The organism is Streptomyces sp. NPDC054786, assembly GCF_053611685.1.
The window spans coordinates 1-55,247 of the sequence record NZ_JBSHAW010000028.1; the positions used below are offsets into that span (position 1 = coordinate 1).

Annotated in this window: 50 protein-coding genes and 1 pseudogene (1 of these 51 running past the window's edge); 21 read left to right on the forward strand and 30 right to left on the reverse strand. The window is 72.0% G+C overall.

Annotated elements, in window-relative coordinates:
* Window positions 1-102: 102 nt before the first annotated feature.
* Window positions 103-1,227 carry a glycerate kinase gene (locus tag ACWGI6_RS23395; RefSeq protein ID WP_453269422.1) on the reverse strand — a complete coding sequence of 375 codons (1,125 nt, stop codon included), beginning with the start codon at window positions 1,225-1,227 and terminating at the stop codon, window positions 103-105.
* Window positions 1,228-1,440: 213 nt separating this feature from the next.
* Between ACWGI6_RS23395 and ACWGI6_RS23400 the strand changes: the two genes are divergently transcribed.
* Window positions 1,441-1,959 carry an NUDIX domain-containing protein gene (locus tag ACWGI6_RS23400; protein ID WP_453269423.1) on the forward strand — a complete coding sequence of 173 codons (519 nt, stop codon included), beginning with the start codon at window positions 1,441-1,443 and terminating at the stop codon, window positions 1,957-1,959.
* A 158-nt stretch (window positions 1,960-2,117) separates the two neighbouring features.
* On the opposite strand, the gene ACWGI6_RS23405 is transcribed toward ACWGI6_RS23400, so the two are convergent.
* Both ACWGI6_RS23405 and ACWGI6_RS23410 read right to left on the reverse strand, forming a co-directional pair.
* On the reverse strand, window positions 2,118-2,717 hold the full coding sequence (locus ACWGI6_RS23405) for a YdcF family protein (protein WP_453269319.1): 600 nt from the start codon (window positions 2,715-2,717) through the stop codon (window positions 2,118-2,120).
* Window positions 2,718-3,214: 497 nt separating this feature from the next.
* Window positions 3,215-3,850: an NAD(P)-dependent oxidoreductase gene (locus ACWGI6_RS23410; RefSeq protein WP_393908776.1), complete on the reverse strand. Its 636-nt coding sequence runs from the start codon at window positions 3,848-3,850 to the stop codon at window positions 3,215-3,217.
* Between the two features lie 89 nt (window positions 3,851-3,939).
* Here ACWGI6_RS23410 and ACWGI6_RS23415 point away from each other — a divergent pair, with 89 nt between their 5' ends.
* Window positions 3,940-4,608, forward strand: coding sequence for a TetR/AcrR family transcriptional regulator (locus ACWGI6_RS23415; protein ID WP_453269320.1), 669 nt, complete (start codon window positions 3,940-3,942; stop codon window positions 4,606-4,608).
* 33 nt (window positions 4,609-4,641) lie between these two features.
* On the opposite strand, the gene ACWGI6_RS23420 is transcribed toward ACWGI6_RS23415, so the two are convergent.
* The 8 genes from ACWGI6_RS23420 to ACWGI6_RS23455 all read right to left on the reverse strand — a co-directional run bounded on the left by ACWGI6_RS23420 (window position 4,642) and on the right by ACWGI6_RS23455 (window position 13,019).
* A complete protein-coding gene (locus tag ACWGI6_RS23420) occupies window positions 4,642-5,187 on the reverse strand; it encodes a methylated-DNA--[protein]-cysteine S-methyltransferase (protein ID WP_453269321.1) in 546 nt (181 codons plus the stop codon).
* Between the two features lie 10 nt (window positions 5,188-5,197).
* Window positions 5,198-6,670 (reverse strand): AlkA N-terminal domain-containing protein, encoded by a 1,473-nt coding sequence (locus ACWGI6_RS23425; RefSeq protein ID WP_453269322.1) that lies wholly within the window; start codon window positions 6,668-6,670, stop codon window positions 5,198-5,200.
* Between the two features lie 102 nt (window positions 6,671-6,772).
* Window positions 6,773-7,732: a prolyl aminopeptidase gene (pip, locus tag ACWGI6_RS23430; protein ID WP_453269323.1), complete on the reverse strand. Its 960-nt coding sequence runs from the start codon at window positions 7,730-7,732 to the stop codon at window positions 6,773-6,775.
* Window positions 7,732-7,971, reverse strand: coding sequence for a hypothetical protein (locus ACWGI6_RS23435; protein WP_453269324.1), 240 nt, complete (start codon window positions 7,969-7,971; stop codon window positions 7,732-7,734). Before ACWGI6_RS23435 ends, pip begins: the two co-directional genes overlap by 1 nt.
* A 23-nt stretch (window positions 7,972-7,994) precedes the next feature.
* Window positions 7,995-8,507 carry an O-acetyl-ADP-ribose deacetylase gene (locus ACWGI6_RS23440; protein ID WP_453269325.1) on the reverse strand — a complete coding sequence of 171 codons (513 nt, stop codon included), beginning with the start codon at window positions 8,505-8,507 and terminating at the stop codon, window positions 7,995-7,997.
* Window positions 8,508-8,550: 43 nt separating this feature from the next.
* Complete coding sequence (locus ACWGI6_RS23445) at window positions 8,551-9,972, reverse strand: phytoene desaturase family protein (protein ID WP_453269326.1); 1,422 nt, start codon at window positions 9,970-9,972, stop codon at window positions 8,551-8,553.
* Between the two features lie 40 nt (window positions 9,973-10,012).
* Window positions 10,013-10,939, reverse strand: a complete 927-nt coding sequence (locus ACWGI6_RS23450) for an inositol monophosphatase family protein (protein WP_453269327.1) — start codon at window positions 10,937-10,939, stop codon at window positions 10,013-10,015.
* 214 nt (window positions 10,940-11,153) lie between these two features.
* Window positions 11,154-13,019, reverse strand: coding sequence for a gamma-glutamyltransferase family protein (locus tag ACWGI6_RS23455; protein ID WP_453269328.1), 1,866 nt, complete (start codon window positions 13,017-13,019; stop codon window positions 11,154-11,156).
* Window positions 13,020-13,221: 202 nt separating this feature from the next.
* On the opposite strand from ACWGI6_RS23455, the gene ACWGI6_RS23460 reads away from it, so the two are divergent.
* From ACWGI6_RS23460 to ACWGI6_RS23470, 3 genes are all read left to right on the forward strand, one after another.
* Window positions 13,222-14,181, forward strand: coding sequence for a hypothetical protein (locus ACWGI6_RS23460; RefSeq protein WP_453269329.1), 960 nt, complete (start codon window positions 13,222-13,224; stop codon window positions 14,179-14,181).
* 168 nt (window positions 14,182-14,349) lie between these two features.
* Window positions 14,350-15,114 carry an SIR2 family NAD-dependent protein deacylase gene (locus ACWGI6_RS23465; protein ID WP_453269330.1) on the forward strand — a complete coding sequence of 255 codons (765 nt, stop codon included), beginning with the start codon at window positions 14,350-14,352 and terminating at the stop codon, window positions 15,112-15,114.
* Window positions 15,111-16,220, forward strand: a complete 1,110-nt coding sequence (locus tag ACWGI6_RS23470; RefSeq protein ID WP_453269331.1) for a lipoate--protein ligase family protein — start codon at window positions 15,111-15,113, stop codon at window positions 16,218-16,220. The genes ACWGI6_RS23465 and ACWGI6_RS23470 overlap by 4 nt, the downstream gene beginning before the upstream one ends.
* Here ACWGI6_RS23470 and ACWGI6_RS23475 read toward each other — a convergent pair.
* From ACWGI6_RS23475 to hydA, 3 genes are all read right to left on the reverse strand, one after another.
* Window positions 16,186-17,742 (reverse strand): NCS1 family nucleobase:cation symporter-1, encoded by a 1,557-nt coding sequence (locus ACWGI6_RS23475; protein WP_453269332.1) that lies wholly within the window; start codon window positions 17,740-17,742, stop codon window positions 16,186-16,188. The two genes, ACWGI6_RS23470 and ACWGI6_RS23475, sit on opposite strands and share 35 nt — an antisense overlap.
* 157 nt (window positions 17,743-17,899) lie before the next feature.
* Entirely contained in the window at window positions 17,900-18,901 is a 1,002-nt protein-coding gene (locus tag ACWGI6_RS23480; RefSeq protein WP_393908788.1) for a TIGR03842 family LLM class F420-dependent oxidoreductase, read from the reverse strand.
* Between the two features lie 11 nt (window positions 18,902-18,912).
* Window positions 18,913-20,322 carry a dihydropyrimidinase gene (gene hydA / locus ACWGI6_RS23485; protein WP_453269333.1) on the reverse strand — a complete coding sequence of 470 codons (1,410 nt, stop codon included), beginning with the start codon at window positions 20,320-20,322 and terminating at the stop codon, window positions 18,913-18,915.
* 368 nt (window positions 20,323-20,690) lie between these two features.
* Here hydA and ACWGI6_RS23490 point away from each other — a divergent pair, with 368 nt between their 5' ends.
* A complete protein-coding gene (locus ACWGI6_RS23490; protein ID WP_393908790.1) occupies window positions 20,691-21,575 on the forward strand; it encodes an ABC transporter substrate-binding protein in 885 nt (294 codons plus the stop codon).
* A 75-nt stretch (window positions 21,576-21,650) separates the two neighbouring features.
* Here ACWGI6_RS23490 and ACWGI6_RS23495 read toward each other — a convergent pair whose 3' ends face one another.
* Both ACWGI6_RS23495 and ACWGI6_RS23500 read right to left on the reverse strand, forming a co-directional pair.
* Window positions 21,651-22,973, reverse strand: coding sequence for an aspartate aminotransferase family protein (locus ACWGI6_RS23495; RefSeq protein WP_453269334.1), 1,323 nt, complete (start codon window positions 22,971-22,973; stop codon window positions 21,651-21,653).
* Window positions 22,970-23,812 (reverse strand): nitrilase-related carbon-nitrogen hydrolase, encoded by an 843-nt coding sequence (locus ACWGI6_RS23500; RefSeq protein WP_453269335.1) that lies wholly within the window; start codon window positions 23,810-23,812, stop codon window positions 22,970-22,972. The genes ACWGI6_RS23495 and ACWGI6_RS23500 overlap by 4 nt, the downstream gene beginning before the upstream one ends.
* 179 nt (window positions 23,813-23,991) lie before the next feature.
* Between ACWGI6_RS23500 and ACWGI6_RS23505 the strand changes: the two genes are divergently transcribed.
* The 3 genes from ACWGI6_RS23505 to ACWGI6_RS23515 all read left to right on the forward strand — a co-directional run bounded on the left by ACWGI6_RS23505 (window position 23,992) and on the right by ACWGI6_RS23515 (window position 26,607).
* The gene (locus tag ACWGI6_RS23505) at window positions 23,992-24,423 is read left to right on the forward strand and encodes a MarR family winged helix-turn-helix transcriptional regulator (RefSeq protein ID WP_453269336.1); all 432 of its coding nucleotides are present in this window, start codon (window positions 23,992-23,994) and stop codon (window positions 24,421-24,423) included.
* On the forward strand, window positions 24,420-25,964 hold the full coding sequence (locus ACWGI6_RS23510; protein WP_453269337.1) for an MFS transporter: 1,545 nt from the start codon (window positions 24,420-24,422) through the stop codon (window positions 25,962-25,964). The genes ACWGI6_RS23505 and ACWGI6_RS23510 overlap by 4 nt, the downstream gene beginning before the upstream one ends.
* A gap of 88 nt (window positions 25,965-26,052) precedes the next feature.
* On the forward strand, window positions 26,053-26,607 hold the full coding sequence (locus tag ACWGI6_RS23515) for an isochorismatase family protein (RefSeq protein WP_453269338.1): 555 nt from the start codon (window positions 26,053-26,055) through the stop codon (window positions 26,605-26,607).
* Between the two features lie 33 nt (window positions 26,608-26,640).
* Here ACWGI6_RS23515 and ACWGI6_RS23520 read toward each other — a convergent pair whose 3' ends face one another.
* Both ACWGI6_RS23520 and ggt read right to left on the reverse strand, forming a co-directional pair.
* Complete coding sequence (locus tag ACWGI6_RS23520; RefSeq protein ID WP_453269339.1) at window positions 26,641-28,128, reverse strand: amidase; 1,488 nt, start codon at window positions 28,126-28,128, stop codon at window positions 26,641-26,643.
* A 193-nt stretch (window positions 28,129-28,321) separates the two neighbouring features.
* Window positions 28,322-30,157, reverse strand: coding sequence for a gamma-glutamyltransferase (gene ggt, locus ACWGI6_RS23525; RefSeq protein WP_453269340.1), 1,836 nt, complete (start codon window positions 30,155-30,157; stop codon window positions 28,322-28,324).
* 229 nt (window positions 30,158-30,386) lie between these two features.
* Between ggt and ACWGI6_RS23530 the strand changes: the two genes are divergently transcribed.
* Together ACWGI6_RS23530 and ACWGI6_RS23535 are read left to right on the forward strand one after the other, a co-directional pair.
* Complete coding sequence (locus tag ACWGI6_RS23530) at window positions 30,387-31,130, forward strand: hypothetical protein (RefSeq protein ID WP_453269341.1); 744 nt, start codon at window positions 30,387-30,389, stop codon at window positions 31,128-31,130.
* 175 nt (window positions 31,131-31,305) lie between these two features.
* A pseudogene (locus ACWGI6_RS23535) lies at window positions 31,306-31,719 on the forward strand (ionic transporter y4hA); the annotation flags it as partial.
* Here ACWGI6_RS23535 and ACWGI6_RS23540 read toward each other — a convergent pair.
* Window positions 31,709-33,640 (reverse strand): APC family permease, encoded by a 1,932-nt coding sequence (locus ACWGI6_RS23540; RefSeq protein WP_453269342.1) that lies wholly within the window; start codon window positions 33,638-33,640, stop codon window positions 31,709-31,711. The pseudogene ACWGI6_RS23535 and the gene ACWGI6_RS23540 overlap by 11 nt on opposite strands.
* Before the next feature lie 195 nt (window positions 33,641-33,835).
* Here ACWGI6_RS23540 and ACWGI6_RS23545 point away from each other — a divergent pair, with 195 nt between their 5' ends.
* A complete protein-coding gene (locus ACWGI6_RS23545) occupies window positions 33,836-34,711 on the forward strand; it encodes a polysaccharide deacetylase family protein (protein WP_453269343.1) in 876 nt (291 codons plus the stop codon).
* A gap of 271 nt (window positions 34,712-34,982) precedes the next feature.
* Here the strand turns inward: ACWGI6_RS23545 and ACWGI6_RS23550 are convergent, their stop codons facing one another.
* The gene (locus ACWGI6_RS23550) at window positions 34,983-35,720 is read right to left on the reverse strand and encodes an SDR family NAD(P)-dependent oxidoreductase (RefSeq protein ID WP_453269344.1); all 738 of its coding nucleotides are present in this window, start codon (window positions 35,718-35,720) and stop codon (window positions 34,983-34,985) included.
* A 201-nt stretch (window positions 35,721-35,921) separates the two neighbouring features.
* On the opposite strand from ACWGI6_RS23550, the gene ACWGI6_RS23555 reads away from it, so the two are divergent.
* The 6 genes from ACWGI6_RS23555 (at window position 35,922) to ACWGI6_RS23580 (ending at window position 42,168) form a co-directional block, all read left to right on the forward strand.
* A complete protein-coding gene (locus ACWGI6_RS23555) occupies window positions 35,922-36,410 on the forward strand; it encodes a hypothetical protein (protein ID WP_453269345.1) in 489 nt (162 codons plus the stop codon).
* Between the two features lie 9 nt (window positions 36,411-36,419).
* On the forward strand, window positions 36,420-37,058 hold the full coding sequence (locus ACWGI6_RS23560) for a class I SAM-dependent methyltransferase (RefSeq protein WP_453269346.1): 639 nt from the start codon (window positions 36,420-36,422) through the stop codon (window positions 37,056-37,058).
* 123 nt (window positions 37,059-37,181) lie between these two features.
* On the forward strand, window positions 37,182-39,458 hold the full coding sequence (locus ACWGI6_RS23565; protein ID WP_453269347.1) for an MMPL family transporter: 2,277 nt from the start codon (window positions 37,182-37,184) through the stop codon (window positions 39,456-39,458).
* Window positions 39,459-39,510: 52 nt separating this feature from the next.
* A complete protein-coding gene (gene ligD, locus ACWGI6_RS23570) occupies window positions 39,511-40,482 on the forward strand; it encodes a non-homologous end-joining DNA ligase (RefSeq protein ID WP_393908805.1) in 972 nt (323 codons plus the stop codon).
* Window positions 40,483-40,558: 76 nt separating this feature from the next.
* Window positions 40,559-41,647: a glutathione S-transferase family protein gene (locus ACWGI6_RS23575; RefSeq protein ID WP_453269348.1), complete on the forward strand. Its 1,089-nt coding sequence runs from the start codon at window positions 40,559-40,561 to the stop codon at window positions 41,645-41,647.
* 221 nt (window positions 41,648-41,868) lie between these two features.
* On the forward strand, window positions 41,869-42,168 hold the full coding sequence (locus ACWGI6_RS23580; RefSeq protein ID WP_453269349.1) for a hypothetical protein: 300 nt from the start codon (window positions 41,869-41,871) through the stop codon (window positions 42,166-42,168).
* A 21-nt stretch (window positions 42,169-42,189) separates the two neighbouring features.
* On the opposite strand, the gene ACWGI6_RS23585 is transcribed toward ACWGI6_RS23580, so the two are convergent.
* Window positions 42,190-43,518: an aminotransferase-like domain-containing protein gene (locus tag ACWGI6_RS23585; protein WP_453269350.1), complete on the reverse strand. Its 1,329-nt coding sequence runs from the start codon at window positions 43,516-43,518 to the stop codon at window positions 42,190-42,192.
* Window positions 43,519-43,620: 102 nt separating this feature from the next.
* Here ACWGI6_RS23585 and ACWGI6_RS23590 point away from each other — a divergent pair, with 102 nt between their 5' ends.
* The gene (locus ACWGI6_RS23590; protein ID WP_453269351.1) at window positions 43,621-44,448 is read left to right on the forward strand and encodes an alpha/beta fold hydrolase; all 828 of its coding nucleotides are present in this window, start codon (window positions 43,621-43,623) and stop codon (window positions 44,446-44,448) included.
* Between the two features lie 57 nt (window positions 44,449-44,505).
* Here the strand turns inward: ACWGI6_RS23590 and ACWGI6_RS23595 are convergent, their stop codons facing one another.
* Entirely contained in the window at window positions 44,506-45,345 is an 840-nt protein-coding gene (locus ACWGI6_RS23595) for a class I SAM-dependent methyltransferase (RefSeq protein ID WP_453269352.1), read from the reverse strand.
* Between the two features lie 319 nt (window positions 45,346-45,664).
* Here ACWGI6_RS23595 and ACWGI6_RS23600 point away from each other — a divergent pair, with 319 nt between their 5' ends.
* Complete coding sequence (locus ACWGI6_RS23600; RefSeq protein ID WP_453269353.1) at window positions 45,665-47,266, forward strand: alpha/beta fold hydrolase; 1,602 nt, start codon at window positions 45,665-45,667, stop codon at window positions 47,264-47,266.
* A 156-nt stretch (window positions 47,267-47,422) separates the two neighbouring features.
* Here ACWGI6_RS23600 and ACWGI6_RS23605 read toward each other — a convergent pair whose 3' ends face one another.
* The 6 genes from ACWGI6_RS23605 to ACWGI6_RS23630 form a co-directional block, all read right to left on the reverse strand.
* The gene (locus ACWGI6_RS23605; protein WP_453269354.1) at window positions 47,423-47,956 is read right to left on the reverse strand and encodes a hypothetical protein; all 534 of its coding nucleotides are present in this window, start codon (window positions 47,954-47,956) and stop codon (window positions 47,423-47,425) included.
* 146 nt (window positions 47,957-48,102) lie between these two features.
* Entirely contained in the window at window positions 48,103-48,966 is an 864-nt protein-coding gene (locus ACWGI6_RS23610) for an amino acid ABC transporter permease (RefSeq protein WP_453269355.1), read from the reverse strand.
* Window positions 48,963-49,607, reverse strand: coding sequence for an amino acid ABC transporter permease (locus tag ACWGI6_RS23615; protein ID WP_453269356.1), 645 nt, complete (start codon window positions 49,605-49,607; stop codon window positions 48,963-48,965). The genes ACWGI6_RS23610 and ACWGI6_RS23615 overlap by 4 nt, the downstream gene beginning before the upstream one ends.
* 19 nt (window positions 49,608-49,626) lie before the next feature.
* A complete protein-coding gene (locus ACWGI6_RS23620; protein ID WP_453269357.1) occupies window positions 49,627-50,556 on the reverse strand; it encodes a glutamate ABC transporter substrate-binding protein in 930 nt (309 codons plus the stop codon).
* 14 nt (window positions 50,557-50,570) lie between these two features.
* Window positions 50,571-51,314 (reverse strand): amino acid ABC transporter ATP-binding protein, encoded by a 744-nt coding sequence (locus ACWGI6_RS23625; RefSeq protein WP_453269358.1) that lies wholly within the window; start codon window positions 51,312-51,314, stop codon window positions 50,571-50,573.
* A gap of 176 nt (window positions 51,315-51,490) precedes the next feature.
* Window positions 51,491-51,931 carry a DUF6278 family protein gene (locus ACWGI6_RS23630; protein ID WP_453269359.1) on the reverse strand — a complete coding sequence of 147 codons (441 nt, stop codon included), beginning with the start codon at window positions 51,929-51,931 and terminating at the stop codon, window positions 51,491-51,493.
* 215 nt (window positions 51,932-52,146) lie between these two features.
* On the opposite strand from ACWGI6_RS23630, the gene ACWGI6_RS23635 reads away from it, so the two are divergent.
* Window positions 52,147-53,958: an SGNH/GDSL hydrolase family protein gene (locus ACWGI6_RS23635; RefSeq protein WP_453269360.1), complete on the forward strand. Its 1,812-nt coding sequence runs from the start codon at window positions 52,147-52,149 to the stop codon at window positions 53,956-53,958.
* A gap of 110 nt (window positions 53,959-54,068) precedes the next feature.
* Here the strand turns inward: ACWGI6_RS23635 and ACWGI6_RS23640 are convergent, their stop codons facing one another.
* Together ACWGI6_RS23640 and ACWGI6_RS23645 are read right to left on the reverse strand one after the other, a co-directional pair.
* The gene (locus tag ACWGI6_RS23640; RefSeq protein WP_453269361.1) at window positions 54,069-54,848 is read right to left on the reverse strand and encodes an exodeoxyribonuclease III; all 780 of its coding nucleotides are present in this window, start codon (window positions 54,846-54,848) and stop codon (window positions 54,069-54,071) included.
* A 38-nt stretch (window positions 54,849-54,886) separates the two neighbouring features.
* On the reverse strand, window positions 54,887-55,247 hold the 3' portion of the coding sequence (locus ACWGI6_RS23645) for an MBL fold metallo-hydrolase (RefSeq protein ID WP_453269362.1). It continues 281 nt past the right edge of the window; the window shows 361 of its 642 coding nt (coding positions 282-642); its start codon lies beyond the right edge, outside the window — the gene reads right to left on this strand; its stop codon occupies window positions 54,887-54,889.

The window sequence follows — 55,247 nt, forward strand, 5'->3', positions numbered from 1 at the left end:
ACCCATTACAAACTCTACAACCCCGGGGGCCGGGTTCCAATGTGGTGGTGGGGGGCCCGCGGCGTGGTGGTGTGTACGGCCCGCAGCGGGCCGCACCGCGCCTCAGACCAGGAAGTCCCGCGCCAGCTGCTCCGCCGCCCGCTCCAGCAGCGGGCCCGCCTCGGCCATACAGCGGGCCGGGTCGGGCTCCAGATCCGTCAGGGCGTAGGCCCGCCGGATGCCGGCCGCGCCGAGCGCCTCCTGCGGCAGCTGGAGCCGGCCGCAGACCGCGACCACGTCCAGGCCGGCCGCGCGGGCCGCGGCGGCGACCCCGGCCGGCGCCTTGCCGTGCAGCGTCTGTGCGTCGAGGGAGCCCTCACCCGTGATGACGAACGTGGCCTTCGCCAGCGCCGGGGCGAAGCCCAGGACGTCGAGCATCACGTCGATGCCCGGCCGGAACGTCGCGTCCAGGCCGACCAGCGCGCCGTAGCCGATCCCGCCGGCGGCGCCCGCGCCGGGCGCCAGGGCGTCTTCCGCGGCCTTCGGGCCCACCGCGCGGCGCAGTACCTCGGCATAGTGCGCCAGCGCCGCGTCCAGCGTGGCCACGTCCGCCTCGCTCGCGCCCTTCTGCGGACCGTAGACCGCCGGGGCGCCCTTCGGGCCCGTGAGCGGGTTGTCTACGTCGCTGGCGAGCACGATCGTGGTCTTCGCCAGCCGGGGGTCCAGCCCCGACAGATCGGCGGTGGCCAGGTCGCGCAGCGGGCCGCCGCCCGGGGCGACCGGCTCGCCGTCCGCGTCCAGGAACCGGGCGCCCAGCGCCGCGAGCATGCCGGCGCCGCCGTCGGTCGTGGCGCTGCCGCCGACGCCGAAGACGATCGAGGTCGCGCCCGCGTCGAGGGCCGCGAGCAGCAGCTCGCCGGTGCCGTACGTGGTCGCCGTCAGGGGCGCGAAGACGCCCCCCGGGAGGTGCTGGAGCCCGGAGGCCTCCGCCATCTCCACCACCGCGGTGCCTTCGCCACGCAGCGCGAAGGTGGCCGTCACCGGCGCGCCGGTCGGGCCGGTGACCCGGGCCTCGTGGCGGGTGAAGCCGGCCGCGAGTGCCGCCGCGACCGTGCCGTCGCCGCCGTCCGCGACCGGGACGGCAACGACGTCCAGGCCCGGGACCACACGCCGAAGACCGGCGCTGACATGCTCGGCGACCTCGACGGCCGTGAGCGAACCCTTGAATTTGTCCGCGGCGATCAGCACATGTGCTGTGGGTGTCCTTGCTGCGTCCGCCACCGTGTTTCCCCTTGCTTTCGAACTGGCAGTCGCGCCGCTGTGACCTTATCCGGCGGGGGGCCCGGCGAACAGGGCACTTCGGTCCGGGGCGCTGCCGAGCGCCCCCGGGGTGCGCCGCCAAGATCCACCGTCCCGGCGTGCCCCGGGACCCGTTCCGTCTAGGCTCGCGCCGTGACCACCATGGACTACGCCACGTACCTCGCCGGCCTGCCCCGCGTGCTCGCGGGCGCGGGCGTCATCTTCCGCGACGCGGACGGCCGCCTGCTGCTCGTGGAGCCCAACTACCGCGACACCTGGATCCTGCCGGGCGGCACGGTCGAGTCCGACCGCGGTGAGTCGCCCCGTCAGGCCGCCCGTCGCGAGACCGTCGAGGAGATCGGTCTGGACGTGGAGCCGGGCGCGCTGCTCACCATCGACTGGGTGCGCGGCAAGGACCGGCCGCCGCTGGTGTCGTACCTCTACGACGGCGGAGTACTGGACGCCACGCAGCTGTCCGCGATCCGCGTCCAGGAGGAGGAGCTGCTCTCCTGGCGCATGGTGCACTGGGACGAGGCCCAGACCCTGGTGAACCGGGAGATGGCCCTGCGCATCGGCGCCGCCCTGAAGGCCCTCGCGGACGGCTGCGGACCGGCGGAACTGGAGGACGGCGTGCCGCCGGCCGGGGCTGACGGTACGTCCGGACAATCCCCCGCGCGGTGATGGTCCCTTGGTCGGGAGCGTGTACGCCTGGGCGTGCGTGCCCCCGCACGCAAGGCCGCCGCGCACTCCTCGCCCGCGGCTGGGCGGACCTGGTCCCGATCATCTGCTGGAATCGGCTCAAGAACCGCGGCTTGTGACAGCGTCGCGAAAGCGGCTGGCTAGAGCGAGATCGTCCGTTCGTCGGCTTGGAGACCGCGGAGCGTCCAGAGTCCGTACAGAGCCAGCAGGGGTTTGAAAACGATCCACTCGCCGGGGCGGTAGTCATCCGCGAGCACGAGTCTCTCAGCAAGATCAGGGCGCTGCCGTCGCAAGTACGCGCGAACCTTGAGCGCGTGAGCTGGTTGGGAGGCGATCTTGATGCGGTCGACGCCCTCGATCAGTGGGATCACGTTCGTGACGTTCTCCCACGTCGTCCTGCTCCGGTCTTCGATGAGCACGCGGCCGTCGAACTTGAGCACAGACTTCGCGTAGTCGGCCATCAGCTGGGCCTCCGCAGGAGCGCTGCCGGTCGCTCCGCCACTGAAGATCAGCCGGGTGTCGCAGGCACTGTCGGAGGCGATGGATCGAACCCCGGCACGGACGCGCCACCGGTTGATGATGTTGATCGTCGCGTGCGGATTACGGTAGCCCGGCACCACCACGGCCTCGGAAGCGCCGTCACCGTTCCCGACGAGCGTGCGAGACCAGTGCCGGTTCAACCACTCACCCCAGGCCAGGGCAGCGGCCCCGCCCATTACCAACCCCCACGCTGATCGCATGCAACGAGTCTAGGAGGCCTCGGCACCGAGCAGCGAAGCCTCCAGCCACACCACAAACGACGCGTTCCTTGCAACGAAGCAGGCCTCAGTGCGACCCGAGATGGTCCGAGTGCGCTCGGGTGTCGGTGCTGCCGTGGTGGCACGCCCATCACCGCATCTGGTGCCCAATGAGAAGGGCGCGCTCGTGGCGGCCGCGGCGATGCCGGAGACACCGCCCGGCTTCGGCGCCCGTGCCGCCGCCGTGCTCGGTGATCTCGGGTGCGGGGAAGCGGAGTTGAAGCGCGTGGGAGACGGCGGCGGAGCTGGTGGACGAGGTGCGGGGCGTCGTCGAGGGCTGATGCCGGGGACGGTCCGGCGGGGGCAGCACGTGTCGTACGGGCCTACCCGTACGGACCTTCCCGTACAGGCCTCCCGTACGGGCCTTCGTACGGGCTCCGCACAGGCTCCGCACGGGCCTCCTCAGTGGGGACGGGCTTCCTCAGTGGGGACGGGCTTCCTCAGCGGCTGATGCCGACCGCATGGCCGTAGGTCTGCGGGTCGTTCACGAAGTCGAGCATGGCGCGGGCCACGTCGGCGCGGGTGATGACGTCGCCGGCCGGGCCGGCCTCGACGGCGTGGCGGTAGCGGCCCTCGCCGGGCTTGTCGAGCAGGCGGGGCGGGCGGACCGCCGTCCAGTCGAGAGCGCTGTCGCGCAGTACGGTCTCCATCCGTTCCAGGTCGGTGTAGAGCTCCTTGAGGGCCGCCCACAGAAGGGGGCCGAACAGTCGGCGGGTGAGGAACGACTGACCCGTTCCGGTGCGGTTGAGCGGGGCCGCGCTGACCACGAGAAGACGTCGTACGCCGGTGGCGGTCATCGCCTCGACGAGTGCGCGGGCCGAGGTGGAGGCGGGCCGCAGCGGGTCGTGCCGGCCGGCCTGGCCGATGCCGGAGAGCACCGCGTCGGCGCCGCCGACCACCGCCTTGACGGACGCGGCGTCGAGCGCGTCCGCGCGGACGACCGTCAGACGCTCATGCCGCTCGGTCAGCTTCTGCGGGCTGCGCAGCGCGGCGGTCACCTCGTGGCCGTCGGCCAGGGCGTGGGTGACGAGCTGTCGGCCGACGCCGCCCGACGCACCGAGAACGGTGAGTTTCATGATCTCTCCTGGGGACGGCAAAAGGTGAGTGAGTACTTACCCACCAGTGTGGGTGAGTGTTCACTCACCTGTCAACGTAGACTCGAGCCATGACCCGAGACGCCGCCGCTCCGCTGACCGGAGGCGCCCTGACGCGCTCCCGCATCCTCGACGCCGCCGCCGCGCTGCTGACGACCGTGGGCCTGACCCGTACGACGACGAAGCAGATCGCCAGGGAAGCGGGCTGTTCCGAGGCGGCGCTGTACAAGCACTTCCGCAGCAAGGAGGAGATCTTCGTCCGGGTGCTGCACGAGCGGGTACCGCAGTTCTCGGACGTGCTGGAGCCGCTGTCCGGCTGCGCGGGCGACGAGCGCGGGCCGGCCGAGCACCTCACCGCGGTGGCGCTGGCCGCCGTCCGGTTCTACCGCCGGGCCTTCCCGATGGCCGGGTCGCTGTTCGCCAGCCCCGAGCTGCTGGCGACTCACCGCCGCAAACTGCACGAGCTCGGTACCGCCGGGCCGCAGAACGCCACCCAGCATCTGGCCGGCTACCTGGCCGCCGAGCAGGCGCTGGGCCGGGTCTCGTCCGGCATCGATCCGCACGCGGCGGCCACGCTGCTCATCGGGGCCTGTTTCCACCGTGCCTTCCTCGACCTGTTCTTCGGCGCCGAGGCGCCGGCCGGGGCCCTGCTTCCGGAAGACGAGGAGGAGTTCGCGACGGAGACCGTACGTGCGCTGCTCGACGGCCTCACCCCGCCGGCGTCGGACAGCAGGCTCTGAAGGGTCTCCCTGCCGGTCACCCCTTGTGGCCCGTCACCCGCACGCCTCCGCCGGGAACAGGGTGTCCTCCGTCCGTTCGAAGGCGAGCAGGCGGCGCTTGCGGTCGAGGCCGCCGCCGTAGCCGGTGAGGCTGCCGTTGGCGCCGACGACGCGATGGCAGGGGACGATGATGCCGACCGGGTTGCGGCCGTTGGCCAGACCGACCGCGCGGGCCGCCGTCGGGACACCGAGGCGTTCGGCGAGCTGCCCGTACGAGAGGGTCTCGCCGTACGGGATGGCGCACAGCGCCGCCCAGACGCGGCGCTGGAAGGGCGTGCCGCGCAGTGCGAGCGGCAGGTCGAAGGTGGTCAACTCGCCGCGGAAATAGGCCCGGAGCTGGGCGATCGCCGCGGCGAACGGCGGCCCTCCGGGGTCCGCCGGATCGCCGAAGGTCTCCTGGGGCGGGCGGTGGCGCTGGTCGGTCATGTAGAGGCCGGTGAGGGCCTCGCCGGTGGCGACCAGGGTGAGCGGCCCCACCGGGGTGTCGTCCAGGACCGTGTGGGTGAGGGGCGCGTCGGGCGCGGGGGTGTGAACTGCCATGGCTGCGGCCTCAGTTCGTCGGAAGGTGGTTGATGGGGTGGTCGTCGGTCGCCCAGAGGTACTGGACCGCGTAGGCGCGCCAGGGGCGCCAGAGTGCGGAGTGCCGGGTGAGGGCCGCCGGGGTGTGCGGCAGGCCGAGCCCGGCGGCCGCCCGGCGCAGCCCGAGGTCGGTCGGCGTGAAGGCGTCCGGGTCGCCGAGCGCACGCATGGCGACGCATTCGACGGTCCAGGGGCCGATGCCCGGCAGCCCCGCGAGCTGGGCACGGGCCTCGTCCCGGTCGCTGCCGACGCCCAGTTGCAGCGCGCCGGAGCCGAGGGCGGCGATGACACCGGTGAGGGTGGCCCGGCGGGTACGGGGCATCGCCAGCGACTCCGGGTCAAGCCCGGCGAGAGCGGCGACGGACGGAAAGAGGTGGCTGAGGCCACCGCCCGGGTCGTCGACGCGTTCGCCGTGCGCACGGACCAGCCGTCCGGCGTGGGTGCGGGCCGCCGCCGTGGACACCTGCTGGCCGAGGACGGCGCGGACCGCGAATTCCTCGGCGTCGACCGTACGCGGAACCCGTCGTCCCGGCGCCTTGTCGACGAGCGGCGCCAGCAGCGGGTCCACACGGAGCAGCCCGTCGACGGCCTCCGGGTCCGCGTCGAGGTCGAGCATCCGGCGGCAGCGGGCAATGGCGCCGGCCAGATCGCGCAGATCGGTGAGGGAGAGACGGCAGTCGATGTGGTCGGGGCGGGGTGCGAGGGCGACGATGCCGTGCCCGTAGGGGAGGCGCAGGGTCCGGCGGTAGGCGCCGTCGCGCCACTCCTCGACCCCGGGGACCGCGGTGGCGGCGAGGTGGCCGAAGAGGTTGTCGGGGTTCAGCGGCTGCCGGAAGGGGAGCCGCAGCGCGAGCGAACCGGGCGCCGCCGCGCGGGGCCCTGGCCTGGCCCGCTGCCGCAGCTCCGTCGGGGACAGCGCGAAGACCTCCCGCACCGTCTCGTTGAAGGTACGGATGCTGGCGAATCCGGCGGCGAAGGCGACATCGGCCATCGGCAGGGCGGTGGTCTCCACCAGGAGCCGGGCGGTCTGCGCGCGCTGGGCGCGGGCCAGGGCGAGCGGCCCCGCCCCCAGCTCGGCCAGCAGCTGGCGCTCTGTCTGCCGGGTGCTGTAGCCGAGCCGGGTCGCGAGCCCGGGGACACCCTCACGGTCGACGATGCCATCGGCGATCAGCCGCATGGCGCGGGCGACGAGGTCGGCCCGCTCGTTCCACTCGGGAGAGCCCGGGCTGGCGTCCGGGCGGCACCGCTTGCAGGCCCGGAAGCCGGCCTGCTGGGCGGCGGCCGCGCTCGGGTAGAAACGCATGTTCTCCGGCTTGGGCGGCACCACGGGGCAGCTGGGACGGCAGTAGATACGGGTGGTGAGCACGGCCGTGTAGAACCAGCCGTCGAAGCGGGCATCCTTGGACTGCACGGCGCGCAGACAACGCTCGGTGTCGGTGTGCATGACCTCAGGATTGCTCAGTCGGCGGCATCCGGCTGGCGAGAATCCGACATCAACGTCGGGCCACCAGGGACGGCGCGGGTCACCCGGGCCGCCCCTCGGCATTCACTTCCCGGCGAACCGGTCGAGCGCGCCGATCACCTGGTCACGCGTCGCCTCGCTCCCCTTGTGCCCCGCGTCAGGAATGACGGTCAGCCGGGCGTCGGGCCAGGCGCGGGCCAGCTCCCAGGCGGTGTGCAGCGGGCTTCCCATGTCCTGACGGCCATGGATCAGCACACCCGGAATGCCTGCCAGCCGCCCGGCGTCACGCAGCAGGGCGCCCTCCTCCAGCCATGCGCCGTGCGAGAAGTAGTGCGAGCAGATCCGGACCAGGGCCATCCGGGCCGCCGCGGGCCGGTCCCCGTAGGGGTTGGCGGCGCCGTACGGCTCCAGGGAGAGCACCGTGTCCTCCCAGGCGCACCAGTCGGCGGTGGCGCGCTCGCGCACCGCCGGGTCGGGGTCCGCCATCAGGCGGGCATACGCCCCGACGATGTCGTCGTCCCGCCCCACTCCCGGAGCACCGGCGAGGAAGCGTTCCCACGCCTCCGGGAAGAACCGGCCGACACCCCGGTAGAGCCAGTCGGTCTCCGAACGCCGGGTCATGGTGACACTGGGGATGACGATCTCCGACACGCGCTCCGGGTGCCGCTCCGCGTACGCCAGGATCAGCGTCGAGCCCCACGATCCACCGAACAGCAGCCAGCGGTCGATGCCCAGGTGCACCCGCAACTGCTCGATATCGGCGAGCAGATGGGCCGTCGTGTTGTGCCGCATGTCCGTGGCCGGATCACTGGCATGCGGGGTGCTGCGTCCGCAGCCGCGCTGGTCGAAGAGGACGACGCGATAGCGGTCGGGGTCGAAGTACCGGCGCGCGCCCGTACTGCACCCCGACCCCGGCCCGCCGTGGACGACCAGTGCGGGCTTCCCCGCCGGGTTGCCGCAGACCTCCCAGTACACGAGGTTGCCGTCACCGACATCGAGCATGCCCGTGTCGTGCGGTTCGATCGGAGGGTATGGCTGCGTCATCAGCCCGCCTTCGCCGTCGGGTTCACCGTCACCGTCACCTTCGCCTCATCGCCGTCTTCGTCGCGTTCTTCGGGCTCGTCTTCTTCGTCGTCCTCGGCCCCGCCTGTGTCGTCTTCTTCGTCGTCTTCGGCCTCGCCTGCGTCGTCTTCCCCGTCCCTGTCCCCGCCCCCGTCCCCGTCATCGTCCCCGTCATCGTCCCCGCCTGCCGGTCGCCGGAGCACAGGCAACGGCGTGTGCACCTCCGGCCCCGGCGGCTTGGGTGTCAGCGCGTCTGCTCGGCGAAGGCCGCATACGCGCGCTCGTCGAAGAGGACGAAGCGCACCTCTTCCACGGCCGTGTCCGCGTCACGCACCGTCTCGACGGCGATGCGGGCGGCGTCCTCCATCGGCCACCGGTAGACGCCGGTGGAGATGGCCGGGAACGCGACCGTCCGGGCGCCCAGTTCGTCGGCGATCCGCAGCACTTCGCGGTAGCAGGAGGCCAGCAGGCCGCTGCGGTCCTCGCTGTCGGAGTGGACCGGGCCGACGGTGTGGATGACCCAGCGGGCCGGCAGCCGGCCGGCGGTCGTGGCGACGGCCTGGCCGGTGGGCAGGCCGCGACCGTAGTGGGAGGCGCGCAGTGCGCGGCACTCGGCGAGGATCTCCGGGCCGCCGCGCCGGTGGACCGCGCCGTCGACTCCCCCGCCGCCCAGGAGTGAGGAGTTGGCGGCGTTGACCACGGCGTCCACGGATTGTTCGGTGATGTCGCCCTGGATGAGGGTGAGTGTGGGGCTCATGCTGTCCGAGCCTACGGAGAGGCGTACGGCGCGGCCACTCGATTCAGCGGCGGTTCGCGCGCAGCCGTCGCCAGACCGTCTTGGCGGCGTAGTGGCCGGACATGCCGTGGACGCCGGGGCCGGGCGGGGTGGCCTGGGAGCAGAGGAAGACGGCGGGGTGGGCGGTTTCGTAGGGGACGCGGGCGAGCTTGGGGCGGATGAGCAGCCGCAGGCCCGCCGCCGAGCCGGTGGCGATGTCGCCGCCGACGTAATTGGCGTTGCGGGCGGCGAGTTGGGGCGGGCCGGCGACCGCGCGGGCCAGGACGAGGTCGCGGAAGCCGGGGGCGAAGCGCTCGATCTGCCGCTCCACGGCGTCGGTGGCGTCGCCGTCCCAGCCGTTGGGGACATGGGCGTACGCCCAGAAGGTGTGCTTGCCCTCGGGGGCCCGGGTGGGGTCGATCAGGCTGGGCTGAGCGGTGATCAGGAAGGGGACGGAGGGGGCCCGGCCGTCTGTGGCGGCGTTCAGCGCGGCGGAGATCTCGCCGCTGGTGGGGCCGATGTGGACGGTGCCGGCGCGGTGGGCCTCCTCGGCCGTCCATGGCACCGGGCCCGACAGGGCGTAGTCGACCTTGAAGACGCCGGGGCCGTACTTCACCTCGCGGTAGGCGTTGCCCAGGCCCGCGATCCGGGCGAGCGCGGTCGGTGAGGTGTCGAAGACATAGGCGCGGGCCGGCGGCAGGTCGTCCAGGCGCTTGACCTCGAAGTCGGTGTGCACCACGCCGCCATGGGCGCGCAGCAGACCGGCGAGCGCGTCGGAGATGGCCTGGGAGCCGCCGCGCGCCACCGGCCAGCCCTTGGCGTGTGCGGCGAGCGCGAACATCAGGGCCATGCCGGAGGTGCCGAAGCTGCCGAGCGGGGCGTTGGCGTGCGCCGCGAGCCCGGCCATCAGGCCGCGGGCCTTCTCGTCCTGGAAGCGGCGGTTGAGGAGGGTGACCGGCTGCGCCGCGACCAGGCCGAAGCGGGCGTAGGTCAGCGGGTCCTGCGGCAGGCCGAGCCACTGCGTACGCAGGAAGTCATGGGCCATCGCCTCCCACTTGCCGGTGAAGGGCTCGACGAGCCTGCGGTAGGTGCCGGCGTCGCGCGGTCCGAAGGACATGGCGGTCTCGCCGACGGAGTGACCGAGCACGGCGGCCGTACCGTCCGGGAAGGGGTGCGCCAGGGGGATGTCGGCGTGCAGCCATTCGAGGCCGTAGCGGTCCAGCGGCATGGCGGAGAAGGCGGGCGAGCCGGCGCCGGTGGGGTGCACCGCCGAGCAGGGGTCGTGGCGGAAGCCGGGGAGGGTCAGCTCCTCGGTACGGGCGCCGCCGCCGATGGTGTCGCGGGCTTCGAAGACCTCCACGGACATGCCGCGGCGGGCCAGTTCGACGGCCGCCGTCAGGCCGTTGGGTCCCGCCCCGATCACCACGGCATCGAGCATCCTCGGCACCTGCGCCACTCCCCTCAAGTCCGACCCTCGTCGGTGAGGGTCAGTTGGCGGCTGCCAGCAGTCCGAGGATACGCCGCGCAGTTGCGGTGTCCCGCGCCGCGGTGAAGGGCAGCGCATTGCCGCCTTCGATACGGAACGGCTGCCCGGCGACCGTGCCGCTCGCGCCGCCGGCCTCCTGGACCAGCAGCAGCCCGGCCGCGTGATCCCAGGCGTTTTCCCAGCTGAAGGCCGTGGCGTCGATCTCGCCGCGGGCTACGTGCAGATATTCCAGGCCCGCCGAGCCACAGGGGCGGGGGGCGATACCGCCGGTCTCCAGGGCGGCGAGCACCCGCTTCTGGTCGTCGTTGGTGAAGTCGTAGTGGGAGGTGGCGACATCGAGGACCGCACCGGACGACGGGCTGCCGGCCTGGAGCAGTACGCCGTTGAGCCGGGCGCCGGAGCCGCGGCGGGCGACCGCCATCAGGCCGAGCGCGGGGGCGTACGTCCAGGAGGCCAGCACCTCGCCGCGGTGGGCGAGCGCGACGAGCGTGGCGAAGCCTGGGTCGCCGTGAACGAACTGGCGGGTGCCGTCGACCGGGTCGACGATCCAGACGGGGGCGTCGCCGTGCAGCGCGTCGAGCACAGCGGGGTCGGCGTGCACCGCCTCCTCGCCGACCACCCGGGAGCCGGGCAGCAGGTCCGTGAGCGCGGCGGTGAGGTGCTCCTCGGCGAGCCGGTCGGCGACCGTGACGAGGTCGTGCGGCCCGCTCTTCTCGACGATCTCCTCGGCGGCGAGCTGCCGGAAACGAGGCATGATCTCGTCGGCCGCGGCGCGGCGGACGGCGGCCTCGACGGCGGCCAGGTCCAGCTCCGAGAGGTCGAACGGCGGGGCCTCAGGAGCGGCGGGCGCGGCCGATGCGGCAGCGGTGGGGGCAATCGGGGTAATCGCGGTATCTCCCGAATCTTGGGTACGAAGTGCTTCGATCATGTATCCATCGAACCACGAGCCACTGACACGGCGGCTGGACTCAAGGTGAAATCCGGATGCCGCGGAGGACACGGGGCAGGACGGCAGGTCAGGGCGCCCCGGGGCCCGGCGGAGCCGTCCAGCCCCCACAGCGGGCAGCCCGTCCCCCACCGCCCGGCGGAGCCGTCCGGCCCCACCGGCGGGCTCCCGCGCCCCCAGCGCCCGGCGGCGCCCCTCAGCGTCCGACCGCGTACCCCTGCATCCCCCGCGGATTGGCGGCGGCCGACAGCACCCCGGTCTCCGGGTCCCGCGCCACCGCGCAGAGCCGCCCCTCGGACCAGGCGTCACCCACCGTGACGTGATGGCCACGCCGGCGCAGCTCGTCGATGACCTCGTCGCCGATGCGGGACTCCACGGTCACGCTCCCCGGCCGCATCCCGCGCGGGAAGAAGGATCCGGGGAACGAGTCGTTGTGCCAGTTCGGGGCGTCGACGGCGCCCTGCAGGTCGAGGCCGCCGCGGACCGCCCCGCGCAGCGCCACGGCCAGGAAGAAGTGGACCTGCCATTGGTCCTGCTGATCGCCGCCCGGCGTACCGAAAGCCATCACGGGGACCCCGTCGCGCAGTGCGAGGGACGGGGTGAGGGTGGTGCGGGGGCGGCGTCCCGGGGTGAGGGAGTTGGGCAGGCCCTCCTCCAGCCAGGCCATCTGCAGCCGGGTGCCCAGCGGGAAGCCGAGCGCCGGGACGACCGGGTTGGACTGCAGCCAGCCGCCCGAGGGGGTGGCGGAGACCAGGTTTCCCCAGCGGTCGACGACATCGATATGGCAGGTGTCGCCCCGGGTGGCGCCGTTCCGGTCGACCTCGGGCGCGGCATCCGCCGGCCCACCGCCGGGCGGGACCTGCGCCGCGGCGCCGCGCGCGACGGTCGGCTCACCGGCTCCGCTGCCGGAGACACCCATCGCGTCGAAGCCGTCCTCACCCGTCGCTGCCGCCACCGCATGCTTGCTCAGCCGCGGGGTGCGGCCGTCCGGGCTGCCGGGCCGCAGCTCGTGGGAGGCCCGCTCCCCGATGAGGGCCCGGCGGGCGGCGTTGTACCCGTCGCCGAGGAGGGTGCCGAGCGGCACCTCGTCGGCGTCGCCGTACCAGGCCTCGCGGTCGGCCATCGCCAGCTTGCAGCCCTCGATGAGCAGATGCACGTAGTCGGCGCTGCCGTACGCAGGCAACTCGTCGGGCAGCAGGGCGAGTTGCTGGAGGAAGGCGGGGCCTTGGGACCAGCCGCCCGCCTTGGCGACGGTCCAGCCGTTCCAGTCGTGGGTGACGGGTGGCTCGTAGCCGGCGGCGAAGGCGGCCAGGTCGTCGCCGGTGAGGGTGCCCGCGTGGCGTTCGCCGGAGGTGTCCATGGCCGGGCGGGCCGCGAAGTCGGCGAGCGCCGTGCCGATGAAGCCTTCGCGCCAGATACGGCGGGCGGCATCGATCTGCGCCGCACGGTCCGCCGACGCGGCCTCCGCCTCCGCGAGCAGCCGGCGCCAGGTGGCCGCCAGCGGCCGGTTCCTGAGCAGCCCGCCGGGAGCGACGGGCCGGCCGTCGGGGAGGTAGATCTCGGCGGAGGAGGTCCACTCCGTCTCGAAGAGCGTGCGGACCGCCTCGACGGTCTCACCGATCCGTTCGACGGCGGGGTGGCCGTGCTCGGCGTAGCCGATGGCGTACCGCAGCACCTCGGCGAGGGACTTGCTGCCGTGGTCGCGCAGCAGCAGCATCCAGGCGTCGAAGGCGCCGGGGACCGCGGCGGCCAGCGGCCCGGTGCCGGGCACCAGGTCGAGGCCGAGCGCGGTGTAGTGCGCCACGCTCGCGCCGGCCGGAGCCGGGCCCTGCCCGCACAGCACCTGCACGGGCCCGCCGGCGGGCGCCAGGATGATCGGCACCTCGCCCGCCGGACCGTTGAGATGCGGCTCCACCACATGCAGCACGAACCCGGCGGCCACGGCCGCGTCATAGGCGTTGCCGCCGTCCTCCAGGACAGCCATCGCGGACTGGGACGCCAGCCAGTGCGTGGTGGAGGCCATCCCGAAGGTGCCTTGGAGGGTCGGGCGGGTGGTGAACACGGGGGACTCCTCTGTCTGGCGGGGTGCGGTACGGGTGCGACGGGCGAAGCGGACGCGGTGGACGGGGTGAGGTGGGTGCCGTGGCGGACGGGCGGCCGGGCTCTTCGCGGAGGGGCGTACGGCCCGCGAAGACGGGCAGACCGTATGCCCCATACAACCACCGGGCAAGACGCCCGGTCCGCCCTGGCCGTAGGCTCGTGCCATGGCCATGCACCGCACCGCGCTCCCCCGCTCCGCCTCGGGCGTCCGGTGGGACGGGCTGGCGCTGCGCGTCGATGGACCGTCCCGCCCACCATTGCGCGCCGAAGTCGCCGACGGGCGGCGGCTGGTGCTGCTCCAGGGGGACGGGGTGGTGCTGCTGGCGCGGCAGCGCGTCACCCATCGCGGGGTGCACTATGCGCGCACCGGCCGGTACGTGTCGCCGGTGCCTGCCTTGCGCGCCGATATGGCCCGCAGGTACCGGGAGGCCTGCACGGATGACGACGCCTGGAGCGCCCGCTGGGCCCATCACTTCGCGAGCGCACTGCGGGAGAGCGGCAACGGGCCGCTCCACGACGGGAATTGGCAGCTGCGGCCCGGCATGTCCCCCTACGCGGTCGACGCCTACTGGGAAACGCCGGCCCGGCACGACCCGGACCGCGGCCATATCGCCTGGTTCAGCGGAAGCCCGGCGCACGACAGCCGCGACATCCTGCCGCTGCGCCCGCTGTCCGCACCGGACGCGCCACGGGTGAAGGCGTGCCGTCGCCAGTACCGCGAGGGTGTGCTGCCACCCGTGGTGCTGTGGGGGATCAGCGCGCTCGACACCTGGGTGGTGCTGGACGGCCATGACCGGCTCGCGGCCGCGCTCGCCGAGGACGGCCGTCTGCCCGTGCTGCGGCTGGACCGCGAGGGGCTCCCCGAGTGGCACACCGCCCTTGCGCAACCGGACCTTCGCGCCTACGAGGAGCGCCTTGCCCACCTCCAGCGGCAGCGGAACGCCGGAGATCCGCTTGCGCCGAACAAGATCGCAAACGAGGGCCGGCGTCTGGCGCAAAAGCTGGAGCGCGCGGGGTCCGGCTCTTCTCCCACCCGTGGCTGGCCGCTGGCCGGCGGCGCCGCCGCCTGGGACGCACTCGCCCGGCAGCACGCCCCCGGCTGGCTGCCGGACACCGATGTCTGACGCACCGTCGGAACGGCGAACCGGCGGCGGTCCCCGCCCCAGCAGCCCCCGGCACCCGCACCCGCACCCGCACCCGCACCTGCACCCGCACCGCAGCAGCCACAGCACCCTGCGCGCCTCCGCCCAAACCTCCTCGCCCTCCCCCGCGCCGCTGCGTACCCTCGCCCCATGACCGGCACCGACACGCCCCCCGCTCAGCCTCCTCGGCGCCCGCTCGTCGCGATCCTCACCGGAGCGGGCATCTCCACGGACTCCGGGATCCCCGACTACCGCGGGCCGAACGGGCTGTGGCGGCGGGACCCGGAGGCGGAGAAGCTCGTCACCTACGACACGTATATGGGCGATCCGGAGATCCGGCGGCGGTCGTGGCGGATGCGGCAGCGGAGCCCGGCGTTCCGGGCGCAGCCGAATGCCGCGCATGAGGCGGTGACCCGGCTGGAGCGGTCCGGGACGCCGGTGCGGGTGATCACTCAGAACGTGGACGGGCTGCATCAGCTCGCCGGGATGCCCGAGCGCAAGGTGCTCGAACTGCACGGCACCGTACGGGCGGTCAGCTGCACCCGCTGTCATGCGCGGTCGTCGATGGAGGAGGCCCTGGCCCGGGTGGCCGCGGGCGAAGCCGATCCGGCGTGTCTGGTGTGCGGGGGGATCCTGAAGTCGGCGACGGTGATGTTCGGCGAGCGGCTGGACCCGGAGGTGCTGGGTACGGCGCTGGGGGTGGCGAAGGCGGCGGAGATCTTCTTCGCGGTCGGAACGACGCTGCAGGTGCAGCCGGCGGCCTCGCTCGCCGGGGTGGCCACGGAGCACGGCGCCCGGCTGGTCATCGTCAACGCCGAGCCGACACCGTACGACGAGCTCGCCGACGAGGTGATCCGCGAACCGATCGGCAGTGCGCTGCCGCGGCTGCTGGCGGGGCTGGCGGAGCCCGCATGAGACACGGTGGCGGCGGTTTCGGCGGGAAGGCGAGCGGCGTGCGGGGCACACACCACGGTGAGTACAAGGTGCCGGGCGGCAAGCTCGTGGTCGTCGATCTCGTGGTGGCGGACGGGGTGTTGCGCGGGGTCCGGGTCGCCGGGGACTTCTTCCTGGAGCCGGACGAGGCGCTGGACACCATCAACGGTGCGCTGGAGGGAGCGCCGGCCGACACGGATGCGCGGGGTCTGGCGGCGCGGATCGAGGCGGCGCTGCCCGCCGGCGCAACGCTGCTCGGGTTCAGCGGCGAGGCGGTGGGCATCACCGTCCGAAGGGCGGTCGCGGAGGCCGCCGAGTGGACCGATTTCGACTGGCAGATCATTCACGAGGGTCCGCAACCCCCGTCGCTGCACATGGCGTTGGACGAGGTACTGACCGGCGAGGTCGCGGCGGGGCGGCGGTCACCGACACTGCGGGTGTGGGAGTGGGACCGGCCCGCGGTGATCATCGGCAGCTTCCAGTCGCTGCGCAACGAGGTCGACGAGCGGGGCGCCGAGCGGCACGGCGTGACGGTCGTACGGCGCATCAGCGGCGGCGGCGCGATGTTCGTCGAGCCGGGGAACACCATCACCTACTCGCTGTGTGTGCCGGAGTCGCTGGTGCAGGGGCTGTCCTTCGCGGAGAGCTATGCGTATCTGGACGACTGGGTGCTGACGGCGCTGGGCGATATGGGGATCACGGCCTGGTACAAGCCGCTCAACGACATTGCCACGGACGCCGGGAAGATCGCGGGGGCGGCACAGAAGCGCATCGTCGCGGGCACCGGGGCGGTGCTGCACCACGTGACCATGGCGTACGACATCGACGCCGCGAAGATGGTCGAGGTGCTGCGGATCGGCCGGGAGAAGCTGTCGGACAAGGGAATCGCCAGCGCCGCGAAGCGGGTGGACCCGCTGCGGCGGCAGACCGGGCTGCCCCGCGCCGAGGTCATCGAGCGGATGATCGCGTCGTTCCGGGCGCGCTACGGCGGGTCGGACGGCGCGGTCTCGGACGCGGAGCTGGCCAGGGCGCGCGAGCTGGCGGCGGGCAAGTTCAGTTCCCCCGAGTGGCTCGCCCGGGTCCCGTGACCATCAGCAGCGTGTAGAGCGTCAGCGCGGTGGCCAGGCCCACCGCCCAGCCGTAGTCGGCCAGGGGTTTGAGGAAGGGGATCAGCCCGTCGGCGGGGAAGGGGCCCTTGCCGGGCTGTGAGTACGAGCCGCCCACCGACAGCAGTCCGCCGACGACAAAGGAGAGCACGGCCCGCCAGTTCCAGCCGGCCGTGTACCAGTAGCGGCCGCCGGGGCGGTAGAGGTCGGCGAGGTCGAGGACGGTACGGCGGATGATCCAGTAGTCGGCGATGAGGATGCCGGCGACCGTACCGAGCAGCCCGCCGACCACACCGAGCCAGGTGAAGATGTACAGCTCGGGTGTGGCGGTGAGCTTCCACGGCAGGATGATCACGCCGACGACGCCCGTGATCAGCGCCCCCGTACGGAAGTTGATGAGCTTCGGTGCCAGATGGGCCAGGTCGTACGCGGGGGAGACGACATTGGCGGCGATGTTCACGGAGATCGTCGCGATCAGGACCGTGACCAGGGCGAAGAGCAGACCGAAGACGCTGTCGGACTTGCCGGCCAGCGCGACCGGGTCCCAGATCGGTGCCCCGTACACCGCCTGTGAGCCGGAGGTGACCAGTACGGAGAGCAGAGCGAACGCCGTCATCGTGGTCGGCAGCCCCAGGGACTGCCCCCAGACCTGGGCCCGTTGCCCGGCCCCGAAGCGGGTGAAGTCGGGGATGTTCAGGGACAGGGTCGCCCAGAAGCCGATCATCCCCATGAGGGACGGGAAGAAGACCGGCCAGAAGTGCTCGCCCCAGCCCAGTGCGCTCGGCTGGTCCAGCAGCGGGCCGAACCCGCCCGCCTTGGCCGCCATCCATCCGAGCAGCACCAGCGCGCCGAGCAGGACGAAGGGCGCGGCCCAGTTCTCGAAGCGGCGCAGGGTCTCCATGCCCCGGTGGATGATGGCGAGTTCGACGGCCCAGAAGACCAGGAAGCAGAGCCAGAGGGTCCAGGGATAGCCGCCGATGGACGCCGCCTTGGCCCACTCACCGCCGACGATCTTGCCCAGCAGGATGTAGATGCCCTGGCCGCCGATCCAGGTCTGGATGCCGAACCAGCAGCAGGCGACGGCGGCCCGCACCAGCGCGGGCAGATTGGCGCCGCGCAGCCCGAACGACGCCCGTGCCAGGACGGGGAAGGGAATCCCGTACTTGGGGCCCGCATGCCCGGTGAGCAGCATCGGGACGAGGACGACGAGGTTCGCCAGCGCGATGGTCAGGACCGCCTGTTTCCAGTCCATGCCGAGCGCGACCAGGCCGGAAGCGAGCGTCCAGGAGGGGATGTTGTGGGCCATGCCGACCCAGAGGGCGGTGAAGTTGTAGGTGGTCCAGCGGCGTTCGGAGAGCGGTACGGGGCGCAGGTCGGCATTGACGTACCGGCCGTGTGCCGGGATGGCGTCCGGTGCCGGTTCGACGCGGCCGTCCGGGGCGGTGAGCTGGCCCGGTGGCGCTATGGGGAGCTCCGGCGGCACGGGTGAGGGGGTCGCGGACATACGGGGCCTTTCGTCCGGGTGCGGGCCGCCGGGTGGCCGGGCGGCGCAGCGTGTCATCGGTGTGGCGACCGGCCTGCCGGCCGGCCGTCACGACCGCTGGGGCACTCTCGGGCCGCAACGCCGAAGGCGGTGTGCACCGCCCCGTACCAGCGCCCGTTCAGTCGGCGAACGCGGGGAGGATCTCGGTTCCGTAGGCGTCGAGGGTGGATTCCTTGGCGTCGTGCATGGCGTAGAGCGCGAACTGGTCCACGCCCAGCTCCTTGAGCTGTTGCAGCCGGTCGAGGTGCGCGGAGACCGGGCCCAGCAGACAGAAGCGGTCGACGATGGCGTCCGGGACGAAGGCGGTGTCCGGGTTGTCGGCCCGGCCGTGGTGGGAGTAGTCGTAGCCCTCACGGGACTTGATGTAGTCGGTCAGCTCGTCCGGGACCATGCCGGAGTGCTCGCCGTAGCGTGTGACGAGGTCGGCGACGTGGTTGCCGACCATGCCGCCGAACCAGCGGCACTGCTCGCGGGCGTGAGCGAGGTCGTCGCCCACATAGGCGGGGGCGGCGACACAGATGGTGAGTTCGGCCGGGTCGCGTCCGGCGTCCGCGGCGGCCTTCCGTACCGCCTTGATCATCCACTCGGTGAGGAAGGGGTCGGCGAGCTGGAGGATGAAGCCGTCGGCCAGCCGGCCCGTCATGGCCAGGGCCTTGGGGCCGTAGGCGGCCATCCACACCGGCAGCTTGCCGTCCTTGATCCAGGGGATCCGGACCTGGTGGCCGCCGATGTCCGCCGCCCGGCCCTCGGCCAGATCGCGGATGGCCCCGATCGCCTCGCCCAGCCGGGCGAGGGTGTTGGGCGGCCGCCCGGCCACCCGCATCGCGGAGTCGCCGCGGCCGATGCCGCAGACGGTGCGGTTGCCGTACATCTCGTTGAGGGTGGCGAAGGTGGAGGCGGTGACCTCGGGGGCGCGGGTGGAGGGGTTGGTGACCATCGGGCCGACGATCAGCCGCTCGGTGTGTTCCAGGATGCGGCTGTAGAGGACGAACGGTTCCTGCCACAGCACGGTCGAGTCGAAGGTCCAGCCGTAGCGGAAGCCGTTGCGCTCGGCACGGCGCATCAGGGACACGACGGCGGAGGAGGGCGGGTCGGCCTGCAGAACAACTCCGAAGTCCACGGCGGCGCTCCTTAAATGAGGTACTGACATGTGCCACGCGGGATGTACTGGCCGTGGCCCGCGTGCCCGGTGAACTCCCGCCGGTCGATGACGAGTTCGCCCCGCGAGAGGACCGTTTCGACCTGGCCGGTGAGCTGTTTGCCCTCGTACGCCGAGTAGTCGACGTTCATGTGGTGGGTCTCGGCCGAGACGGTCTGCTGCGCGGTGGGGTCGTAGATGACGAGGTCGGCGTCGGCGCCGGGGGCGATGGTGCCCTTCTTCGGGTAGAGGCCGAACATCCGGGCCGGAGAGGCACAGGCGATCTCGATCCAGCGCCGGCGGCTGATCCGGCCCTCCACGACGGCCTGGTGGAGGAGGTCCATCCGGTTCTCCACACCGGGCATCCCGTTGGGGATCTTGGAGAAGTCGCCGCGGCCGAGTTCCTTCTGCCCCTGGAAGCAGAAGGGGCAGTGGTCGGTGGAGACCACCTGGAGGTCGTTGGTGCGCAGCCCGCGCCACAGGGCCGCCTGGTGCTCACGGGGCCGCAGCGGGGTGGAGCAGACGTACTTGGCGCCCTCGAAGTCCGGCTCGGCGAGGTTGTCGGTGGACAGGAACAGGTACTGCGGGCAGGTCTCGCCGAAGACGTTCAGCCCCTTGTCGCGGGCCTGGGTGATCTCGGCCAGGGCTTCCTCTGCGGAGACGTGGACGATGTAGAGCGGGGCGCCGGCCACCCGCGCCAGCTGGATGGTGCGGTGGGTGGCCTCGGCCTCGAGGAGGACGCGGCGGACCTCGCCGTGGTAGCGGGGGTCGGTTCGGCCCTCGGCCAGCGCCTGTTCGACCAGGACGTCGATGGCGATGCCGTTCTCGGCGTGCATCATGATCAGACCGCCGTTGCCGGCGGACTGCTGCATGGCGCGCAGGATCTGCCCGTCGTCGCTGTAGAAGACGCCGGGGTAGGCGGTGAACAGCTTGAAGGAGGTGACGCCCTCCGCCACCAGGAGGTCCATCTCCTTGAGGGTGTGCTCGTTCACATCCGAGAGGATCATGTGGAACGCATAGTCGATGGCGCACTGGGCGTCGGACTTGGCGTGCCAGGTGTCCAGGCCGGCGCGGAGCGACTTGCCGCGGGACTGGACCGCGAAGTCGATGATCGTGGTGGTGCCGCCCCAGGCCGCGGCGCGGGTCCCGGTCTCGAAGTTGTCGGAGGAGAAGGTCCCGCCGAAGGGGAAGTCCAGGTGGGTGTGGGCGTCGACGCCTCCCGGGATGACGTATCTGCCGGTGGCGTCGAGGATGCGGTCCGCCGACTCCCCCCAGCTGTCGGCGATGGAGCCGCCGTGCGCGGCGAGGGCGGCGATCCTGCCGTCCTCCACCAGGACATCGGCGTGGATCTCATCGGCGGCTGTGATCACCAGTCCGCCCCGGACGACCGTACGGCTCACCATCCCTGCTCCTTCCACACCAGCGACATCGGCGGCACGGGAAGGCGGAGCTCGACGCGCACCATCTCCTCGGCAGGTCTGCTCCGCTGACGCCACGCCACCACCGGTCTACACCCGTAGATCGCGGTCGAGAAGGAGACCGTAGAAGCATGTCACCCAAGGTGGCAATACCGTGACCGTTAATCAGCGGAGACGTTCGTGTTGCGCCAACGATCAGCTGGACGGTTCAACGCGGCGGCCGGGCGCCGCGGGCGCGGTACGCGCCGGAGGGATGCCGGGGTGGCGCGATGGGCAGATATCCGCCGGTGCCGGCGGGCAGTCCTCGCGAGCGCCACAGCATCCTGGCGGACGGTGCAGAGAGGCGACAGGGCATGGAGCACAGCACACCGTGGGAGTTCTCCGACGACCGGGGGCGCCTCGTGGTGGCCGGGGAACGGCCGTTGCGGATCGTGGCGTACATACAGGCGGGGGCGACGCTGTGGGACCACGGCATACGTCCCGTGGGGCTCTTCGGGTCCCAGCACGACGGCGCCGCCCCCGACGCCGCCAAGGGCGGTGAGCTGCCGCTCGCGGAGATCCCCTACCTGGGTTCGGGGGGCGCTCTGCACCCGGACACCCTGCTGGAGGCCGAACCGGACCTCGTGGTGGCCGTGACCTATGACGGCGAGCAGGTCTACGGCCTGGAGCAGAAGACCGCGCTGGAGCTGGAGACCCATGTCCCGGTCGCCACCGTCGCGGTGGGCCCCGGCCGGAGCCTGGCCGAAGTGCGCGAACGGTTCGCGGCGCTCGCCGGTGCGCTCGGACGGGGCGAACCCCCCGGCAGCGCACGTGAGTTGGATGCCGCGGAGGACACCCTGCGGCAGGCGACCGGTGGGGCCGTACGGCCGCGGGCGCTGGCGCTGTCGCCCGCGGGCCCGGAGCGGGTGCATCTGGCCCGGCCCAGCTCCTGGCCGGATCTGCGGGCGCTGACCGAACACGGCGTCGGGCTGCTGGAACCGGCCGCGGGCGCCGGTGTGAACTGGTCCACGGTCGGCTGGGCGGATGCCGCGGCGATGGACCCGGACATCGTGCTCATGGACGTACGGGCCAACGCCGCCCGGCCCCAGGAACTCCGGGCCGACGAGCACTGGCGCGCGATCGAGGCCCGGGCCCGGCTGCTGCCGTGGAACCCGGAGGCCCCCTGCAGCCGGCGCGCGCACACCCGCTTCTTCACCCTGCTGGCCGACACGGTGCGCGAGTTCGCCGGGACGGAGTGAGGCAGGCCGGGTCCACCGCGGGTGCGCGGGGGCCTCGCTCGCCACGCGGCCCCGCCCCGGCCGCGGCGGTGTCCGCTACGAAGCGGCCGGCATGCCCTGCACCGACCGCAGCGCGTCCGCGAGCAGATCCGCGCCCTCCTCCGCCTCGGCGACGGTCAGCGTCATCGGGGGTGCAATCCGCAGCGAGGCGCCGCCCTGGCCGCCCTTGCCGATCAGCAGCCCGCGTTCCCGGGCGGCCTCCACGACCAGCGAGGCGGCCTCGGGTGAGCGCTCGTCGGTGCCGGGCCGGACCAGTTCGATGCCGATCATCAGGCCGCGGCCGCGCACCTCCCGTACGACATCGAGGCCGGCCGCGACCGCCCGCAGCCGCTCGATAAGCAGGCCGCCGACCCGCCGGGCGTTGCCCTGGAGATCGTGTTCGAGGACATAGCCGAGGTTGGCCAGGCCCGCGGCCATGGTGACCGGGCTGCCGCCGAAGGTGGAAATGGAGTTCGCGGAGAGGGAGTTCATCACCTCGGCGCGGGCCACCACCCCGCCGATGGACATACCGTTGCCGATGCCCTTGGCGAAGGTGAGCAGGTCGGGCGGGCCGTTGTCGGCGTGCGCCTGCCAGCCCCAGAAGTGGTCGCCGGTGCGGCCCCAGCCGGTCTGCACCTCGTCGCTGATCCAGAGGATGCCGTGCCGGGCGAGCACCTCGCGGAACGCGGCGTAGAGGCCGTCCGGTGGCATGGTGAACCCGCCGACGCCCTGGACCGGTTCGGCGATCAGCGCGGCGATACCGCCGGCGGTCTGCTGGAGCATGTCCTCCAGGTCGGCGACGCAGGCCGCGATGTACTCGGCGTCACTCAGCTCCGCGTACGGGCCGCGGCTGCGCACCCCGCCGTGGACATAGAGCGTCTGCAGCGGCGAGAGGCTGGTCGGGGACCAGCTCTGGTTGCCGGTGATGCCGACGGTGGAGAACGACCGGCCGTGATAGCTGTTGCGCATCGCCAGGATCTGGTTGGAGCGGCGGTGCGTGGTGGCCAGCAGCAGGGCCGCGTCGTTGGCCTCCGTACCGGAGGTGGTGAAGAAGACCCGGGCGTCGGGGATGCCGGAGAGCGCCGCGATCCGCTCCGCCAGATCGACCATGGGGCGGGAGAGGTAGAGCGTCGAGGTGTGGATGATGCGGCCGGCCTGCTCGCTGACGGCCTTGGTCACCTCGGGCAGCGCATGGGCCGTCATGGTGGTGAGGATGCCGCCGAAGAAGTCGAGGTAGCGGTTGCCCTCCGCGTCCCAGACGTGGCGGCCCTCGCCGTGGGTGAGTTCGAGGGGCCGCTCGTAGTAGAGGCTGAGCCAGGAGGGCAGGACGGCCTGGTGGCGGGCGTGCAGGCTCGTCGCGTCATGGGGGGCATGGGTCATGGCTGCACCAGCCCGTCGTACGCGTCGGGGCGGCGGTCGCGGTAGAAGGCCCACTGCTGCCGGACCTCGTCGATCAGGGCGAAGTCGAGGTCGCGGATGACCAGCTCCTCCTTGGAGTCGCTGGCGACGTCGCCGACGAACTGGCCCCGGGGGTTGACGAAGTAGCTCGTGCCGTAGAAGTCGTTGTCGCCGTACTCCTCGACGCCGACCCGGTTGATCGCCGCGATGAAGTACTCGTTGGCGACGGCCGCCGCGGGCTGTTCCAGCTGCCAGAGGTAGGCGGACAGACCGCGGGAGGTGGCGGAGGGGTTGTAGACCAGCTGGGCGCCGTTGAGGCCCAACTGCCGCCAGCCCTCCGGGAAGTGGCGGTCGTAGCAGATGTACACGCCGATCTTGCCGACGGCGGTGTCGAAGACCGGCCAGCCGATGTTCCCCGGCTTGAAGTAGTACTTCTCCCAGAAGCCCTTGACCTGCGGAATGTGGTGCTTGCGATAGGTGCCGAGGACCGTGCCGTCGGCGTCGATGACGGCCGCGGTGTTGTAGTAGAAGCCGGACTGTTCGACCTCGAAGACCGGCACCACGATCACCATGCCGGTCTCCCGGGCGAGGTCCTGCATCCGCCGCACGGTCGGCCCGTCGGGCACCGGCTCGGCCCAGCGGTAGTGCTCGGGCTCCTGGACCTGGCAGAAGTACGGAGCGTTGAAGACCTCTTGGAAGCCGATCACTTTCGCGCCCTGCGCGGCCGCCGCTCTGGCGTACTCCTCATGCTTCGCGATCATCGATTCGGTGTCGCCGGTCCAGGTCGCCTGGACCAGTGCGGCACGCACAACATCGGCCATGAGCTGCTCCTTTGTCGATGCGTCAGCCTGCAGCCCGCGCGGGATCTACGCGTGTGGAGGTGACCGTAAGCCCCGCCATGCACCGTGGCAAGACCATCTCTCCGTGGCGCGTCCGGGGCCTCCGGGCGAGGTAGACAGGGAAACTTGCAAGTTTTCCTGTCGAGATTTACGCTGGAGATATGCCGGAAAAGGACCAGGAACGCCTGGCGACGGAGCTGCGCACCACCGTCTCCCTGCTGATGCGCCATCTGCGCGCCGCCTCGCCGCACGGGGAACTCACCCCGACCCAGCGCGCGGTGATCAGCCGGATCGAGACCGACGGCGAGGCCACCATCGCCGCGCTGGCCCGCGCCGAGCTGGTCCGCCCGCAGTCGATGCGGCTGACCGTCGGGGCACTGGAGGAGCACGGCGTCCTCGCCCGCAGCCCGCATCCGACGGACGGCCGGCAGGTGGTCTTCTCGCTCACCGAGGAGGGCCGCCGGATGCTCGCCGTCGTACGTCAGGCCAAGCACAACTGGCTGGCGGAGGCCATCGCCGGCCGGCTGACCCCGGAGGAGCAGCGGACCCTGGAGGCGGCCACCGAACTGATACGGCGGCTGATGCCGGAATGAGCAACCTCTCCGGCCCCGGACCGGGCGGCACACCGGAGGCCGCCACGGCCCCGGCAGCCGTCACCACCCCGCAGGAGACGGGTGGGCCCGCCGTTCCCGGCGCGGCCACCGCCCCCGGCGCGGCCACCGGCTCCGGCGCGGCCACCGGCTCCGGCGCGGCCACCGGTTCCGGCCGTGCCTTCGGCGCCCGGCTGATGGCACCCCTGCTGCTCGGCTCACTGCTGAACCCCATCAACTCGACCATGATCGCCACCGCGCTGGTGGCGATCGGCCAGGACTTCCACGTCGGCGCCGCCGACACCGCCTGGCTCATCTCCGCGATGTATCTCGCCAGCGCGGTGGGCCAGCCGTCGATGGGGCGGCTCGCCGACCGGGTCGGGCCGCGCCGGGTGTTCGCGGCCGGTGCGCTGACCGTCTGCGCGGCCGGCGTCATCGGGGCGCTCGCCCCCACCTTCGCGCTGCTGATCGTCTCCCGGGTCGTGCTCGGGATCGGCACCGCGGCCGCCTACCCCGCCGCGATGGCGGTGCTGCGCGCCGAGTCGGCGCGGACCGGCCGTCCGACGCCCCGGTATGTGCTCGGCCGGCTCTCGCTCGCCGCACTGGGCAGCGCCGCCATCGGCCCCACGCTCGGCGGACTGCTCGCCGCGACGGCGGGCTGGCGCGCGGTGTTCGCCGTCAATATCCCGCTCGCGCTGCTCGCCCTGCTCGGCGCGCTCGCCTGGCTCCCGGCCGACCGGAAGGACGCCCGGCCGGGGCGCGCCGAGCCCGCCTCCGCCTCCCTCGACCCGCTGGGCATCGCGCTGTTCGCCGCGGCGCTCACCTGCGCCATGGTCTTCCTGCTGCGCCTGGCGGACCCGCAGTGGCTGCTGTTGGCGCCGGCCGGAGTGCTCTCGGGCGTCCTGGTGTGGTGGCAGCTGCGCCATCCGGCGCCCTTCATCGACCTGCGGATGCTCGCCCGTAACGGCGCACTGGTGCGCACCTACCTCCGGCAGGGGCTGGCCTATCTCGTCATCTACTGCGTGCTCTACGGCTTCAGCCAGTGGCTGGAGCAGGCGCACGGCGCCTCGTCCCTCCAGGCCGGGCTGATCATGCTGCCGATGTCCCTGGCGGCCGCGGTCTGCTCGATCGTGGGCGCCCGGACGAAGGGCATCCGCGCTCCGCTGACCCTCGCCGCGGCCTGTCTCGCCGTCGGCAGCGCGGTCTTCCTCCTGCTGCACGGCACCGGCCCGCTGGTCGCGCTGCTGTGTGCCGGGGCGCTCTTCGGCATCCCGCAGGGCCTGGCCTCCACCGGCAATCAGGCCGCCGTCTACGCCCAGGCCCCGGCCGACGGCGTGGGCGCGGCCGCCGGGCTCCAGCGCACCGCCCAGTACGTCGGCGCGATCACCGCGTCCGGCCTCCTCGGGCTGCTCTACGGGCAGCGCGCCTCGGACTCCGGGCTGCACGAGATCGCGCTGATCGGCGTCGTGCTCGGCCTGCTGCTGTTCCTCCTGACCCTCGCCGACCGCAGCCTGCGGCCCGGCGCCACCGGGACCGGCGGCTGAAACCGGCCACCGGTCCCCGGCCGCCACGACGGCCGTACCCGCCACACCCGCAATACCTCCACCACCCGTCACCACACAAGGAGCCCCCGTGCCCGCCACCACCCTCGACGCCACGACCGCCCTGGTACTGATCGACCTGCAGAAAGGCATCGCCGGTCTGCCCGGCGCCCCGGTGCCCTCCGCCGAGGTCATCGCGCGTGGCGCGCGGCTGGCCGCCGCGTTCCGTGCCCGCGACCTCCCGGTCGTCCTGGTGAACGTCACGGGCGGCGCCCCGGGCCGTACGGAGTCCGCGGCGCGCGCCGGCAACCCGCCCGCCGACTGGGCGGAGCTGGTGCCCGAGCTCGACCGGCAGCCCGGCGACATCATCGTCACCAAGCAGCAGTGGGGCGCCTTCCACGGCACGAACCTGGATCTGGAGCTGCGCCGCCGTGGGGTGACCCAGGTCGTCCTCGCCGGCATCGCCACCAGCATCGGGGTGGAGTCCACCGCCCGTGCCGCACACGAACACGGTTACCACGTCACCCTCGCCACCGACGCGATGACCGACCTGGACGCCGACGCGCACCGCAACAGCCTGGAGAAGATCTTCCCGCGGCTGGGCGAGACCGGCACCACCGAGGCGATCCTCGCGCTCCTCGGCTGAGGCTCAGGGGCGTACGCCTCGGGGCCGGGCGCCTCAGGGGCGGACGCCATCGAGCCGCGCCGGATGCCCCGCCGGACGCCGCTCGTGCCAGCGCAGATCGTCCTGGAGCTGGGCGGCCAGCGAGATCAGCCGTGGCTCGCCGTGGGCCGGGCCGAGCAGCTGGGCGCCCAGCGGCAGGCCGTCGGCGCTGAAGCCGGCGGGGACGCTCACGCCCGGCCAGCCGAGGACATTCCACGGCCAGGCGTACGGGCAGGCAGCGATCATGGCCTGGTCCGTACGCCAGCCGTTGAGCTTGGCGAGGGTGCCGATGCGCGGGGGCGGAGTGGCGGTGGTCGGCGTCAGCAGGACGTCATAGGGTCCGAACAGCGCGCCGATCCGCCGCTGTTGGCGCTTCTCGGCGGCGCGCGCCCGGCGCAGTACGGGCCCGCCGAGCAGCCGGCCCATCCGCGCCGCCTCCCGCGTACGGCGGTCCAGGAGGGAGCGGTCGGGAACCCGGTCCGCCCACTCCCCCACCCCGGCCGTGGCGCGCGGGACGAAGGCCAGTCCGACCAGCCCGTAGTCCGGTTCCGCCTCCTCCACGAAGTGCCCCAGCCGGGCGAGGGTGCGGGCCACACCGGTCACCGCGTCCCGGACGTCGGGGTGCAGCGGCTTGGGCGTGAAGGTGAAGGCGGCCTTCCACGACAGCGCGATGCGCAGCCGGCCCGGATCGCGGCGGGCGGCCTCGCGCGCCGCGATGGCGGGCGGCCGGTGCAGATCGCCGTCGTGGTTGCCGCTGGCCACGTCCAGCAGCAGCGCCGCGTCCTCGACCGTACGGGCCAGTGGTCCGATGCCGGTGATCCCCTGGAAGGACTCCGGGTCCGGCCAGGTGGAGATGCGGCCGCGCTGGGGTTTGATGCCGACGAGATGGGACCAGGCGGCGGGGATCCGGACCGAGCCGGCGCCGTCGGTGCCGAGCGCGGCGGGTACCAGCCCGGCCGCGACCGCGGCGGCCGAGCCGCCGGAGGAGCCGCCCGGGGTGTGGGCGAGGTTCCAGGGGTTGCAGGTGTTGCCGAACGCCGGTCCCTCGGTGAACGGCCACTGCCCCAGTTCGCAGGCGTTGGTCTTGCCGACGATGATCGCGCCGGCCGCGCGCAGCCGCCGGACGACCTCCGCATCGCGCTCCTTGGACGGGAACTCGCCGGCGCACCCGAACGCGGTGGGCTCGCCCGCCACATCGGTGTCGTCCTTGACCGCGACCGGCACCCCGAGCAGCGGCTGCCGCTCCCCGTCCGCCAGCCTGCGGTCGGCCTGTGCGGCCTCCGCCATCGCCGCCTCGGCCCGTACCCGCCGGAAGGCGTTGACACTGCTCTGGGTGGCCTCGATGCGCGCCAGCGACCGCCGTACCAGCGCGGTCGAGGTCACCCGCCCCTCGGCCAGCGCCCGTGCCTGCTCGGCGAGTCCTTCCCACTCTCCGGCCGTGGCACCGATGTGCCGGGCCGGGGCCGGCCCGGTCTCGCGGTCCTGGCTCTCGTCAACGCTCACGCTGCGTGCCCTCCCTGGAACCGCTCATTCGAACGAACGGTCCCAGGAGGCTAATCGTCACGGCGATGGCCATCAACGATGCCGCGCGGTGCGCCACATCGACGACACACGGACGGCACACAGCGGCCCGCCGTGTTCCGGTCGTGTGACGCACGGCGCGCGAACGAGGGGCGTGACGGCCGGTGCACGCCCGTTACGACCGGTGGACGACCATCGCCGAGCCGCCACCGCGCCGTACCTTCTCGGCCGCGGCCAGCCAGCGGCCGTCCGGCAGCCGCTGCACACCGGTCGCCGCTCCGATCTCCGGGTTCTCCTTGAACGCATGTCCGATCGCTTCGAGTTGCTGACGGACCGGGCTGTTCCACAGGCCGGGTTCGAGCTCGGTCGTCGCGGCGTTGCGCTGGCTGGCGCGCGGTGCGGCAATGGCGTCGACCAGGGGCATTCCGCGGTCGAGGTGGTTCACCAGGGTCTGCAGCACGGTCGTGATGATGGTCGCGCCGCCGGGCGAGCCGAGCGCCAGCACCGGCCGGCCGTGCTGCAGCACGATCGTCGGCGAGATGGACGAGCGCGGCCGCTTGCCGGGGCCCGGGAGGTTGGGGTCGTGGACGGCCGGGTCCGCCGGCGCGAAGGAGAAGTCGGTGAGCTCGTTGTTGAGCAGGAAGCCACGGTGCGGGACGACGATGCCGCTGCCGCCGGTCTGCTCGATGGTCAGGGTGTAGGCGACGACATTGCCCCACTTGTCGGCGACGGTCAGATGGGTGGTGTTCTCGCCCTCGTACGTCGTCGGAACGGCCTTGCCGGCACTGGCGCAGCGCTTCGGATGGCGCGGGTCGCCGGGCGCGAGCGGGCTGGTCAGCGCCTTGTCGTCGCGGATGAGGCAGGCGCGGGAGTCGGCGAACCGCTGTGAGGTGAGGGCCTTGGCCGGTACGTCCTCCTGCGCCGGGTCGCCGACCCAGCGGCCGCGGTCGGCGAAGGCGATCCGGCCGGCCTCCAGATAGCGGTGGAGATACTGTTTCTCGCTCAGCCGGGAGACATCACTCTTCTCCAGGATGTTGAGCGCCTCGGCGACGCTGGTGCCGCCCGAGGAGGACGGCGCGATGCCGTAGACGTCGAGGCCTCGGTAGCGGGTGTGGGTCGGCGCGTGGCGCAGGGCCCGGTAGGCCCGCAGATCGCCCGTGGTCAGCTTGCCGGCCCGCACCTTGCGGGTGGCTCCGGTGCGCACCGGCGGCTTCCGGACGGTGCGGACGATGTCCCGGCCCAGCGCGCCGTCGTAGAGCGCCCCGGTCCCCTTCTTCGCCAACTCGTCGTACGTACGGGCCAGATCGGGGTTCTTCAACGTCGAGCCCACCGCAGGCAGCTTGCCGCCGGGCAGGAAGAGGTCCGCCGTCGCCGGGAAGTCCCGGAAGCGCGCCTCGTTGTCCGCGGTCTGCCGGCGGAAGGTCGGATCGACCGTGAAACCGCCCGCTGCCAGCTGCCGGGCGGGCCGCAGCACCTGCCCCAGGGACCGGCTGCCCCACTTGTGCAGGGCGGTGTCCCAGGTGGCGGGAGTGCCCGGGGTGCCGATGCTCAGCCCGCTGGTGACGGCGTCGGCGAACGGAATCGGGGTGCCGTTCTCCAGGAAGAGGTCCTTGCCGGCGGAGCGCGGGGCGGTCTCCCGGCCGTCGAGGGTGCGGATGGTCCGGGACCTGGCGTCGTAGGACACGAAGTAGCCTCCGCCGCCGATGCCCGCGGAGTAGGGCTCGGTGACGCCGAGGGCCGCGGCGGTGGCGACCGCCGCGTCCACGGCGTTGCCGCCCTTCTTGAGCACCGAGATACCGGCGGCCGAGGCATCCGCGTCGACGCTGGAGACGGCCCCGCCGTAGCCGACGGCGACCGGCGTCTTCTCCGGTGTGGCGGTGGTGGCGCCGTCCTGGGCCGTGGGAGCCGGCCGGGCGGGCGCGGCGGTCCCGGCGGCGGCCGGGACCGCCACCAGGGAGCCGGCCAGCGCGGCGGCCGCTCCCAGGACGGTGAGGCGTCGGGCTCTGCTCATACCGGGGATTCCTCCAAGAGCATGCGCGGGGAGCGGCAGGGGCCGGAGCCTACTCGGCCCAACAGCGCGCCGACAGAGGGCATTTCGCCTGCTGCCGCCCTGATGACGGCAGGGATCAGCCGCCCTTTTCACTACGGATCCGATAGGCCCGTACGGACCGGGACAAGCCGCCCCGCGGCCCCGCCCCGCCCTCGAACACACACCCGGTGAGCCGCTACGCTCCCCGGCCATGGACGACACCCTGCTCCTCCTGACCGTGGCGGCCGTGGCCCTGATCGTGGGCCTGGCGGCCGGCTGGGCCGTGCAATCGGCGACGGTCCGCCGGAAGATGACCCGCGAACAAGGCTTTTTCGGGCTGCCGGACGGTTCGGAGTGTGTGCTGGTCACCCACCGGGACAGCTCGTCGGCCCACTGGAGCATCCCCCGTCATGACGCGCTGGCACTGCTGGGGCTGGCCGCGGTGATCGAGAACTGTGGTGCGCACCCCGAGGTCGCCCCGCACGACACCGGTCTGCAGGGGTTCGGGGCGCGTACCGAGTTCTGCGTCGGCGACCCGACCGCGCACCGCCGGCTGGCGGCCCATCTGGCCAATCTGCTGCCGGGTGTCGCGGTGCAGCCGGGCGACGAGTCCGGCGCGGGCCGCAACACCTTCACGATCAGCGGCTCGACGTACCGGATGGAGCCCGGCGCGGTCGAATATGTCCTGCTGGCCCGCCTGAGGGCCGGTGAGGGCGACCGCCCGGTGTTCCTGGCGGCCGGCCAGCGCCCGGTCACCCACCGGGCCGCGGTCCGCCATCTGGTCCGCAACCGGGCCCGGCTGGCCCGTAAGCACGGCGCGGACGGCCAGTTCTGTCTGCTGCTGAAGGTGGTCAACTCGCAGGCCTACGGGCCCGATGTCGTCGAGCTGGTCGCCGATGTCACCAAGGCCGCGCTCACGGCCGCGGAGCCGAAGGGGCACCGGTCGGCGGCCTGAGACCGGCACACCGACGGGCCGGTCCCCGGCCGCCGCTGCGCCCGGCACACCGACGGGCAGCCGCCCCGCCGTTCTGCCAAGCTCAAAGGCATGATCGCCGGCCTCCGCTCACCCGTCCTGCACTGGACCGGTGTGCTGCCGGTGCTGGCGGTGGTGCTGCTGGCCCTGACGTGGGGTGATCGCGGTGGTCGGCCTGGCCAAGGCGGTGTCACCGGTCATCGAGTCGGGCGTGGCCGCGGCCGGTCTGCCGTCCTCTGTCGTGGGCATCGTGATCGCGCTGCTGGTCCTGCTGCCGGAGACCCTCGCGGCACTCCGCGCGGCGCGCCGTGACCGGGTGCAGACGAGCCTGAATCTGGGCCTGGGCTCGGCGATGGCCAGCATCGGCCTGACCATCCCGGCGGTCGCGCTGGCCACCGTCTGGCTGCCGGTCCCCCTGATCCTGGGCCTCGGCGCCAGCCATATGGTGCTGCTCGCCCTGACCGTGATCGTCGGCACCCTGACGGTGATCCCCGGCCGCGCCACCCCGCTGCAGGGCGGTGTCCATCTGGCCCTGCTGGCCGCGTACATCGTGCTGGCCGTCAGCCCGTAGGGCGAGGGAGGCCGGACGGGAGCCGGTAGGGCACGTTGACCACGGTCACGCCCGGCGTGAACAGCAGCCGGGCCTTGAGCCGCAGTGCGCTCTGGTTGTGCAGCAGTTGTTCCCACCAGCGCCCGACGATGTATTCGGGGATGACGACCGTGACGGCGCCGCCCGGATGCCGCGCACAGACATCCACGATGTAGTCGATCACCGGCCGGGTGAAGTCCCGGTAGGGCGAGCTGAGCACCCGGAGGGGGACGTCGATGTCATGGGCGTCCCACTGCTCGCGCAGCCCCCGCACATCGCCGGGATCGATCGCGACGATCAGCGCGTCCAGTGAGGTGGGACGCATCGCACGGGCATAGCCGAGGGCCTTGAGCGTGGGCGCGTTCAATGCGTTGACCAGCACCAGCACATAGTTCCCGGCCGGCTCCCAGGGGCGCGCGCCGGGGGCGATCGCCAACGCCCGCCCCACGCGCTCGTAGTGCTGGTGCACCGCTCGCATTCCCATGAAGAGCAGCGGCATGGCGATCACCACGATCCATGCGCCGTGCATGAACTTGGTGATCAGGACGACGATCAGAACCACCCCGGTGAGTACCGCGCCGACCGCGTTGATCGCCTGGGAGCGCCGGTGCCGGGCCCGCTCCCTGACGGGCAGCCCCGGTTCGGCGAGTACGGTCCGCCAGTGCCGGACCATGCCGGTCTGGGAGAGCGTGAAGGAGACGAAGACGCCGATGATGTAGAGCTGGATGAGGTGGGTGAGTTCCGCTTTGAACAGGATGATCAGCCCGATGGCGGCCAGCGCGAGCAGGATGATGCCGTTGGAGAAGACCAGCCGGTCACCGCGGTTGTGCAGCTGCCGGGGGACGTAGCCGTCCTCGGCGAGGATCGACGCCAGCATCGGGAAGCCGTTGAAGGCGGTGTTGGCGGCGAGGATCAGCACACCGGCCGTGAACGCCTGCAGCAGGTAGAAGAGCACGGTGGCCTCGCCGAAGGCGGCCCGGCCGATCTGGGCGAGCGCGGTGGAGGTCGGGGTGTCGGGCGGCAGCCCCAGTTCGGCGGGCGTGACCGCGACATGAACGTCGTAGAGCATGGCCAGGATCGTGATCCCGGCGAACATCGTGACGGAGAAGAACCCCATGATCAGCAGCGTGGTGGCGGCGTTGCGGCTCTTGGGTCTGCGGAAGGCGGGCACTCCGTTGCTGATCGCCTCGACGCCGGTCAGTGCGGTGCAACCGGACGCGAAGGCCCGCATCCCCAGCAGGACCAACGCCAGGCCCGTGTAGTGCGATACGGCGTGCAGCGGCAGATCCGCGGACTCGGCGCGGGGGGTCGCGCCGATGGCCGTCCGCACTGCCGCGAACGCGAACATCAGATAGATGAAGAAGACGAACCCGTAGGTGGGAACGGCGAAGACCCGCCCCGATTCCCGTAGGCCGCGCAGATTCATCAGGGCCAGCAGCGCCACGAACCCGACGGACAGCGCCATGTCATGGCCGCCGAGGGCCGGAATCGCGGAGGTGATCGCGGCGACGCCGGAGACGACGGACACCGCAACGGTCAGCACATAGTCCACGAGCAGCGCACTGGCCGCGGTGAGCGCCGCGGTCCGTCCGAGGTTCTGCGCGCTGACGAGGTACGCCCCGCCGCCCCCGGGGTACGCGTAACAGGTCTGCCGGTAGGACGCCACCACGACCACCAGCACCAGCACGATGGCGGCCGCGGCGTACCAGGTCAGATGGAGCAGAGCGACCCCGCCGAGGCCGACGACCAGCAGGATTTCCTCGGTGGCATAGGCGACCGAGGACAGCGGGTCACTGCAGAAGATCGGTAGCGCCAGTCGCTTCGGCAGCAGCGTCTCGCCGAGCCGCGCGCTGTCCAGCGGACGGCCCACCATCATCCGCTTCGGCCTGAAGAATTGGCTCATAGGCGGACAAACTATGGGCCGCCCGGCGGGGGCAGAGGGAGGCTCGCGGAGCCGCCACGCATCGCGGCCGGGGCCGGCCGGCCCTCTCGGGCGGCGGTCCGCGCGGCCCGTCGGTGCGAGCCGATCGGGTGCGGAACCCGCCCGTGCCGGTGTCGTTCCCGCTCCCGTCGCGGACCGCGTGAGAGCACGTGGAGGATGGCATCCGATAAGCGCACAAATACGCGGCGGAGGGTCCTGCAGGCCGCGTTCGTGGTCGGCGTGCTCTCCGTCGGCCGGGGCCTGTTCCTGCCCGACGGCGGCGCTCCGGAGACCGGCGGGCCGCCCCGCGCCCGGCCCCGTCCGCCGCGGCCGCACACCACGCCGGCCGGGCCTCCCCCGGGCGCCGGTCCCGCCGGTGCGGCGCAGCCCCCGCCGCCCTACCGGCTCCGCCCGATGGCCGGCGAGACCTCACGCTCCGGTCCGGGCGCCTCGCCGCCGCACCCCGAGGTCGCCTACCACCTGTCCACCGACCGCCGCGAGATCTACCTCACCTTCGACGACGGCCCGCACCCCCTCTACACCCCCGACATCCTGCGGATCCTGCACCGTCACGAGGTCCGGGCCACGTTCTTCGTCATCGGCGAGAACGCCGTCGAATTCCCCGGCCTGCTGTACGACATCGCCGACGAGGGCCATGCCGTCGCCAACCACACCTGGACCCATCCACAGCTCACCACGCTGCCGCCGGGCGCCGTCCGCAGCGAACTCGGCCGCACCAGCAGCCTGATCGAGGACATCCTCGGCACCGCCCCCGACCTGGCCCGCGCCCCGTACGGCGAATGGGACGACCCTGCCCTGAGCATCTGCAACGACCTGGGCATGTCCCCCGTCGGCTGGGCGGTCGACTCGCAGGACTGGACCGTCCCGGGGGCCGGGACCATCGCGTACACCGTCCTGGAGGAGATGCACCCCGGCGCGATCGTCCTGTCGCACGACGGGGGCGGTGAGCGACGGCAGACCGTCGAGGCGCTGGAGTGGTATCTGCCGCGCCTGCTGGACGAGGGGTACCGGCCGAGCCGCATCGAGCCCTGACGAGGGGACCGCGCGGACCGATTCGGCGGCCTCGGGTGAGAGCGGTCACCCGATGCGCCGGAATCCGACTCAATGGTTTATCGTTCAATTGGAAGCGGGCGCGCCGGCACGATGGCGTCCGAGGGCCCTCCCCTCCCCGGGGAAGCCGGCCCCGCCGCCGCAGGCAGCAGGCCCAGGGGCCTCGCCGTCACCGCCCGCGCCACCACAGCCGCCCCGGCCGAATTCCCCCGTTCGGCCGGGGCTTCCCCTTTCCCGGTGCGGAGACCATGTCTCAGCGCAGATATGACGCCCCGTTGACGTCGAGCACCGTTCCTGAGGTCCAGACCGCCTCCGGCGAGGCCAGATAGCGGACGGCGGACGCCACCTCCTGCGGCGTGGCCACCCGGCCGAACGGGCTCTGCTGCCGTACGTCCTCCGTGAGGCGGTCGGCGACCCGCTCGGTGGCCACAAATCCCGGGGCCACGGACGCCACACCGATGCCGTACGGCGCCAGATGGACCGCCAGCGACTGCCCCATCGCATGCAACGCCGCCTTGGCCGCGCCATAGGCCGGGTGATCGGGCTCGCCGCGGAACGCCCCGCGCGACCCGATGTTGACGATCCGTCCCTCCACCTCCCGCTCGATCATGCTCCGCGCCGCGTGGTAGGTGACATGCGCCGCCCCCAGCAGATTCACGTCCACGACCTGCCGCCAGGCGCTCTGCCACTCCTCGAACGACGTACGGTCCAGCGGATGCGCCACATTCGCGGCCGCGTTGTTGACGAGCACATCGACGCCGCCCAGCCCGTCCACCGCCGCCTCGACGACCGCCGCCGCCCCTTCCGGGGTACTCACATCCCCCTGCACCAGCACATGGCCGCTCCCGGCCAGCCCCTCGAACGCCTCCTGCGCCGCCGCCCGCCGCGACGCGTAATGCAGCGCGACCCGGTCCCCGTGCGCGGCGAAGAGCTCGGCCACCGCCCGGCCGATTCCCCGCGAGGCCCCGGTCACCAGCACCGCCCGGCTCATCGGGCACCCTCCGCCCCGGCGCGCGGACGGCTGTCACAGCCGGAACCGCCGCGGGCCGACGAGCGCTCAGCGAACGAACAGGGATGGTTCATCAACAGATCAGTCCTTACCTCTTGCCGTGCCACGAACGTGCGTAAGGAATCGTAGGGAGCCACACGGGATGCAGGCACGGTCGGACGACCACGGAGAAGGGCGGCCCACATGCGAGGACGGCGAGGCACGGCGGTGCGGCCGGCACTGACGGCGGGGGCGGTCATCGCCCTGTGCGCATCGGGCTGCGCGGCTCCCGGCGAGACGTCCCGCAGCGTCGGCGGCTGCACCTACACCGTCGCCGCCGCCCCGGTGGGGGTGCACGACAGCGGAGATCTGCCCTGGGTCGTCGGCGGCTCGGTGAAGGTGGTCTGCGATCCGCGCCCCGACCAGCATGTCTTCGAGGCCGCACTGCAGCGGAAGCGGGGCGACTCCTGGGTCTTCCTGCCGCACAGCCAGTACGAGGTCACTCCCCGGATCAAGGCCGACGACCCGGACGAGGTCGCCACCGCCAAGGGCACCTCGTACGGCGTCTCCGCCGAGTGCGACCCCGGCACCTACCGCATCCGCTACACGGCCACCGTCACCCGCCAGGGCCGGTCCCACTCCACCGGCACCGTTTTCAGCAGCCCGGTGACCATCAAGGAGTGCTCGGCATAGGGTCCATCGATGCCCTTCAACCACAATGACCACTACCACCGTCTGCTGTTACGACACCTGCCGCGGAAGTGCCGCACGGCACTCGATGTGGGGTGCGGGACCGGCCGCTTCGCCCGTCGGCTGGCCGGGCTGGGGATCGACGTCCATGGGGTGGATCCGTCGGCGGAAGTCATCGCGCGCGCCCGTGCCACGGCCGGGGAGCGGGCGGACGGCGGACCGCTTCCCCGTTTCGAGCACGCGGACGTCACCCGGCTCGAACTCCCCGCCGGGCACTACGAGTTCATCTCCCGCCTGGCGAGCATCCACCACATGCCCTTCGACACCGTCACCGCACTGCGCAAGGCGCTGGCGCCGGGCGGGGTGCTGGTCATCCTGGGCTGCTATCCCGAGAAGTCGCCGGCCGACTGGGCCTGGAGCCTGCTGGCCTCCCCGGTGAATGCGGTGGCCAGGCTCGCCGTCGGCGCCGCGGAGCGATGCCGACCGGCCGGGGCCGCTCCGGTCCAGGCCCCCATCGCACCGCCGCGCGTACCGCTGTCCCGGATCCGCCGGGAGGCCGCCGTACTGCTCCCCGGGTGCCGGATCCGCCGGCTGCTCTTCTGGCGCTATCTGCTGGTGTTCCGCAAGGACGGGCTCCGTACGGGCGAGTGACGGGGCGGCGCACCCGTTCGGACGGCACCCGTCTCCCCCTGTGGGCAGGCCGCGGCGGCCGAATCGCCGTTGAATGCTGTGTGTCCGCATGTGCCAGAGCGCCGGCCTGCATCGGGAGCACGCATGTCGTTGCCGAAGACCCCGAGCGCTCCCGCCGCACCGGCCCCGCGCCGCCCCAAGGGAGCCCTGCGGCGCACCGGCGAGTGGTGTGCGCGTCACTGCGTTCTCGTCATCGTGCTGTGGCTGGTCGCCCTGGCCGGACTCCAGCTGCTCCAACGCGCGTACGGCGGTGACTACTCCGACGACTTCGCGCTGCCCGGTGTCCAGTCGACACAGGGCCGCGAGGTCCTCAAGGAGCACGAGCCGAAGGCCGGTGGCTACAGCAGCCAGGTCGTGCTGCACGACTCGGCCGAGCCGCTGACCGGATTCCACAGCCAGATCGACAGCGCCGTCACCGCCCTGGGCAAACTGCCGGAGGTGCTCTCCGCACAGAACCCGCTGCCCCCGCCCGGCACACCACCCGCCACACCGCCGCCCGGCACACCGAACGTCGGCCCGCTGTCCACCGACGGCCGCACCGCGTACATCACGGTGCGGTTCGGCGTCCAGCCGTCCACCCTCAACCCGGACTATCTCCACGGTGTCGACGCGGCGGTGCGGCCGCTGCGCTCCGCGGGCGTGGACGTGGAGTACGGCGGGCCGCTGGGCGAGCTGGCCCGGCCCGAACCCAATGACCTGATCAGCGAGGTGATCGGCTTCGCGGTGGCGATCCTGGTGCTGCTGGTGGGCTTCGGGAGCGTGCCGGCCGCCGGGGTGCCGCTGCTGACCGCGCTGATCGGCGCCATCTGCGGTCTGGCCTGCCTGGGGCTGCTCGCCGCCGCGTTCGTCTTCGCCACCGTCTCCCCCACCCTGGCCACGATGATCGGCCTCGGCGTCGGCATCGACTACGCACTGTTCCTGATCACCCGGCACCGGCAGAACCTCATGGACGGCGCGGACCCGGTCACCGGTGCGGGCAAGGCCGTGGCCACCAGCGGGCGGGCGGTCCTGGTGTCCGGCTGCACGGTCATCATCGCGCTGATGGGGCTCTGGGTCTCAAGCCTCTCCTTCATCGGCAAACTGGGGGTGGCAGCCGCCCTCACCGTGGTCTCCGCCGTGCTCGGCGCACTCACCCTCGTACCGGCGCTGCTCGGGCTGATCGGCCGCCGCATCGACCGGCTCCACGTCCGCAGACCGATCGCCGAGACGGACGCCGCACCGGGCGAGGAGGCACACGGCACCTGGCACCGGTATGCGCAGCGGGTGGCGCGCCGCCCGTGGTGGTACCTGGCGGGCGGGGTGCTCGTCATCGTCGTGCTGGCCCTCCCGGTCTTCTCGATCCAGCTCGGCCATATCGGCGACGGCGCCGACCCGAAGTCCTTCACCGACCGGCGCGCCTACGACCTGATGTCCTCGGCGTTCGGACCGGGCTCCAACGGCCCGCTGACCCTCGTCCTCGACGAGTCCGCCGTCCCGCAGGCGGACCGCCCGATGCTGGCGGCGCAGGCGCAGAAGGTGCTCACGGATGTCCCGGGCGCCTCCTTCATCAGCCCGCTGAAGACCACCGCGGACGGCGAGGTGCTGACCGGTACCGCGTACTCCGCCCAGGCCCCGCAGAATGCGGCCACCACGGAGCTGGTCAACCGCCTCAAGCACGGCCTCCTGCCGCAGGCCGTACGGGACACCGATGCGCACGGCTATGTGACGGGCACGACCGCCGGCCAGGTGGACTTCCTCGACCTCGTCGCCAGCCGGCTCCCGCTGATCATCGCCGTGGTCGTCGCCCTCGCCTTCGTCATCATCCTGATCGTCTTCCGCGGTGTGCTGGTCGCCGTGAAGGCGGCGGTGCTCAACGTCCTGTCGATCGCCGCCTCGTACGGGGTGGTGGTGGCGGTCTTCCAGTGGGGCTGGGGCGGTCCGGCGCTCGGCGTCTCGGGCCGGGTGCCGATCGAGAGCTATGTGCCGATGATGATGTTCGCGATCGTCTTCGGGCTGAGCATGGACTACGAGATCTTTCTGCTCTCGCGGGTGCACGAGGCATGGCTGCGTACCGCCGATGCGAAGGCGAGCGTGGCGCACGCGCTGGAGATCACCGCCCGGGTGATCACCTGTGCCGCACTGATCATGGTGAGCGTGTTCGCCGCGTTCCTCGTCAGCGACAACGTCGTGGTGAAGATGCTGGGCCTCGGCCTGGCCGTGAGCGTACTGATCGATGCCACCGTGGTCCGGCTGCTGTTGGTCCCCGCGGTGATGACGCTGCTGGGCCGGGCGGCCTGGTGGACGCCGCGGTGGCTGGACCGGATCCTGCCGCATGTGCGTACCGAGGGCGACGAACAGCTCCCCGGGGCCGGCCCGGCCTGACCGGTCCCGCCTCCGATCTGCGAGCGCCCCCCGATCCGACGATCATCGACATATGGCCCCGTCCGCCGAGCGTGGCTCGGCCTCGTACCCCGTGATCCGGCCGATGCTGGCCACGGTCGGCCCGCTGCCTGCCGAGCACGAGGAGACGGCCTGGGCCTTCGAGGCCAAGTGGGACGGTGCGCGCTGCATCGTCAACACTCCTGGCGACGGCACGATCCGGCTGGTCACCCGGGCGGGCAACGACGCGACCTCGACCTACCCGGAACTGGCGCCGCTGGGCGAACAGCTACGGGGCCGGTCCGCGGTGCTCGACGGTGAGGTGGTGGTGCTGGACGCGCGCGGACGGCCCGATTTCGGGCTGCTGCAGCGCCGGATGGGCGTGGTGAACCCCCGCCGCACGGCCCGGCTGGCCATGGAGCACCCCGTGCACCTCGTCCTCTTCGACCTCATGTACCTGGACGGATCGCTGCTCGGTGCGCCGTATTACGAGCGTCGCCGCCTGCTGTCCGGGCTGCGGCTGCGCGGCCCGAGCTGGTCGGCGCCCGGGTATGTGGAGGGCCACGGTCAGCAGGCCTGGGAGGCCTCGCTGCAAGGCGGTCTCGAAGGTGTCGTGGCGAAGCGGCTGGCCTCCGCGTATCTGCCGGGCGTCCGGTCACCCGAGTGGCGCAAGACGAAGCATCTGCTGACCCTCGACGTGATCATCGGGGGCTGGACCGAAGGCCATGGCGGGCTGGCCGGCCTGCCGGGTTCCGTTCTGGTGGGTATCGCCGAACCCTCGGGGCTGCGTTACGTCGGCTCCGTCGGCTCGGGGCTTTCCGACCGGGAGCGCCAGGAGCTGGCGCAATACCTGGGAGTGATCCCGCTCGACCACTCCCCGTTCGTCAACCCCGTGGACGCACCGGCGGCTCACTGGGCCGAGCCCCGGCTCGTCGCCGAGATCACGCTCAGCGGCTGGACCTCGGCCGGCCGGCTGCGGCATCCGATCTGGCACCGGCTGCGTCCCGATCTCACCCACCTCGGCTGAGCGAGGGGATTCCGGCGCCGCGCCGGGAAGGCTCGCCCCGTGGAGTCCGAGCAACGGCAGACGGAAGGAGTCGGTGATGCCCCACCCCACCGACAGCAACACCGACGGCACCACGGACAGCGCATCGAACGGCACCACCGACGGCAACGCGGCGTACGGAAAACAGCCCTTCAAGCGCTCCAAGAGCCACTTCGCGGACCGCATCACGGCGGACGGCCGCGACGGCTGGCCGGTCGAGGCCGGCCGCTACCGCCTGGTGGTCAGCCGCGCCTGCCCCTGGGCGAGCCGCGCCGTCATCTCCCGACGGCTGCTCGGCCTGGAGGACGCGCTCTCGCTGGCCCTCACCGACCCGATCCAGGACGACCGCAGCTGGCGCTTCACCCTGGAGCCGGACGGCCGCGACCCCGTACTGGGCATCCGCTTCCTCGCCGAGGCCTATGACGCCCGCGAGAAGGACTACCCGGGCGGCGTCAGTGTGCCCGCCGTCGTCGACGTACCCAGCGGCCGGCTCGTCACCAACGACTACCAGCAGATCACCCTGGACTTCGCGACGGAGTGGAAGGCGCTGCACCGGCCCGGTGCACCCGATCTGTACCCCGAGCCGCTGCGCGAGGAGATCGATGTCGTCATGGCGGGCGTCTACCGGGACGTCAACAACGGCGTGTACCGGGCCGGTTTCGCCACCGGGCAGAGCGATTACGAGGCCGCCTTCCACGACCTGTTCCGGCGCCTGGACCTGCTGTCCGAGCGGCTGTCCGACCAGCGCTACCTCGTGGGCGACACCCTCACCGAGGCCGACATCCGGCTGTTCACCACCCTGGTCCGCTTCGACGCCGTCTACCACGGGCACTTCAAGTGCAACCAGTTCAAGCTGGCCGAGGACCCGGTCCTGTGGGCCTACGCCAAGGACCTCTACCAGACCCCCGGCTTCGGCGACACCGTCGACTTCCACCACATCAAGCAGCACTACTACCGGGTGCACACGGGCATCAACCCGACCGGCGTCGTCCCGCTCGGACCGGACCTCGCCGGCTGGCTGACCCCGCACTACCGCGAGGAGTTGGGCGGACGGCCGTTCGGCGACGGCACCCCGCCCGGCCCGGTACCGCCGGCCGAGGAGGTCCCGCCCAGCGGACGCCCCGAGCCCCTGCCGGCCGGCTTCTGAAACGGTCCCTTGCCCGCGCGTCCGCCGGCGGCCGGATCCGGCCGCCGCTCCCGCAGCATGAGACCCTGAGAACAGACAGGGACAGACAAGGACAAGCCCGGCGTCCGGGCTGCCCGCGCACCCGCCGAACGCGCGGGCTCCCGGTCCGCCGCCGCACTCCACCCGCCCGGCGATCCACCCGCCCCACACGATCCACGCACTCCACACGAGGAGTGAACCCGATGAGGATGGTCCTGAAAGCCCGGATACCTACCCAGACAGGCAATGAACTGATCCAGAACGGCGAGCTGTCGAAGATCATGGAGTCGGCCATCGCGGCCCTGAAGCCGGAGGCGGCCTACTTCACCCTCGACGACGGGGAGCGCACCGCCTTCTTCTACTTCGACATGAGCGAGTCATCGCAGATGCCGACCCTCCTCGAATCGTTCTTCATGGACCTGCACGCAAAGGTCTCGCTCCAGCCGGTGATGAACGCGAGGGACCTGCGCACCGGACTCGGGGAGCTGATGAGCGGCACCTGAACCGCGCCCCGGGCGCTGCCCTCACTCCGGCGCGGTGTCCTCCGGCGCCCCCTGCGCCAGCCCGGCCAGGACATCGAGCGCCTCGGCCAAGGTGCCGACGGACGGCGAGGCGAGCGCCAGACGTACGGCGTTGGGCGCATGGCCCGGACCGACGGCGAACGCCCCGGACGGTGTGACCGCGATGCCGCGACGAGCAGCGGCGGCGACGAAGGTGTCGGCCCGCCACGGGTCCGGCAGTTCCCACCAGCAGTGATACGCCTGCGGGTCGGCCCGGACCCGGAAGCCGGCAAGTCTTTCGGTGACGATCCGCTGGCGTGCGGCGGCATCGTCGCGCTTCGCCTCCTCGATGGCCGACGCGGTGCCGTCGGCCATCCAGCGGGTGGCCGCGTCGAGCGCGAAGCGGGAGGCCGCCCAGGTCCCCGACCTGAGGGCCGTCGCAAAGTCCTGGGTGGCGCCCGCGGGCACCGTGAGGAAGCCCAGCGACAGTCCGGGCGCGAGCCGCTTGGACAGGCTGTCGACGACCACGGTGCGCTCCGGCGCGAGGGCCGCGAGGGGCGGCAGGTCGTTGCGGAGGAATCCGTAGATGGCGTCCTCGATGGCGTGGATGCCCAACTCCCGCAAAACTGCGGCGAGTTCCGTGCGACGCCGGTCGGGCATGGTGATGCCCAGCGGGTTGTGCAGGGCCGGCTGGAGATAGACGGCGCGCAGCGGAGCGGCGGCCCGCAGCGCATCGGGGGTCAGACCGTGCTCGTCCATGGCGAGGGGGACGAGCGTGACGCCGAGGCGGGCCGCGATGCCCTTCACGACGGGGTAGGTGAGCGATTCGACGCCCAGGCGCTCGCCCGCCGGGACCAGCGCGGCGATCGCCGCGGCGATCGCCTGCCGGCCGTTGCCCGCGAAGAGCAGCTGCCGGGGGTCCGGCGCCCAGTCGGCGCGGGCGAGGTGGGCGGCCGCGGTCCGGCGGGCAACGGCCGTGCCGACGGCGCCCACCGGACGGAGCGCCGCGGCCAGGGCGTCGGGGCGCAGCAGATGCTCCAGGCTCTTGGCGAGGAGCGCGGGGTGGTCCGGCAGAACGGGGAAGTTCAGCTCCAGGTCGACCCGGGCCTCGCCCGGCTCGGCCAGGGCGGGCTCGGCCGGGGGTTCGGCGGTGCGGACGAAAGTACCGCGGCCGACCTCCCCCACCGTCAGACCGCGTCGGCTCAATTCCCGGTACACCCGGGCCGCCGTCGAGCTGGCGATGCGCCGGTTCCTGGCGAACCTCCGGAGCGGCAGCAGCCGGTCCCCGGGGCGAATCCGGCCGGCCGCGATGTCGGCCGCGAGTTCATCGGCAATCGCGCGATAGTCGTCCATTGGTCACTTCCCACATTGCACCGAGTGCATTATTAACATTGTGCCGAGAGATTGCCCTCTATAGCATCGAGGAGTCAAGCCACTGCAGAGGAGACGCGCCCCATGGGATCGGTCGTTCACCAAGAGATCACTGTCGGGTACGAGGACGAGGGCAGCGGCGAGCCGCTGGTGCTCATTCATGGGCACCCCTTCAACCGTTCGATGTGGCGCCCGCAGACCGAGCACTTCAGCCGGGCCGGCCGGCGGGTGATCGTCCCGGATCTCCGGGGCTACGGCGACAGCACGGTGGTCCCCGGCAAGACCCCGCTGGCGACGTTCGCCCGGGACGTCATCGACCTGCTCGACCATCTCGGGATCGAGCGCTGTGTCCTCGGCGGCCTCTCCATGGGAGGCCAGATCGTCATGGAGTGCTACCGGCTCTTCCCGGAACGGATCCGGGGCCTGGTGCTCGCCGACACCTTCGCCGCGGCGGAGACCGAGGACGGCAGGACCGCGCGATACGACATGGCGGAGCGCCTGCTCCGCGAGGGCATGGACGGCTATGCGCACGAGGTGCTGGACAAGATGGTCTCCCCGCACACGATTGCCTCCCGGCCGGACGTCGCCGCGCACGTCCTGGGAATGATGACCACCACGGCCCCCGAAGGTGCGGCTGCCGCACTGCGCGGCCGCGCCGAGCGCCCCGACTACACCGAGCTGCTGTCGCGCATCGCGGTGCAGACTCTGGTGGTGGTCGGCACGGAGGACGCGTACACCCCGGTGAGCGACGCCCGCGACATCCACGAGCGCATCCCGGATTCCCGGCTGACGATCATTGAACATGCGGCCCATATGCCGAATCTGGAGCGGCCGGACGCCTTCAACGCGGCGCTGGACGCGTTCCTCCGCTCGCTGCCGAAGACCGCGACGACGGCCGCGCCGCAAGGCTGAGCACCACCGTGGCCCGCACCCGACGGTGTTGGTGGCCGGGCCCCGGAGACCCCCGGGTCATCGCATGACGGCCGGGCCGGGCCCGGTCACCCGCCCGGACGCCAGCAGCGCCGTGTGCGGCAGCACCAGCCGGCCGTCTCCGTCGGTGAACTCCTGTGCCAGCACGACGAATTGCCGGCGGATGCGCTCGGCCACGGCCGCCCCCTGACCGAGGACGATCCGGCCGATGGTCGCCACTCCTGCCGCCGGGCCGCTCCACCACTCCTCCGGTGTGGTGCGGTGGTCCCAGGACAGCGGACGGCAGGCCGCGTCCGCCAGCCCCGCGCCCCGCAGCAGGCCGACGAGGCCGGCTTCGGTGCGCGGGAAGTCGCCCTCGGGGGCGAGCGCGGGCAGAAACGACGGGCGGGTCACACCGGCCGCCTGTACGGCGCGGCCGAGCAACGCCTGCCCCGGCGCGGCGGGGGCCGCCCAGAGCGTCAGTGCGATCCGGCCGCCCGGCCGGGTCACCCGGCGCAGCTCGTCGAGGGCCGCCCGCGGCCGTCCCACGTGATTGACCACAAAGTTGCCGACGACGGCATCGAACTGTCCGTCCTTGTAGGGCAGTTGCGGTAGCGCGGCGAGATGGACGCACCCGTCGGGGACGGCCCGGGCGGCGCGCCGGACCATTTCGGGCTCGGCATCCACGGCAACGACCCGGGCACCGCGCGCACCGGCCGCCGCGGCGGCCGAACCCGTCCCCGTCCCGACGTCGAGCACCCGCAAGCCCGCGGCCACCGCCGCGGCGTCCAGCAACTGCGGGACCGGATGGGCGCAGAGCCTGCCGAATCCGGCCTCGTACGCGGCCGCGCTCCCCGCCCAGGCCCGGCGCTCACTCTCATCGAACGGCGTCTCAGGCACCGCTCCCCCTCCCCCGGCCGGCAACACGACCGGCACCTCGGTCCGGCGCCTCGGCCTGACGCCTCGGTCCGGCAACCGGCTCGGCAACTCGATTGCGGCGACCGGTGACCGCCACGACCGGCACCATCCTCGCCGACCCCCCACCGGCTCCCGCACCACCGACTCCCCATGTTCCCAAGGGCGTTACTCAGCCGTAACCTACCGATGGGTTACCTCAGGTAAGAAGCGGACCTTACTCTCCAGTCACATCGGGTCGCCGTACGCCCCTCCTGTCTCCGGACAGCGTGCGGCCGGCCCGCATCGAGATCTGGAGCAGCAGATGAGGCCCTCCCGTACGACTCTGCGCGCCGCGGTCAGCACCGTCTCCGCGGCGGCACTCGCCACCACGGTTCTCGCCGGCGCGCCGGCCACCGCCGAGGCGGCGGCGCCGGAATCAGCCCCCACGGCAGCAGCATCGGGCGCCTCCTCCGTGAGGTTCGTCGACATCGAGGGCGACGGCGGTACCACCCTCAAGGCGAACGTCTTCACTCCGGCCGGTGCCGACGGCACCCGGCGCTACCCGGTCATCGTGCTGCCCACCAGCTGGTCGATGCCGCAGATCGAGTACATGGCGCAGGCCAAGAAGCTGGCCGACGCGGGCTATGTCGTCGTCGGATACAACTCACGCGGCTTCTGGCAGTCCGGCGGACAGATCGATACCGCCGGTCCGAAGGACGTCGCCGATGCGTCGAAAGTCATCGACTGGGCGCTGGCCCACACACCGGCCGATCCGCAGAAGGTCGGCATGGGCGGGGTGTCCTACGGTGCCGGGATCAGCCTGCTGGCGTCCGCGTTCGACAAGCGGATCAAGGTGGTTGCGGCGCTCAGCGGCTGGGGCGATCTCATCGGCTCGATCTACAGCGGCCGTACCCAGCACCGGCAGGCGGCGGCGATGCTCGGCGGGACGGGCGAGCTGACGGGACGCCCCAGCCCCGAACTCCGCACGATCCTCAAGGACTTTCTCTCCTCGAATCTCGCCAAGGAACAGGACATGATCGCGTGGGGGCGGAAGCGCTCCCCCGCCACCTATCTCAACAAGATCAACGCCAATGGCGCCGCCATCATGCTGGGCAACGCATGGGGCGATTCCCTCTTCCCGCCCAACGAGTACGCCGACTTCTACGAGAAGCTGAAGGGCCCCAAGCGGCTGGAGTTCCGCCCGGGTGACCATGCGACGGCCGAAGGACTCGGGCTGTTCGGGCTGCCCAACGACACCTGGACCAACACCCAGCGGTGGTTCGACCACTACCTCAAGGGCGCGGACAACGGCATCGACCGCGAGTCGCCGGTGCTGCTCAAGTCCCGTTCCACCGGCGCGTACGAGGGCTACAAGAGCTGGCAGGACGTGGCGTCCACGCAGCGGAAGATCGAGCTGGGCGGCAGCAAGCAGATCCACACCAACTGGGACTCCGGCGCCGACGGCGGGCTGATCTTCCTCTCCAGCATGCTGGACCAGTTCCTCCGGCTGCCGCCGATGGCCTCGATCCCGCTGCTGCCGCGCCCGCTGGCCGCCGTCTGGCAGTCCGAGCGCTACGGGACCGGGCAGCGGGTCAGGGGGACCACACGGCTGCACACCACCATGACCAGCACCGCGGAGAGCGGCACCGCCATCGCCTACCTCTACGACGTGGGCCCGCTCGGCATCGGCAAGCTGGTCACCCACGCCCCGTACACCTTCCACGGCAAGACGCCGAACCAGCCCTTCGGCGTGGACCTGGAGTTGTTCTCCACGGCCTACGACGTCCCGGCCGGCCACCGGCTCGCGGTGGTCGTGGACACCGTCGACCCGCTGTACATCGAGCACAATCCGAGCGGCGCCCGGCTGACGTTCTCCTCCCCGGCGAACGATCCGTCGTATGTCTCGGTGCCGGTGCGCGAGTAGCGACCGTCTGAGGGATCGGGGCGAGGCACCGCGGCGTACGACGCGGTGCCTCGCAAGACGCCGGAGCAGAGTCCTCCGCCCCGTCGTCCGCGCTCCCCGGCCCTGCCGCGTCATCGCCGCGGCGCCCTCCTCGTCACCGCTCCCCCGCCGTCCGAGTCATCGCACCGCCGCCGTCCGCGCACGGTACGACTGCGCGGCGAGGAGCAGGCCGATTCCCCAGACCAGGAACTGAGGGATCCCGTAGACGACGATCCAGGGGCTGAAGACGCCGTCGTCGCCGAAGTGGAGGGGCAGTTGTACGGCGGCCCAGGCGGTGTAGAGGAGCAGGACGGCCGACGCGACGTACGCCGTGCCGGCCAGCGTCCGGCGGGGGACTCTGCGGCCCCCGACCAACGGCAGCCGGTTCGGGAAGACCAGCCCCCAGGGCCGGACCAGGCTCAGCGCCAGGACACCGGCCAACAGGGCCAGTGCGCTGAGCACGAAGAGATAGGGACCGCCGCCGAGGGCGTACCAGTCGCTGAACTTCTCCTCGTCGGCCCAGAGGGGAATGCCCAGCGCCCATACGGCGTGCAGCGGGATGAAGCCCAGGGTGGCGGAGAGCGCGGAGGCGTGGGCGGCGCGGCGGGCACGGAGTGACGGACGCGGGACTTCGGCGGCCGCGGCCTCGTGCGGGACGGTGCTTGCGGACATGACGTGTGCCTCCACAGGGGGTCGGGAAAGTGCTCACCGACACGGTTCCACGGGGCCCCGTAACGCCACATCGCGCTGCCGGCTGACGCTCCCTCATGCCCGGAGGGCACCCGGGCATTGCCTTCCTCCGCCGGAGGGGGGAGCCCTCACGTCGGCGGTTGATGGCTCCCCGGCAGCAAGGTGCCCGGTTCCGGGGCGGCCACCTCGACGGCCTCCACCTTGGGGTTGCGCCGCTGACGCTTGGAGACCCAGTTGGCCAGCCAGGACAGCAGCATGCACATCCCGATGTAGATCGGCGAGATGATCATGACGACGGGGATGAACGGCAGGTCGTAGTCGAGGTTGGAGGCGATCAGCTTGCCGGCGTGCAGGAACTCCTCGTAGGTGATGAGGTAGCCGAGCGAGGTGTCCTTCAGGGCGACCACCAGCTGGCTGATGATGGCCGGGAGCATCGCCCGCACCGCCTGCGGCACCAGGACATGCGTCATGACCTGCGTCTTGCGCATGCCCAGTGCGTAGGAGGCCTCCCCCTGGCCGCGGTCGACGGAGTTGACGCCGGTACGGAAGACCTCGGCGAGCACCGAGCCGTTGTAGAGCGTCAGTCCGGCGACCAGGGCGATCAGCGGCTCCGCCTTCAGCGCCACGTAGATGAAGAAGATCATGACCAGTACGGGCATCGCGCGGAAGAACTCCACCAGCAGCGTGCACACCCAGCGCACGACCCGGTACGCGGAGAGCCGGCCGGTCGCCAGCACCCCGCCCAGCGCCAGCGACAGCACCGCGGCGAGGGCGAAGGCCTTCAGGGTGTTGCCGAGGCCCCGCAGCAAAAGCTCCTGAATTCCCTTGTAGGTGAAGGGAGTCCATTTCGCCGCGGTGAACTGGCCGGTGGCGAAGAGGAGGTAGATGATCCAGCCGATCAGGGCGAGGATCACCACCGTCGAGACCAGGCCGTAGAGCCGGTGCCGCTGCCTGGTCCGCGGGCCCGGGACGTCGTAGAGGGCGGTGGTCATCGGGCGGCTCCGAAGCGCTTCTCCAGCACGTTGAAGATCGCGCTGATGGTCAGGGTGACGATCAGATAGCCGACGGCGATCCACACGAAGGTCCAGATGATGCTGTAGCCCTTCTCGTTGAGCGGCTTGTAGACCCCGAGCAGCTCGACGACGCTGAAGGCACCGGCGATCGCGGAGTTCTTGGCGAGCGCGATCAGTGTGGAGCCGATGGGCGGGATGACGGACCGGAAGGCCTGCGGGAGGACGATGTCACCGAGGGTCTGCGGGAAGGTCAGGCCCAGACTCCGGGCCGCCTCGCCCTGCCCGACCGGCACGGTGTTGATGCCGGAGCGCACCGCCTCGCAGATGAAGGCGGACGTGTAGCAGCCCAGCGCGAGGATCGCGAACAGCTTGAAGGGCAGGACGACGCCGAAGCGCGGCAGGCCCAGCACCACCGCGAAGAACAGCAGCGTCAGCGGCGTATTGCGCAGCACCGTCACCCATGCCGTGCCGAAGGCCCGCAGCGAGCCGACCGGCGCCACCCGGAACGCGGCCATCAGGAAACCGAGGACGAGCGCGAGCAGCGAGGCGAAGACGGTGAGTTCGACGGTGCCCAGCAGGCCCTGCCCGTAGAGGGAGAGGTTGTCGAGGAGAACGTTCATCGGTCAGTTCCTTCGCGGCTCAGGTCGCCCGGTAGCGGTCGATCGGGGGCGGCTCGGGGGCGGGCACTCCGGACAGGCCGAGAGTCGCGTCGTACGCCCTCTTCCAGTTGCCGTTCTTCTCGTTCGCGGCGAGGGCGTCGTCCAGCGCGAACCGCAGCGCGTTGTCGCCCCGGGGGACGCCGATGCCGTACGGCTCCTCGGAGAACGGCTTGCCGACCACCTTCAGCTCCTCGGGCACCTTGGCGGCGTAGCCCAGCAGGATCGCGTCGTCGGTGGTGACCGCGTCGACCTGGTAGGTGAGCAGGTTGTCGACGCACACCGAGTAGGTGTCGTAGGCGACCAGCACGGCCTTGGGGTAATCGGCCTGGATGCGCTGGTACGGCGTCGAGCCGGCCGCCGAGCAGACCCGCTTGCCGGCCAGGTCCTGCGGCCCCTTGATGTCGTTCTCGTCGGTGCGCACCAGCAGCGCCTGGCCGGCCATGTAGTAGGGCCCGGCGAAGCCCACCAGCTTCTTGCGCTTGTCGTTGATGGTGTAGGTGCCGACGTAGAGGTCGATCTGGCCGTTCTGCAGGGCCGTCTCGCGGTTGGCGGAGGCGATCGTCTTGAACTCGATGGTGTGCGGCGGGAAGCCGAGGGCGGCGGACATCATCTTGGCGATCTCGATGTCGAAGCCGGTGTACTGGCCGGTGGCCGGGTCCTTCTCGCCGAGGTAGGGCTGGTCCTCCTTGACGCCGATGACGAGATTGCCGCGGCGCTTGGCCTTCACCCAGGTCGGGGAGCCGGGCAGGGAGAAGTGCTTGGCGACCGGGTACTGGGGCAGTTCGCTGCCCTTGGGGCCCTTGACCGGCGGGCTGCCTTCGCGGCCGCAGCCGGCGAGGGCCAGTGCGAGCACGGTGAGCACGACGGCCACGAGGGCACGACGCAGGGGCGAGGAGTGGCTGTGCGGCATCACGGCGCCCCCGTTCAGTGCTTGAGAATCTTGGAGAGGAAGTCCTTCGCCCGTTCGCTGCGCGGCGCGGTGAAGAAGTCCTCGGGGGTGCGGTCCTCGACGATGCGGCCGTCGTCCATGAACACCACACGGTTGGCGGCGGAGCGGGCGAAGCCCATCTCATGGGTGACCACGACCATCGTCATACCGTCCCGGGCGAGCTGCCGCATCACTTCCAGCACCTCGTTGATCATCTCCGGGTCGAGGGCGGAGGTCGGTTCGTCGAAGAGCAGTGCCTTGGGGTCCATGGCGAGTGCGCGGGCGATGGCGACGCGCTGCTGCTGACCGCCGGAGAGCTGCGCCGGATATTTGTCGGCCTGGTCGGCGAGCCCCACCCGGTCCAGGAGTTCACGGGCGCGCCGCGCGGCGTCGTCCTTCTTTTTCTTCCGGACCTTCATCGGCGCCAGCATCAGGTTGTCCAGCACGGTCTTGTGGGCGAAGAGGTTGAAGGACTGGAAGACCATGCCGACTTCGGCACGCAACTGGGCCAGCGCGCGGCCCTCTTCGGGCAGCGGCTGTCCGTCCAGCTCGATGGCGCCCGACTCGACGGTTTCCAGGCGGTTGATGGCCCGGCACAGGGTGGACTTCCCGGACCCGGAGGGCCCGATGACCACGACCACCTCCCCGCGGCCGACGGTGAGGTCGATGTCCTTGAGGACATGCAGCTTTCCGTAGTGCTTGTTGACCCCGCGCAGTTCAATCAGCGCATCACCGGCCATATGCAGACCTGCCCACTCTCATCCGTACAGCGGAGAGCCCGCAACCTACCGGGGGGAATAGGGCGCTTCTTCCCTGACACGCACGTATGCACGGAGATGGGCGGATAAATCAGGGTTACGGATGAACCTGCCGCGAGGGCGGTGCGGGGCGGCTGCCCCGGGCTCGCGACCGGATGTCAGGTCTCGGAGACCTCGGCGTAGACCTGCGACAACTCGGGCGCGCCGATGTCGGCCCACTCATGGCCCATGGTCACCACATCGATCTCCCGCCCGGACTCCAGCCGGACCACCGGCTGCCCGTCCGGCCATACGTGCCAGACGGCGCCGCGTACCGTGCGGACCAGCACCGTGCCGAGGTAGAGACCGGCGTCGTTGCCGAGCCAGGGCAGCACCTCCGGGTCGTCCCGCCATACGGGCTGCACCTGGTCCAGCGCCTCCAACGACCGTACGGAGTCGTCCAGTTCCACGCCCGCGGTGGCGGCCTGGGCCCGCAGCAGCTCGCACTCGGACAGCAGCTCCACGACACTTTCGGGATCGGCGCGCACCGACTCCGCGAGCGGCACGGACCGGTGTGCATGCTGCCGCTTGCGCCACCTGTCCAGGAAAGACATGTTCATGGTCTGCAGGGTCCCATCCGACCTGTGGTCGCGGCCACAGGCGCGCGGCGCACTCGTACCCCGTTCGTCACCTTGACGCTTCCCCTTCACGTCCCTAACTTCATGGCGCTCGGATCGGATCTGCTGAACCCCCAGGAACCCCCTGCCCCTCGCGGGACCGGCCTGGAACGCAGTTCACACCTGCCCGTTGGCGCCACCCGGAGGGATACGGACCGATGCGTGTACGACGATGGGGCACCGCCCTGACCCTGCTGCTCGCCGCGACCGCACTGCCGGCCACCGATGCCGGAACCGCGACGGCCGCCGCGGTGCACGGACCGCACCGGCCGCTGCCCTTGGCGAAGCTCTTCGACAATCGGGCGGTCAGTGACAACTCCCGGCCCGACGCGGCCGATTTCGACGGGGCGGGCCATTCGCTGTCCGCTCAGGACCTGGCGGCGGCCGGCTGGTCCCCCGGGCGCGTACTGACGCTCGACGGTGCCCGGCTCCGCCTGCCGCACACCGCGCCCGGAGCGCCGGACAACGTGGTGGCGGCCGGCCAGCCGGTGGCGGTACCCGGCCGGGGCGAGGCGCTCACCTTCCTGGTCGCCGCGACGGGCGGGGAGGCCTTCGGCACCGGCACCGTGCACTACGGGGACGGGTCGCACAGCACCTATGAACTCACCGCTCCTGACTGGCGGTCGGGGCCGCTGAGCACCAAGGCGGTGGCGCTGCCGCATATCAACGGTCCGGGCGGGCAGTCACCCGGGGCGGCGCGGCTGTATGCGGTGACCGTCGCCCTGCGAGCGGGGCGGGAGGTGAGCTCGGTGGTACTGCCGGAGACGACCGGGGCGGCCGGCGCGCTGCATGTGTTCGCGGTGTCCGTACGGGACACCGGGCGCGGCAGGACCGGGAGTTGGGCGGCGAGCACGGCGGGCTACCGGGCGGTCGGGCCCTGGACCGACCGGACGCTGCGGCTGGTGGTGCACAGCAGCGCGGGCGGGCCGCGGGCGCGCATACGGATCGCCAACACCTTCGCCGCCACGCCGGTGGACATCGGGGCGACCAGCATCGCGGTGCGGGGCGCGGGGGCGGCGGCGGCACACCCGCCGGTGCCCCTGACCTTCGGGAAGGGACATACCGGGGTCCGCATACCGGCCGGGGCCGAGGCGTTCAGCGATCCCGTCGGCTTCACGGTCCCGACCGGCACCGATCTGCTGGTGAGCATCCATCTGCCGGGGACGGTGACGGCGGCGCCGGTGCACCAGGAGGCGGCCCAGCTGTCGTATCTGAGCGCCGCGGGCAGCGGGGACCGCACCACGGACACCGGGGGCGCGGCATACCCCGAGACGATGACCATCTGGCCATTCCTGACGGGCGTCGACGTCGAGGGCGGTCCCGGCTCGGTCGTGGCGCTGGGCGATTCGATCACCGACGGGGTGAAGTCGACGAGCGGCACCAACCGCCGCTGGCCCGATGTGCTGGCCCGCCGCTTCCAGGCGCAGCACACGCTGCCCCGCTACGGGGTGCTCAACCAGGGCATCTCGGCGAACCGCATCGTCACCGACCGCTATCAGGGCGACGGGGTCAGCACGGACACCGGCGGGGTGAGCGCCCAGCACCGGCTGGAGCGCGATGTGCTGGCGCAGCCCTCGGCGCGGACGGTGGTGGTGTTCGAGGGCATCAACGATGTGCGCTGGGGGACCTCGGCCGACGAGGTCGTCGCCGGTCTGCGGGCCCTCGCGCGGCGGGCGCACGAGCGGGGGCTGCGGGTCGTGGTGGCGACCGTCGCGCCCTGTGAGGGCTACCCCGACTGCACCCCGGCCGTGGAGGCCCGCCGGCAGGCCGTCAACGCCTTCGTACGCGACAACGCCGGCGCCGTCTTCGATGCGACGCTGGACTTCGACGCCGTGCTCCGCGATCCGCGGCGGCCCCAGCGGATGCTGCCCGCCTACGACAGCGGCGACCACCTCCACCCCGGCGACGCGGGCCTCCAGGCGCTCGGAGACGCGGTGGACCTGCGGGCGCTGGTGCCGGGGCGGAGCTGACATCCGCTCCGGTGCCCTACCCACGGGCCGGCGGAGCTGACGTCCGCTGTGGGGCCTTTCCCGCGGGCCGGCGGGAGCGGGCCCCACGGGTCCCGTTCGTTCAGGTCGTCCTAGACGTCGAGGTCCACGACGACCGGGGCGTGGTCCGAGGCGCCCTTGCCCTTGCGCTCCTCGCGGTCCACATAGGCGTCCGAGACGGCCTTGGCGAACGGCTCGTTGCCGTAGACGAGGTCGATGCGCATACCGCGGTTCTTGGGGAAGGCGAGCTGGCGGTAGTCCCAGTAGGTGTAGGGGCGGTCGTACTTGAGGGGGCGCGGCACGACGTCCGACAGGCCCGCCTCACGGAGGGCGGTCAGGGCGGCGCGCTCGGCGGGCGTGACATGGGTGGAGCCCACGAAGACGGCCGGGTCCCAGACGTCCTCGTCCGTGGGTGCGACGTTGTAGTCGCCGAGGATCGCGAACGGGCGGGAGCCCGCGGCGTCCTCGGCGACCGCCGTCTTCAGCGCCTCGAACCAGCCGAGCTTGTAGGCGTAGTGCGCATGGTCGACCTCGCGGCCGTTGGGGACGTACACCGACCACACACGGGCCGGGCCGCAGGTCGCCGAGACGGCCCTCGGCTCCTGCACCCCGTCGTAGTCCGGTCCCCCGGGGAGGCCCAGGACGACGTCGTCGAGCCCCACCTTGGACAGCAGGGCCACACCGTTCCACCGGCCGTCGGCGTTGACCGCGGCTTCGTAGCCGAGCGCGCGCAGCTCGTCGTACGGGAACTGCTCGGCGCTGCACTTGGTTTCCTGGATGCACAGCACGTCCGTGCCGGTGCTCTCCAGCCAGGCCAGCAGCCTCGGGAGGCGGGCGGTGATCGAATTGACGTTCCAGGTCGCGATGCGCATGCCTGTAAACCTACAGCGCGGTACTGACAGTCGGACCCTCAGCCGAGTGCGGTGCGGTGGCCCGGGGTGAGACGGCCGTGATCGGTACCGGCCAGCTTGTCGATCATGGCGTCGTAGAGCGGGCGGGCGTGGTCCTGGAGCAGGCTGTCGTGGATGTCGATGGCTCGTCGCGGCGCGACCTCGCGCACATAGTCGATGATCTCGGCGACCTTGTTCCAGGGGGCGTGGACGGGCAGCAGCAGGGTGTCGACCGTACGGTCCTCCGGGACCGTGAGGGCGTCGCCCGGGTGGAAGACCGTGCCGCCGTCGATGAGGTAACCGACGTTGGTGATGCGCGGGATGTCGGCGTGGATGACGGCGTGCAGCTGGCCGTGGACCTCCACATCGAAGCCGGCGGCG

Excerpts from the sequence above, each read along its gene's own strand:
- ACWGI6_RS23400 (WP_453269423.1), top strand. The coding sequence starts at position 1,441 with ATGGACTACGCCACGTACCTCGCCGGCCTGCCCCGCGTGCTCGCGGGC.
- ACWGI6_RS23405 (WP_453269319.1), bottom strand. The coding sequence starts at position 2,717 with ATGCGATCAGCGTGGGGGTTGGTAATGGGCGGGGCCGCTGCCCTGGCC.
- ACWGI6_RS23410 (WP_393908776.1), bottom strand. The coding sequence starts at position 3,850 with ATGAAACTCACCGTTCTCGGTGCGTCGGGCGGCGTCGGCCGACAGCTC.
- ACWGI6_RS23415 (WP_453269320.1), top strand. The coding sequence starts at position 3,940 with ATGACCCGAGACGCCGCCGCTCCGCTGACCGGAGGCGCCCTGACGCGC.
- ACWGI6_RS23420 (WP_453269321.1), bottom strand. The coding sequence starts at position 5,187 with ATGGCAGTTCACACCCCCGCGCCCGACGCGCCCCTCACCCACACGGTC.
- ACWGI6_RS23425 (WP_453269322.1), bottom strand. The coding sequence starts at position 6,670 with ATGCACACCGACACCGAGCGTTGTCTGCGCGCCGTGCAGTCCAAGGAT.
- pip (WP_453269323.1), bottom strand. The coding sequence starts at position 7,732 with ATGACGCAGCCATACCCTCCGATCGAACCGCACGACACGGGCATGCTC.
- ACWGI6_RS23440 (WP_453269325.1), bottom strand. The coding sequence starts at position 8,507 with ATGAGCCCCACACTCACCCTCATCCAGGGCGACATCACCGAACAATCC.
- ACWGI6_RS23450 (WP_453269327.1), bottom strand. The coding sequence starts at position 10,939 with ATGATCGAAGCACTTCGTACCCAAGATTCGGGAGATACCGCGATTACC.
- ACWGI6_RS23460 (WP_453269329.1), top strand. The coding sequence starts at position 13,222 with ATGGCCATGCACCGCACCGCGCTCCCCCGCTCCGCCTCGGGCGTCCGG.
- ACWGI6_RS23465 (WP_453269330.1), top strand. The coding sequence starts at position 14,350 with ATGACCGGCACCGACACGCCCCCCGCTCAGCCTCCTCGGCGCCCGCTC.
- ACWGI6_RS23470 (WP_453269331.1), top strand. The coding sequence starts at position 15,111 with ATGAGACACGGTGGCGGCGGTTTCGGCGGGAAGGCGAGCGGCGTGCGG.
- ACWGI6_RS23475 (WP_453269332.1), bottom strand. The coding sequence starts at position 17,742 with ATGTCCGCGACCCCCTCACCCGTGCCGCCGGAGCTCCCCATAGCGCCA.
- hydA (WP_453269333.1), bottom strand. The coding sequence starts at position 20,322 with ATGGTGAGCCGTACGGTCGTCCGGGGCGGACTGGTGATCACAGCCGCC.
- ACWGI6_RS23490 (WP_393908790.1), top strand. The coding sequence starts at position 20,691 with ATGGAGCACAGCACACCGTGGGAGTTCTCCGACGACCGGGGGCGCCTC.
- ACWGI6_RS23495 (WP_453269334.1), bottom strand. The coding sequence starts at position 22,973 with ATGACCCATGCCCCCCATGACGCGACGAGCCTGCACGCCCGCCACCAG.
- ACWGI6_RS23500 (WP_453269335.1), bottom strand. The coding sequence starts at position 23,812 with ATGGCCGATGTTGTGCGTGCCGCACTGGTCCAGGCGACCTGGACCGGC.
- ACWGI6_RS23505 (WP_453269336.1), top strand. The coding sequence starts at position 23,992 with ATGCCGGAAAAGGACCAGGAACGCCTGGCGACGGAGCTGCGCACCACC.
- ACWGI6_RS23510 (WP_453269337.1), top strand. The coding sequence starts at position 24,420 with ATGAGCAACCTCTCCGGCCCCGGACCGGGCGGCACACCGGAGGCCGCC.
- ggt (WP_453269340.1), bottom strand. The coding sequence starts at position 30,157 with ATGAGCAGAGCCCGACGCCTCACCGTCCTGGGAGCGGCCGCCGCGCTG.
- ACWGI6_RS23530 (WP_453269341.1), top strand. The coding sequence starts at position 30,387 with ATGGACGACACCCTGCTCCTCCTGACCGTGGCGGCCGTGGCCCTGATC.
- ACWGI6_RS23540 (WP_453269342.1), bottom strand. The coding sequence starts at position 33,640 with ATGAGCCAATTCTTCAGGCCGAAGCGGATGATGGTGGGCCGTCCGCTG.
- ACWGI6_RS23545 (WP_453269343.1), top strand. The coding sequence starts at position 33,836 with ATGGCATCCGATAAGCGCACAAATACGCGGCGGAGGGTCCTGCAGGCC.
- ACWGI6_RS23550 (WP_453269344.1), bottom strand. The coding sequence starts at position 35,720 with ATGAGCCGGGCGGTGCTGGTGACCGGGGCCTCGCGGGGAATCGGCCGG.
- ACWGI6_RS23555 (WP_453269345.1), top strand. The coding sequence starts at position 35,922 with ATGCGAGGACGGCGAGGCACGGCGGTGCGGCCGGCACTGACGGCGGGG.
- ACWGI6_RS23560 (WP_453269346.1), top strand. The coding sequence starts at position 36,420 with ATGCCCTTCAACCACAATGACCACTACCACCGTCTGCTGTTACGACAC.
- ACWGI6_RS23565 (WP_453269347.1), top strand. The coding sequence starts at position 37,182 with ATGTCGTTGCCGAAGACCCCGAGCGCTCCCGCCGCACCGGCCCCGCGC.
- ligD (WP_393908805.1), top strand. The coding sequence starts at position 39,511 with ATGGCCCCGTCCGCCGAGCGTGGCTCGGCCTCGTACCCCGTGATCCGG.
- ACWGI6_RS23575 (WP_453269348.1), top strand. The coding sequence starts at position 40,559 with ATGCCCCACCCCACCGACAGCAACACCGACGGCACCACGGACAGCGCA.
- ACWGI6_RS23580 (WP_453269349.1), top strand. The coding sequence starts at position 41,869 with ATGAGGATGGTCCTGAAAGCCCGGATACCTACCCAGACAGGCAATGAA.
- ACWGI6_RS23585 (WP_453269350.1), bottom strand. The coding sequence starts at position 43,518 with ATGGACGACTATCGCGCGATTGCCGATGAACTCGCGGCCGACATCGCG.
- ACWGI6_RS23590 (WP_453269351.1), top strand. The coding sequence starts at position 43,621 with ATGGGATCGGTCGTTCACCAAGAGATCACTGTCGGGTACGAGGACGAG.
- ACWGI6_RS23600 (WP_453269353.1), top strand. The coding sequence starts at position 45,665 with ATGAGGCCCTCCCGTACGACTCTGCGCGCCGCGGTCAGCACCGTCTCC.
- ACWGI6_RS23605 (WP_453269354.1), bottom strand. The coding sequence starts at position 47,956 with ATGTCCGCAAGCACCGTCCCGCACGAGGCCGCGGCCGCCGAAGTCCCG.
- ACWGI6_RS23610 (WP_453269355.1), bottom strand. The coding sequence starts at position 48,966 with ATGACCACCGCCCTCTACGACGTCCCGGGCCCGCGGACCAGGCAGCGG.
- ACWGI6_RS23615 (WP_453269356.1), bottom strand. The coding sequence starts at position 49,607 with ATGAACGTTCTCCTCGACAACCTCTCCCTCTACGGGCAGGGCCTGCTG.
- ACWGI6_RS23620 (WP_453269357.1), bottom strand. The coding sequence starts at position 50,556 with ATGCCGCACAGCCACTCCTCGCCCCTGCGTCGTGCCCTCGTGGCCGTC.
- ACWGI6_RS23625 (WP_453269358.1), bottom strand. The coding sequence starts at position 51,314 with ATGGCCGGTGATGCGCTGATTGAACTGCGCGGGGTCAACAAGCACTAC.
- ACWGI6_RS23630 (WP_453269359.1), bottom strand. The coding sequence starts at position 51,931 with ATGAACATGTCTTTCCTGGACAGGTGGCGCAAGCGGCAGCATGCACAC.
- ACWGI6_RS23635 (WP_453269360.1), top strand. The coding sequence starts at position 52,147 with ATGCGTGTACGACGATGGGGCACCGCCCTGACCCTGCTGCTCGCCGCG.
- ACWGI6_RS23640 (WP_453269361.1), bottom strand. The coding sequence starts at position 54,848 with ATGCGCATCGCGACCTGGAACGTCAATTCGATCACCGCCCGCCTCCCG.